This window comes from uncultured Bacteroides sp., assembly GCF_947632445.1.
Lineage (GTDB): Bacteria > Bacteroidota > Bacteroidia > Bacteroidales > Bacteroidaceae > Bacteroides.
Map to the genome: position 1 here is coordinate 1 of NZ_CANRPM010000014.1, position 57,671 is coordinate 57,671.

47 protein-coding genes and 3 pseudogenes (1 of these 50 running past the window's edge) are annotated in these 57,671 nt (G+C 47.5%); 23 read left to right on the top strand and 27 right to left on the bottom strand.

Features of this window, described 5'->3' with window-relative positions; all coding sequences use genetic code 11:
- The 7 genes from Q0Z70_RS04600 to Q0Z70_RS04630 form a co-directional block, all read right to left on the bottom strand.
- Window positions 1-1,385 (bottom strand): Eco57I restriction-modification methylase domain-containing protein (locus Q0Z70_RS04600; RefSeq protein ID WP_298072947.1); only part of this gene is annotated, 1,385 nt, incomplete at its 3' end.
- Window positions 1,382-2,050: an SAM-dependent DNA methyltransferase gene (locus Q0Z70_RS04605; RefSeq protein ID WP_298072948.1), complete on the bottom strand. Its 669-nt coding sequence runs from the start codon at window positions 2,048-2,050 to the stop codon at window positions 1,382-1,384. The genes Q0Z70_RS04600 and Q0Z70_RS04605, both read right to left, overlap by 4 nt.
- 874 nt (window positions 2,051-2,924) lie before the next feature.
- On the bottom strand, window positions 2,925-4,226 hold the full coding sequence (locus Q0Z70_RS04610) for an ATP-binding protein (protein WP_298072949.1): 1,302 nt from the start codon (window positions 4,224-4,226) through the stop codon (window positions 2,925-2,927).
- A gap of 167 nt (window positions 4,227-4,393) precedes the next feature.
- Window positions 4,394-6,676 carry a heavy metal translocating P-type ATPase gene (locus tag Q0Z70_RS04615; protein ID WP_298072950.1) on the bottom strand — a complete coding sequence of 761 codons (2,283 nt, stop codon included), beginning with the start codon at window positions 6,674-6,676 and terminating at the stop codon, window positions 4,394-4,396.
- 181 nt (window positions 6,677-6,857) lie between these two features.
- Complete coding sequence (locus tag Q0Z70_RS04620; RefSeq protein WP_298072951.1) at window positions 6,858-7,634, bottom strand: biotin--[acetyl-CoA-carboxylase] ligase; 777 nt, start codon at window positions 7,632-7,634, stop codon at window positions 6,858-6,860.
- Window positions 7,618-7,974 carry an MmcQ/YjbR family DNA-binding protein gene (locus tag Q0Z70_RS04625; protein ID WP_298072952.1) on the bottom strand — a complete coding sequence of 119 codons (357 nt, stop codon included), beginning with the start codon at window positions 7,972-7,974 and terminating at the stop codon, window positions 7,618-7,620. Before Q0Z70_RS04625 ends, Q0Z70_RS04620 begins: the two co-directional genes overlap by 17 nt.
- A 24-nt stretch (window positions 7,975-7,998) precedes the next feature.
- Window positions 7,999-8,364 (bottom strand): YraN family protein, encoded by a 366-nt coding sequence (locus tag Q0Z70_RS04630; protein WP_298072953.1) that lies wholly within the window; start codon window positions 8,362-8,364, stop codon window positions 7,999-8,001.
- 85 nt (window positions 8,365-8,449) lie between these two features.
- Between Q0Z70_RS04630 and Q0Z70_RS04635 the strand changes: the two genes are divergently transcribed.
- Together Q0Z70_RS04635 and Q0Z70_RS04640 are read left to right on the top strand one after the other, a co-directional pair.
- Window positions 8,450-8,683: a hypothetical protein gene (locus Q0Z70_RS04635; protein WP_298072954.1), complete on the top strand. Its 234-nt coding sequence runs from the start codon at window positions 8,450-8,452 to the stop codon at window positions 8,681-8,683.
- Window positions 8,684-8,714: 31 nt separating this feature from the next.
- Complete coding sequence (locus Q0Z70_RS04640; protein ID WP_298072955.1) at window positions 8,715-9,149, top strand: nucleoside deaminase; 435 nt, start codon at window positions 8,715-8,717, stop codon at window positions 9,147-9,149.
- 2 nt (window positions 9,150-9,151) lie between these two features.
- On the opposite strand, the gene Q0Z70_RS04645 is transcribed toward Q0Z70_RS04640, so the two are convergent.
- The 3 genes from Q0Z70_RS04645 to Q0Z70_RS04655 form a co-directional block, all read right to left on the bottom strand.
- Entirely contained in the window at window positions 9,152-9,445 is a 294-nt protein-coding gene (locus Q0Z70_RS04645; RefSeq protein WP_298072956.1) for a DUF4834 family protein, read from the bottom strand.
- Window positions 9,446-9,509: 64 nt separating this feature from the next.
- Window positions 9,510-10,217 (bottom strand): CDP-alcohol phosphatidyltransferase family protein, encoded by a 708-nt coding sequence (locus Q0Z70_RS04650; RefSeq protein WP_298072957.1) that lies wholly within the window; start codon window positions 10,215-10,217, stop codon window positions 9,510-9,512.
- 2 nt (window positions 10,218-10,219) lie between these two features.
- Window positions 10,220-10,906, bottom strand: a complete 687-nt coding sequence (locus Q0Z70_RS04655; protein WP_298072958.1) for a phosphatidylserine decarboxylase family protein — start codon at window positions 10,904-10,906, stop codon at window positions 10,220-10,222.
- Between the two features lie 167 nt (window positions 10,907-11,073).
- On the opposite strand from Q0Z70_RS04655, the gene dnaE reads away from it, so the two are divergent.
- The 3 genes from dnaE to Q0Z70_RS04670 all read left to right on the top strand — a co-directional run bounded on the left by dnaE (window position 11,074) and on the right by Q0Z70_RS04670 (window position 15,774).
- On the top strand, window positions 11,074-14,871 hold the full coding sequence (gene dnaE / locus Q0Z70_RS04660; protein ID WP_298072959.1) for a DNA polymerase III subunit alpha: 3,798 nt from the start codon (window positions 11,074-11,076) through the stop codon (window positions 14,869-14,871).
- 161 nt (window positions 14,872-15,032) lie between these two features.
- Entirely contained in the window at window positions 15,033-15,347 is a 315-nt protein-coding gene (gene trxA, locus Q0Z70_RS04665) for a thioredoxin (protein ID WP_298072960.1), read from the top strand.
- A 91-nt stretch (window positions 15,348-15,438) separates the two neighbouring features.
- Window positions 15,439-15,774 carry a hypothetical protein gene (locus Q0Z70_RS04670; RefSeq protein WP_298072961.1) on the top strand — a complete coding sequence of 112 codons (336 nt, stop codon included), beginning with the start codon at window positions 15,439-15,441 and terminating at the stop codon, window positions 15,772-15,774.
- Between the two features lie 167 nt (window positions 15,775-15,941).
- On the opposite strand, the gene Q0Z70_RS04675 is transcribed toward Q0Z70_RS04670, so the two are convergent.
- The 7 genes from Q0Z70_RS04675 to Q0Z70_RS04705 form a co-directional block, all read right to left on the bottom strand.
- The gene (locus tag Q0Z70_RS04675) at window positions 15,942-16,157 is read right to left on the bottom strand and encodes an immunity 17 family protein (protein ID WP_298072991.1); all 216 of its coding nucleotides are present in this window, start codon (window positions 16,155-16,157) and stop codon (window positions 15,942-15,944) included.
- A gap of 10 nt (window positions 16,158-16,167) precedes the next feature.
- Entirely contained in the window at window positions 16,168-16,593 is a 426-nt protein-coding gene (gene tsaE, locus Q0Z70_RS04680; protein WP_298072962.1) for a tRNA (adenosine(37)-N6)-threonylcarbamoyltransferase complex ATPase subunit type 1 TsaE, read from the bottom strand.
- Between the two features lie 308 nt (window positions 16,594-16,901).
- Complete coding sequence (locus Q0Z70_RS04685) at window positions 16,902-17,981, bottom strand: competence protein CoiA family protein (RefSeq protein WP_298072963.1); 1,080 nt, start codon at window positions 17,979-17,981, stop codon at window positions 16,902-16,904.
- A 14-nt stretch (window positions 17,982-17,995) separates the two neighbouring features.
- Entirely contained in the window at window positions 17,996-18,430 is a 435-nt protein-coding gene (locus Q0Z70_RS04690; protein ID WP_298072964.1) for a hypothetical protein, read from the bottom strand.
- Window positions 18,431-18,693: 263 nt separating this feature from the next.
- Entirely contained in the window at window positions 18,694-19,518 is an 825-nt protein-coding gene (locus tag Q0Z70_RS04695) for a metal ABC transporter permease (RefSeq protein ID WP_298072965.1), read from the bottom strand.
- Between the two features lie 88 nt (window positions 19,519-19,606).
- The gene (locus Q0Z70_RS04700) at window positions 19,607-20,041 is read right to left on the bottom strand and encodes a phospholipase (RefSeq protein ID WP_298072966.1); all 435 of its coding nucleotides are present in this window, start codon (window positions 20,039-20,041) and stop codon (window positions 19,607-19,609) included.
- An 85-nt stretch (window positions 20,042-20,126) separates the two neighbouring features.
- The gene (locus Q0Z70_RS04705; protein WP_298072967.1) at window positions 20,127-21,368 is read right to left on the bottom strand and encodes a 3-phosphoshikimate 1-carboxyvinyltransferase; all 1,242 of its coding nucleotides are present in this window, start codon (window positions 21,366-21,368) and stop codon (window positions 20,127-20,129) included.
- A 256-nt stretch (window positions 21,369-21,624) separates the two neighbouring features.
- On the opposite strand from Q0Z70_RS04705, the gene Q0Z70_RS04710 reads away from it, so the two are divergent.
- The gene (locus tag Q0Z70_RS04710; protein WP_298072968.1) at window positions 21,625-24,990 is read left to right on the top strand and encodes a DUF5107 domain-containing protein; all 3,366 of its coding nucleotides are present in this window, start codon (window positions 21,625-21,627) and stop codon (window positions 24,988-24,990) included.
- A gap of 14 nt (window positions 24,991-25,004) precedes the next feature.
- Here Q0Z70_RS04710 and Q0Z70_RS04715 read toward each other — a convergent pair whose 3' ends face one another.
- The 5 genes from Q0Z70_RS04715 to upp all read right to left on the bottom strand — a co-directional run bounded on the left by Q0Z70_RS04715 (window position 25,005) and on the right by upp (window position 29,038).
- The gene (locus Q0Z70_RS04715; RefSeq protein ID WP_298072969.1) at window positions 25,005-25,886 is read right to left on the bottom strand and encodes an AraC family transcriptional regulator; all 882 of its coding nucleotides are present in this window, start codon (window positions 25,884-25,886) and stop codon (window positions 25,005-25,007) included.
- Between the two features lie 35 nt (window positions 25,887-25,921).
- Window positions 25,922-26,686, bottom strand: coding sequence for a UDP-2,3-diacylglucosamine diphosphatase (locus tag Q0Z70_RS04720; protein ID WP_298072970.1), 765 nt, complete (start codon window positions 26,684-26,686; stop codon window positions 25,922-25,924).
- Window positions 26,687-26,704: 18 nt separating this feature from the next.
- Window positions 26,705-27,844, bottom strand: a complete 1,140-nt coding sequence (locus Q0Z70_RS04725) for a TlpA disulfide reductase family protein (RefSeq protein WP_298072971.1) — start codon at window positions 27,842-27,844, stop codon at window positions 26,705-26,707.
- Window positions 27,845-27,981: 137 nt separating this feature from the next.
- Window positions 27,982-28,293, bottom strand: coding sequence for an iron-sulfur cluster assembly protein (locus tag Q0Z70_RS04730; RefSeq protein ID WP_298072972.1), 312 nt, complete (start codon window positions 28,291-28,293; stop codon window positions 27,982-27,984).
- An 85-nt stretch (window positions 28,294-28,378) separates the two neighbouring features.
- The gene (gene upp, locus Q0Z70_RS04735) at window positions 28,379-29,038 is read right to left on the bottom strand and encodes a uracil phosphoribosyltransferase (RefSeq protein ID WP_298072973.1); all 660 of its coding nucleotides are present in this window, start codon (window positions 29,036-29,038) and stop codon (window positions 28,379-28,381) included.
- A gap of 350 nt (window positions 29,039-29,388) precedes the next feature.
- Between upp and pckA the strand changes: the two genes are divergently transcribed.
- Complete coding sequence (gene pckA, locus Q0Z70_RS04740) at window positions 29,389-30,996, top strand: phosphoenolpyruvate carboxykinase (ATP) (protein WP_298072974.1); 1,608 nt, start codon at window positions 29,389-29,391, stop codon at window positions 30,994-30,996.
- 242 nt (window positions 30,997-31,238) lie between these two features.
- Window positions 31,239-31,887, top strand: a pseudogene (locus Q0Z70_RS04745) (nitroreductase).
- Between the two features lie 76 nt (window positions 31,888-31,963).
- Here Q0Z70_RS04745 and Q0Z70_RS04750 read toward each other — a convergent pair.
- Together Q0Z70_RS04750 and typA are read right to left on the bottom strand one after the other, a co-directional pair.
- Window positions 31,964-32,470 (bottom strand): hypothetical protein, encoded by a 507-nt coding sequence (locus Q0Z70_RS04750; protein ID WP_298072975.1) that lies wholly within the window; start codon window positions 32,468-32,470, stop codon window positions 31,964-31,966.
- A 603-nt stretch (window positions 32,471-33,073) separates the two neighbouring features.
- Window positions 33,074-34,876 (bottom strand): translational GTPase TypA, encoded by a 1,803-nt coding sequence (gene typA, locus Q0Z70_RS04755; RefSeq protein ID WP_298072976.1) that lies wholly within the window; start codon window positions 34,874-34,876, stop codon window positions 33,074-33,076.
- A gap of 159 nt (window positions 34,877-35,035) precedes the next feature.
- Here typA and rpsO point away from each other — a divergent pair, with 159 nt between their 5' ends.
- Together rpsO and Q0Z70_RS04765 are read left to right on the top strand one after the other, a co-directional pair.
- Window positions 35,036-35,305 carry a 30S ribosomal protein S15 gene (gene rpsO / locus Q0Z70_RS04760; RefSeq protein WP_298072977.1) on the top strand — a complete coding sequence of 90 codons (270 nt, stop codon included), beginning with the start codon at window positions 35,036-35,038 and terminating at the stop codon, window positions 35,303-35,305.
- A 341-nt stretch (window positions 35,306-35,646) separates the two neighbouring features.
- A complete protein-coding gene (locus Q0Z70_RS04765) occupies window positions 35,647-36,576 on the top strand; it encodes an AraC family transcriptional regulator (RefSeq protein WP_298072978.1) in 930 nt (309 codons plus the stop codon).
- Between the two features lie 37 nt (window positions 36,577-36,613).
- Here the strand turns inward: Q0Z70_RS04765 and Q0Z70_RS04770 are convergent.
- Window positions 36,614-37,549, bottom strand: a pseudogene (locus Q0Z70_RS04770) (glycoside hydrolase family 43 protein); the annotation flags it as partial.
- Window positions 37,550-37,572: 23 nt separating this feature from the next.
- Window positions 37,573-39,663, bottom strand: coding sequence for a beta-galactosidase (locus tag Q0Z70_RS04775; RefSeq protein ID WP_298072992.1), 2,091 nt, complete (start codon window positions 39,661-39,663; stop codon window positions 37,573-37,575).
- A gap of 266 nt (window positions 39,664-39,929) precedes the next feature.
- On the opposite strand from Q0Z70_RS04775, the gene Q0Z70_RS04780 reads away from it, so the two are divergent.
- The 11 genes from Q0Z70_RS04780 to Q0Z70_RS04830 all read left to right on the top strand — a co-directional run bounded on the left by Q0Z70_RS04780 (window position 39,930) and on the right by Q0Z70_RS04830 (window position 54,029).
- A complete protein-coding gene (locus Q0Z70_RS04780; RefSeq protein WP_298072979.1) occupies window positions 39,930-42,812 on the top strand; it encodes a sugar-binding domain-containing protein in 2,883 nt (960 codons plus the stop codon).
- A 23-nt stretch (window positions 42,813-42,835) separates the two neighbouring features.
- Window positions 42,836-44,074: a rhamnogalacturonan acetylesterase gene (locus Q0Z70_RS04785; protein WP_298072993.1), complete on the top strand. Its 1,239-nt coding sequence runs from the start codon at window positions 42,836-42,838 to the stop codon at window positions 44,072-44,074.
- A gap of 1,064 nt (window positions 44,075-45,138) precedes the next feature.
- Window positions 45,139-46,344 carry a site-specific integrase gene (locus Q0Z70_RS04790; protein ID WP_298072980.1) on the top strand — a complete coding sequence of 402 codons (1,206 nt, stop codon included), beginning with the start codon at window positions 45,139-45,141 and terminating at the stop codon, window positions 46,342-46,344.
- 288 nt (window positions 46,345-46,632) lie between these two features.
- Window positions 46,633-47,112, top strand: coding sequence for a hypothetical protein (locus Q0Z70_RS04795; RefSeq protein ID WP_298072981.1), 480 nt, complete (start codon window positions 46,633-46,635; stop codon window positions 47,110-47,112).
- Between the two features lie 84 nt (window positions 47,113-47,196).
- A complete protein-coding gene (locus Q0Z70_RS04800) occupies window positions 47,197-47,592 on the top strand; it encodes a hypothetical protein (RefSeq protein ID WP_298072982.1) in 396 nt (131 codons plus the stop codon).
- Between the two features lie 8 nt (window positions 47,593-47,600).
- Complete coding sequence (locus Q0Z70_RS04805) at window positions 47,601-48,551, top strand: DUF6175 family protein (RefSeq protein WP_298072983.1); 951 nt, start codon at window positions 47,601-47,603, stop codon at window positions 48,549-48,551.
- Window positions 48,552-48,560: 9 nt separating this feature from the next.
- A complete protein-coding gene (locus Q0Z70_RS04810; protein ID WP_298072984.1) occupies window positions 48,561-49,487 on the top strand; it encodes a hypothetical protein in 927 nt (308 codons plus the stop codon).
- 4 nt (window positions 49,488-49,491) lie between these two features.
- The gene (locus tag Q0Z70_RS04815) at window positions 49,492-50,307 is read left to right on the top strand and encodes a caspase family protein (protein ID WP_298072985.1); all 816 of its coding nucleotides are present in this window, start codon (window positions 49,492-49,494) and stop codon (window positions 50,305-50,307) included.
- Window positions 50,308-50,321: 14 nt separating this feature from the next.
- Complete coding sequence (locus tag Q0Z70_RS04820) at window positions 50,322-52,163, top strand: WG repeat-containing protein (protein WP_298072986.1); 1,842 nt, start codon at window positions 50,322-50,324, stop codon at window positions 52,161-52,163.
- Between the two features lie 13 nt (window positions 52,164-52,176).
- Entirely contained in the window at window positions 52,177-53,406 is a 1,230-nt protein-coding gene (locus Q0Z70_RS04825) for a hypothetical protein (RefSeq protein ID WP_298072987.1), read from the top strand.
- A 44-nt stretch (window positions 53,407-53,450) separates the two neighbouring features.
- Window positions 53,451-54,029 carry an outer membrane beta-barrel protein gene (locus tag Q0Z70_RS04830; RefSeq protein WP_298072988.1) on the top strand — a complete coding sequence of 193 codons (579 nt, stop codon included), beginning with the start codon at window positions 53,451-53,453 and terminating at the stop codon, window positions 54,027-54,029.
- 398 nt (window positions 54,030-54,427) lie between these two features.
- Here the strand turns inward: Q0Z70_RS04830 and Q0Z70_RS04835 are convergent, their stop codons facing one another.
- On the bottom strand, window positions 54,428-55,948 hold the full coding sequence (locus Q0Z70_RS04835; protein WP_298072989.1) for a VapE domain-containing protein: 1,521 nt from the start codon (window positions 55,946-55,948) through the stop codon (window positions 54,428-54,430).
- A gap of 713 nt (window positions 55,949-56,661) precedes the next feature.
- Here Q0Z70_RS04835 and Q0Z70_RS04840 point away from each other — a divergent pair.
- Window positions 56,662-56,748: pseudogene (locus tag Q0Z70_RS04840) on the top strand (transcriptional regulator); the annotation flags it as partial.
- 159 nt (window positions 56,749-56,907) lie between these two features.
- Window positions 56,908-57,671, top strand: part of the annotated coding region (locus Q0Z70_RS04845; protein ID WP_298072990.1) for a class I SAM-dependent DNA methyltransferase (this coding region is incomplete at its 3' end). 135 nt of the annotated region lie beyond the right edge of the window; 764 of its 899 annotated nt are in view.

A 57,671-nucleotide genomic window follows, 5' to 3' on the forward strand; every position in this document is an offset into this window, starting at 1 on the left:
GGAACAAGACGATATGCCTCTTTGGTAATGTGGTGGGAATACATGCACTGTGCAACAAGAAACCGAAAGAACATAGTTTTCATATATGATACTAAATTTCGTGCTTTTTGTTCCGTATCAAAACTACCTACAACAAGATATGTTTCTGTACAAATGGTGTGGGGTGGTAATATGTCTATCTTTGAGAATACCCTCCGTTTCCCGTCTTTGCCCGGATTTCCTGCATGGTCGTAACCTACATACGAGGTTATCACCTTCCATTTGTCTATCAATTCCCGACCAACAGTAATTTCTTCACTGCGATAAGGCCCTTCTCCATTTTGCCATCTTAAAACAATATTGCCACTATCCTGCGGACGAACAAAAGTTGCTAATCCAAACGGTTTACGACTGGACACAACATCCGACATTTTCGGTTCATTGAACGCACATACTTTCCTTACAATAATAGCCGCAACATCGTATCGAATAAATGTGTCGAACTCATTCAAAGCTCGGACAGAATGTTGTGTACTATCTTTCTTTACATTCATAACATCACACAATCCTTCGTTGTCCCTGTCCCACAGAAAATAACATACCCCACCAGCAATATCTACACCCGGAAAACAATCAGCCGCATTTTCATAATCGACTAACATACGGATATGTTTGTCGTTTAACATTTCTTTTCGGAAATCATCTAATCCTTTTCCTCCGCCAAACCAACGCGAAGGAATTATCATAGTCAAATAGCGGGGGTTGAGTTTTTTTGCTTGTTGTATAAATTTATGATATATTGGACTGGCGCTTGCACCATTTCCTCCGTCGCTTAACTGGTAAGGCGGATTGCCTATAATGACATCGAATCGCATATCGGGAAATAAAAATTCGGGATTATCTGCATGAATAAATCGGTAGGCATGGCTTTCCAACACCTCGCTACGGTCGTACACTTCGCGGCTCGCCCCGCAGTAGCGGCATCGTCCGTTCACCCACGTGTGGGCAGCCGGCTCGTAAAGGATATTGCCCTGCTCGTCGTCGAAAGCCGTGCATACGGAATAGTGCCCGTTAGCCGTCTTGGAGCAATACACCGACCGCCGAGACAGCAAGCCCGTCAGCTCCGTAATTGCCAGTCCGAAGAGTTGTTCTTTGAAAATATGGTCGGCACGCTCCTGCACATCGGGGATCTGTTCGGCAAGTCCTGCCATCAGACGGCGGGCAATCTCGCGCAGGAAGACTCCCGTTTTGCTACCGGGATCGAGGAATCGCGCATGGGGGTCGCTCCACAAAGACGACGGAAGCAAATCGAGCATCCGATTGGCTACGTCGGGCGGCGTAAACACCTCGTCGTTGCTCAGATTGGCGAGGCAGGTCAGTACATCGGGGTTGTAATTCGGAATCATGGTTCACCTATTTTTAGAAAGTGTACAAGCGGATATTCGGCAACGGGCGTAGGCAGAAAAGCCTGTTCGCCAAGGTCGGAAAAAAGGTTCGGCCCCTCCATCGGCTGGCTTTCCAAAAGATTTGCCAGCGTGAAGTCGCGCCGTTTGAACAAGCCCTTGCCCGTGTCAGACCACTCGGCAAAGACGATCGGCTTTTGCGCATCGTCCAGTGTTTTCAGAGTCAGCGCATCGCCCCAGACAATATTCAGTTCGAGCATCCGCCGCACCGTCCGGCGGCATGCCTCCTTGCACCCGTCGCCGAACAGAGACGTATAGGCGGCATCGAAGACCTCGAAAAGGCGCCGGCGGCAGACGGCTACATTGTCGGGCAGGATTTCAACGCCGTAGAGCGAACTCACGGCGAGGCAGGCATACTGCTCCCATACGATTTGCGGACGGGGATAGCGGGCGGCAACAACGGCAAGTTTGCGGTTCAGGATTTCGATGAGAAAAGCGCCCTGCCCGCAGGCGGGTTCGAGAAAGCGCGACGCAATGCGTTCGCACTCCTGCCCCACGAGGTCGCACATGGCTCGCACCTCGCGTTCGGCGGTAAATACTTCGCCGTGGTCGACGACACGACGGCGGGAGATGATTTGGGCCGGTTGGGTATTTTCTTGTTTCGGCATAGACTTCTGTATGCGAGCCTTCGCCGATATTCGGATAAGCAAAAAAGAAGGGCAATGAACCATTCGTTAGATTGCTTATCTTCAATCCAAGGTACGGCCAAGCACCTAATACACCAGATAAGCACGAATAGTTCACGCCCATTGGACGTGAACCCCGCCACTTACTCCCGTGTATTCAAAAATTTGGCCGTTTTGGATTGAGGGAATAAGAGCTAAAGCTCAATTAATTATATATCTTTACTTTTTTATTTCTGTTTTTCTATCGTTTTTTAGAGTTCAACGCGACAAAGATAGCAAATATTTCAATTCCGCAACTTACAGCGCATCGAAATTGTCGTCCAACTTATCGAGTTCATCCAGCAAGGAGTCGATGCGATGCCCGGTGCCTGCGGCTTGTCGTCAATACAAACAGCCGAACATCCAAAGCGGAATCCGGTTGCCGCTTCCGGTCTCTATACCATCCAATAGAGAAACTCCACCAGCTCTTCCAAGCTGTGATTATTGAACCACATGTTATCCAACGACACATACAGCACTTCGTCGAGAGTGGAGAAAGTCTCCTTGATATGTTGCAGCAGCAGTGTTGTCTTGCGACACCGCGTGCGCCCTTAATGCCAATGAGCCGCACATTCCAGTTTATGCGGCCATACAAATATCGTTTGAAACGCAAATCCGTAGCGGCGAGTTTACGGTGAAACGTATTTACCAACGGTTGAATATCCACGTAATCCATAGCGGCGTAATTTATTTATTTCGTTGCAAATATAATGAAACACTTTCGGGAAAGCGAATTTTCCATAAAATCTCACCTTTGGGGAAGTGCTTTATTTGTTCGTTTCGCAGAATGATGTCTGTCTGTCTCGACGTTTCGCCGTCACCTTCCGAGCATCCACTTCCACGCCGGCACAGCATGGACAATCCTGCCGTTTCTTTCGAAAGAACACTCCTCGTCAATCGTTATAATGGACAGTTTGTCGCATTGGGTTGCTTTCGATGCTTCCAACAGGCCGTTGATTTCCCGTTCTCTGGTATCTCTGTCGGACATATCCCATGTAACCTGTATCAACTCATCGACATGTTCATTCCGCTGAATCACGAAGTCGCACTCGGCGGACTCCTGAAAATAAAAGATGCAGTCAGCAGGTTTCAGATTACGATACAGATGAAGGAATACGATATTTTCCAACAGTTTGCCGTTGTCATCGCTCTGCGGAAGCAGCACGGCACTGCGCAAGCCGTTGTCGATGCAGTAATATTTCTTTTGGGACTTCTGTTCTTTCGCCAAGGAACGTTCATATTTGGGTATGCGGACAAACAGGAAAACATCGCACACATAATCGGCCCATCGGTAAAGTTCGTCCTTGTTTATCCGCAAGCCCTGCGATTTGATATCGTTGTATATCGACAATATCGAGGTCGGCTTGGTCAGATTGGCCATTATGCGTTTGACAAAGTAGCGGAGAACCGGCAAATTCGCTATTCCGTAGTGCTCGGCAATATCTTTCAGGAGCATGGTGTCGAAATAGCCGTTCAGAAGCTGCAATTTCTCCGTCTCCGACGAGGTCAATACTACTTCAGGAAATGCGCTTGCATGATTATACTTGATAAAAGCATTGCGGACTTTTGCCTTGTCCTGTTCGAGATAACTATCCGTGCCGATACCTTTGAACCGGCAATATTCGTTAAAAGAAAGCGGATAGGTCTTATGCTCGAGCGGATAGCCCCGCAAAGCCGTAGACAGTTCCGTAGACAACATCGTGGCATTGCTGCCGCACAGATAGATGTTCTTGCAATAACTTTTATACACCCGTAAAACGAAATATTCCCAATCCTCGATAATCTGGATTTCATCGAAGAACATATACACGTCTTTTATGGGCACGTCGGGATACATCTCCATATAGGAAACGATTATCTCGTCCAAGTCGTCGGAGGTCATCTTTTTCAAACGCTCGTCGTCAAATCCTATCCACAGGATGTTTCTTACCGGCACACCGCTTTCAATCAGTGCATTAATCGCTATCATCATCAACGTGGACTTGCCGCATCTGCGTACACCGGGTATGGTGATGATTTTCTTGCGGTTTATCGGCAGCTCCTCATCGCGACGAATAACCTCGAACGGCATCTCCTGCTGTTTGAGCGCTATCAACGACTTAATAGTATCCTTTCTCATGTTCTCTTCGATGTTTTCCGTGCAAATATACAAAGTTCCTCCAATAACGGAAACTATCCGAAAAAGTTTCCGAATTTCGCGGAAAGATTATTGCATATTTCATCCTTTCTGCCGACTTCAATGCTTCCTTTGAATATCATCGTGAAAGCCCGGCTGCCTCCGACCGCCTAAAGTTCCGGCCGGCTGCGCTTCAGCCGCAGACTGTTCGTCACCACGCTGAAGCTGCTGAACGCCATGGCTGCTCCCGCAATCATGGGATTGAGCAGGAAGCCGCAGACAGGGTAGAGTACGCCGGCAGCGACGGGTACGCCTATCAGATTGTAGACGAACGCCCAAAACAGATTCTGCCGGATGGTGCGCACGGTGAATCGGGAGAGGTTCAGGGCTTCGGGCAGCTTGCTGAGGTCGCCCCGGAGCAGGGTGATGCCTGCCACGTCCATGGCGATGTCGCTACCCGTGCCCATGGCGATGCTGAGGTCAGCTTGTGCCAGGGCGGCGCTGTCGTTGATGCCGTCGCCTACCATCGCGACGGTTTTCCCCTCCTGCTGAAGGCGGGCAATGAAAGCCGCCTTTTCCTGCGGCAGTACGTTGGCGCGGTAGTGGTGGATGCACGTCTGTTCGGCAATGGCACGGGCGGTAACTTCATTGTCGCCCGTCAGCAGGTAGACGTCGATACCCTGGTGTTGCAGGCGGCTGACGGTCTTGACAGACGTGGACTTCACACGGTCGGCTACGGCGGCTACGGCCAGCGCCTCGTATTCGTCGAAAAGCCAGACGACGGTCTGCGCTTCGGCTTCCAAACGATCGGCCTCCAGCATCAGCAGCGGGTCGACAGCTATTGTATGTTCGTCCAGCAGACGACGGTTGCCGACGTAGTAGATCGTGCCGTCGACACGGCCCCGGATGCCCCGCCCCGTCAGGCTCTCAAATTCCTCGACCGGCGAAGCGTTCTCCGTCAGACGGGGAGAGACGGTTTCCCAATATTGGACGATAGCTTCGGCCAGCGGGTGTTCGGAGCGTTTCTCCAGCGCATAGAAGGCGATTACGTTACGGTCGGTCTGACGGTTCCAGAGGAGCGCGGTCACCTGCGGACGGCCCTCGGTCACGGTGCCTGTCTTATCCAGCACGACGGTGTCCACCCGCCGGGCACGTTCCAAGCTTTTTGCGTCCTTGATGAGAATACCCCGCTCGGCTCCCTTACCGATACCTACCATGATGGCTGTCGGCGTGGCCAGCCCCAGGGCGCAGGGACAAGCGATGATGAGCACTGTCACCAGCGCGAGCAGGCCGTGAGTGAAGCCGTCGGACGGAGCCAGCAATACCCAACTCACGAAACTCAGCAGGGCGATGACCATGATGACAGGTACGAAGATGCCGGCAATGCGGTCGGCCAGCTTCTGCACAGGAGCTTTGCTGCCCTGCGCCTCCTGCACGGCATGGATGATGTGGGCCAGCAGCGTGTCGCGACCCACCTGTCCGGCACGGAAGATGAAACTGCCCCTCTGGTTGATGGTGCCGGCCAGCACCCGGCTACCCGTGCGTTTGCCAACGGCCATCGGTTCGCCGCTCAGCATACTCTCGTCCACATACGATTGGCCGCACACGACGATGCCGTCCACCGGAACACGCTCGCCGGGACGCACCAGAAGCAAATCGCCGACAACGACCTTTTTCAAAGGTTCGGAGAGGATGGGCAGCCCGGCAGGGATCTGCTTGATGTCGTCGGACAAGGGTTCGTCCACTAAGTTCACCGTCGGCGGTTGCAGCCCCATCAGCTTTTTGATGGCGCCGGTTGTCCGGCTCTTGGCACGCGCTTCGAGCAGGCGACCTAAGAGGATGAAGGCGATGATGACGGCCGAAGCCTCGAAATAGACGTGCGGCTCAATGCCCCGCGACCGCCAGAAGTCGGGGAAGAAGAGGTTGAATACGCTGAACGTGTAGGCGATGCCCGTGCTGACAGCCACCAACGTGTCCATGTTCGTCGCGCGATGCTTCAGCAGGCGCCAGGCGTTGGCGTAGAAACTTCGCCCCAGGATGAAGACCACAGGCGTGGCGAGCAGCCACATGACATAGCCCGCATACGGCCGGTCGGCAAACGCCATAGCGATGACTGCAACGGGCAGGGCAAGAGCGACGGCCCATACGGTGCGCCGCCTCAGTGCGCGGTAGCGGCGACGCTCCTCGGCAACCTTCTCTTCTGCCTCCGCCGATGCGAACGCTTCTTGTCTCGGCATCAGGCCGAAGCCCACGGCTTCCACAGCCCGTCGCAAAGCGTCGGACGTGCAGACCGAAGGGTCGTAAGTCACCGTGGCCGTAGCCGAAGCCAGATTGACAGCAACCCGGACGACGCCCGGCTGCCGGCTCAGGGTTTTCTCCACACGGGCGGAGCAGGCGGCGCAGCTCATGCCCTGTACGTCGAAATTCTGTCGGATAGTAGATTTCCTTTCCATAATTCGTTGACGATTGTTCTTTTTATGTTTGCGGACACAAAGATAAGGAAAGGCAGACGAGAAGCAAGCGAAAACAAACGAATACAACGTTTTTTAATGTGATTTCACCGAACCGTCGCTCGATTTGTCCCGAAATGCCGGAAAAGGGCCTGCCGACTGTACGTCCGCACAGAAAGGAAAGTCAGAGGATGTATCGCACTTCCTTGAAAAGGTAGCGTCGCAAGCGTCCTGTTTCGTCCTGCAGGAGGAGGCGTCCGTCCGGCTCCACGCCGGCCAGTCGGGCCGAGAAGCGTCCGTCCGCGTCTTCGTAGGGATGCAGGCCCTCGCGGCGGAAGAGGGCGTCGGCATAACGGCAGGCAGCGTCGGCGGCCAGGCGTCCGTCCGTGTCGCGGCGCAAGGCTTCGTAGGAAGCATGCAGGCGGCGGAGAAAGCCTTCGAGAACGGCCCGCGCGTCGCAGTCGCGGCCCGTGGCCTGTTTCAGCGACACGGGATTGGGTGCCGGACTGCGGAATACGGTCTGGTTCACGTTGATGCCGATGCCGAGAATACAGCGGCCGATGCGGCTTCCCTCCAGTACGTTCTCGATGAGCATGCCGCAGATTTTCTTCTCGTGCAGGTAGATGTCGTTGGGCCATTTGATGGAGATGCCCTCCACGCACGTGTCCAATTCTTCCTTAACGGCCAGGGAGACGATTTGCGAAAGGACGAACTGCCGGCGTGCCTCGACGAAGCGGGGGTAGAGCACGGTGCTGAACAGCAGGTTGCGCCCGCGTTCAGACTCCCAGCTGTTGCCGCGCTGGCCTCTGCCGTCCGTCTGGAAGCGGGTGGTGACGGTGGTATATTCGGGCGGAGGCGTCGGGGCCGTGTCGCACAGGTCGGCCAAGTAGCGGTTGGTCGAATCGGTTTCCTCCAGCCCGATGATGGGGAAGGACATTGCAGGCTCAGGGCAGTTCGTCATAGGCGCTGCGCATTTTCCGGGTGAATTTCTTGACGACTTCCTCGTAGGAATGGTCTATCAGATGCTTTATCAGCCGGTCGTCCGCGTCGCTGTCCAAGTGCACCTGGTTCCAGTACTTCTTGTTGAAATGCCACGCCCCTTCAACGGCGTTGTAGTGATCGCGCAGTTCGAGGGCATAGTCGGGGTCGCATTTCATGGTGATAAGGTCGGGCGTATTGAGGTTGATGCAAAGAAACATCTTTCCCATCACCCGGATTACGAGAATGTCTTCGCCGAAGGGCATGTCTTCGGTAGCCGCCTTCTTGGCAAGGCAATATTCGCGTGCGGTTTCTATATCCATAACGTTCGGTAAGTATGAAGAAGGTTAAAATACAGGCGGATAAAAGGCATTTTTCAGATGCCCGATGGCAAAGGGCGGATGGGCACCGACGGCCGTAACGATGTCGAAGCGGACGGGCAGGCAGATGTCGAACTGCTTGATGTAGGCGTCGGCCGCCGTGATGATGTGGTGCACCTTCTGCCAGTCCACAGCCTCCTGCGGCTCCCCGCAGTCCGTATCGGTGCGGGTCTTCACCTCGACCACCACCAGTTCGCCTTCGTGCATGGCCACGATGTCCAGCTCCAGACGGTTCTTGCGCCAGTTGCGGTGGCATATCGTGTAGCCCCGGCTCTCCAGATAAGCCGCCGCGGCGTCCTCGCCTTCCTTTCCCAATCGGTTGTGTGCTGCCATATAGCCGTCTTTTTTCTTTTCGGGAGGCAAATTTACGTTTTTTCCGCTTTGTATTTGCAGCAGGAACACTATTTTTGCAGAAAATATGAAAAAGAGAGACAAAACGCGTGCGAAAGCAACGCCCGGCGAGCCCAAACGCGATCAGCGCATTGTATGCCTGATGAATGAAGAGGAACAGCGGATTGTGAACCGTTATCTGGAAAGGTATAAGATAACCAACAAGTCGCGCTGGTTCAGGGAAACAATTCTCATGTTTATCCATAAGAATATGGAAGACGACTATCCGACCCTCTTCGGTGAGCACGACATGAGGCGGTAATCTCCCCAAACCCTTTAACTCTCCTGACAAAATGGACAACACGTTCTACATGAAACAGGCCTTGGCGGAAGCCCGGAAGGCGGCCGCGCGCGGTGAAGTGCCCGTCGGGGCGATCGTGGTATGCAAGGACCGCATCATCGCCCGTGCCCATAATCTGACCGAAACCCTGACGGACGTAACGGCCCATGCCGAGATGCAGGCCATCACGGCGGCTGCGTCGGCACTTGGCGGCAAATACTTGGACGAGTGTACGCTCTACGTCACGGTGGAGCCTTGCGTGATGTGTGCCGGTGCCATTGCTTGGGCGCAGACCGGCCGCCTTGTCTTTGGCGCCGACGACGAGAAGCGGGGCTATCGGCGCTATGCACCGCAGGCGCTCCATCCCAAAACAGTCGTGGTGAAAGGCGTGATGGCCGACGAATGTGCCGACTTGATGAAAGAGTTCTTTCGGGAGAAACGCCGTTAGTCTTATTCCTTTATCTCCTCGTAATCCACGTACTCTCCGTCGTCTTTGGAGAAGATGCGTTCCTTGCGCTTGACGCGTATCCCGTCTTCTTCGGGGCGGTGGCCGTCGTCCGTGTCGGTCGGGGTGCGCGATGATTGCCGGTTGTTTCCGTAGAAGGTATAGTCGCGGAAATCCTGCGAAGGCGGGTTCTTCCGTCTGAGGCCGAAGATGCCGCGTACAATGCTGCCGATGAGGCTGAAGCCGATAATTAGTATCGCTATGAAGAGTATGAACAGAAATCCTAAGAAATGTAACATGTGTATCGAGCGTTTAAGTTGTTTCTGATAACAACGACTGCAACAATCATGCCAGGCGGAAAGTTTATTTCTTCCGCCCGGTAAACCATGACAGCAGGATGTACCAGACGATGCAGGTAACCAATCCCCGCACTTGTAAGGTAGCCAAAAAGAGAATGCAGAGCAGCAGGAAGAGGAAGCTCACCCCGTTATCCTTCCACGACAGGTTTCTGAACTTCAGCGAGAACATCGGGATTTCCGACACCAGCAACCAGGAAAACAGGCAGACCAATGCCAGCAGACAGAGCGGATGAAAACCGCCCCCGATAAGCAAGGAGTGGTAACCTGCGGTGAGCGAAGCCCAAAACAAGGCATTGGCAGGTACGGGCAGGCCGATGAAGGAAATCGCCTGGCGCGTATCGTTGTTGAACTTAGCTAAGCGCAGCGCCGAGAATACCGTAATGAGAAAAGCCGAGTAGGGCAGCCAGGCAGCCACGCTTTCCATGTAGGCGGGATAAGGCATTTCCTTGAACAGAGAAAACACAATGAGCGACGGCGCCAGGCCGAAGCTGACGTCATCGGCCAGTGAATCCAAATCCTTACCGATGACGGAATGAGCGTTCAGAACCCGTGCGGCCAGTCCGTCGAAGAAGTCGAACATTGCACTGATTATGATGAAGAGTAGCGCCGATTCGTAACGTGCTTCGAAAGCCATCACGCCGGCGATGCAGCCCGAAAATAAGTTCAGGCAGGTCAGTGCGTTAGGAATATATCGGGTGATGCGGTTGGCCATAATTATTTGAGTTTGGCAATGACGGTCTGGTTACCCGTTGTCACTTGTCCTAACTTGACAAGAACTTCTGTACCCAAAGGCAGGTACACATCCACACGCGAGCCGAACTTGATGAAACCCATGTGTTCGTCGATGTAGCATTCCTCGCCCGGCTCGGCGTAGGTAACGATGCGGCGTGCCATCGCTCCGGCTATCTGACGGGTCATTATTTCCACTCCTTCGGGCGTCTCGATGATTACCGTCGATCGCTCGTTGTCCGTGCTGGCTTTCGGCAGCCATGCTTTCATAAACCTGCCGTTTTGGCGCCCCACCTTCTTGATGGTTCCGTCTACGGGATACCAGTTGGCGTGTACGTTGACCAGACTCATAAAGATGGAAATCATCAGGCGTCGGTCGTGGAAGTACTCATTTTCCTCGACTTCTTCGATGACGACCACTTTCCCGTCGGCCGGAGCTACCACGATCTTTTCAGTGTCTTGACCGAAAAGACGTATCGGGCAACGGAAGAAATTTACCAATATACCGTACACAATAAGGCTGAAGACTCCTACAATATAAAATGGTACTTTATTATTTAATCCGAAATATAAGGCGGAGTTGACTACCAATAGCAGCAACAGGCTTCCAATCAGCGTCTGAGTTCCTTCACGGTGTATGTGTATCTTTTTTAGTCTTTTTAGTCTGCCCATGTAAACCCGCGTTTATGGAGTTAGTAATTACTTGCAAAAATAGGGGTATTTTAAAACTCTAACAAGAAATTAGGGAAGAAATGCGCTTGCAAGTATTTTTTTGAGGATTATTTTGGCTGAAAAAGGGATAGATTGTACCTTTATGCTCCAATTTGAAAGGAATGCTTATGCAAGATTTTGTTCATCTACACGTACATACCCAGTATTCGTTGCTCGACGGGCAGGCCAGCGTCAGCCGCCTGGTGGAAAAGGCTATCAAGGATGGGATGAAAGGTATCGCAATAACCGACCATGGCAATATGTTCGGCATTAAGGAATTTACCAACTACGTTAACAAGAAGAACGGTGGCCCGAAAGGAGAAATCAAGGATCTGAAGAAAAAGATGGCCGATATCGAGAGCGGCAAGGAGGAGTGCGAGGACAAGGAAGCCGCACTGGCCGACTGTCGTGAGAAGATTGCTGCGGCAGAAGCCCGTATCTTCAAGCCCATTATCGGTTGCGAGATGTACGTGGCACGCCGCACGATGGACAAGAAGGAGGGAAAGCCCGACCAAAGTGGCTATCACTTGGTGGTGCTGGCCAAGAACGAAAAGGGCTACCACAACCTCATCAAGCTGGTGTCGCACGCCTGGACGCAAGGCTACTACATGCGTCCTCGCACTGACCGTAACGAACTGGAGAAGTATCACGAAGGTTTGATTGTCTGTTCCGCTTGCTTAGGTGGCGAAATCCCCAGGAAGATAGTCAACGACAAGCATGATGAGGCTGAAGAAGCAATCCGTTGGTACAAGAACCTTTTCGGCGATGACTTCTACTTGGAGCTGCAACGCCACAAGGCCACCGTGCCGCGAGCTAATCACGAGGCTTATCCCATGCAGCAGAAGGTGAACGCCAAGCTGATGGAATACAGCAAGAAGTTCGGCATCAAGCTGATTTGTACGAATGATGTCCATTTCGTGGACGAGGAGAATGCCGAAGCCCACGACCGCCTGATTTGTCTCAGTACGGGCAAGGATCTCGACGACCCCACCCGCATGTTATACACCAAGCAGGAGTGGATGAAGACCAAGGCCGAAATGAACGAACTTTTCGCCGACGTGCCTGAGGCACTTGCCAACACATTGGAAATTCTCGACAAGGTGGAGTTCTATTCCATCGACCATGCGCCCATCATGCCTACTTTCGCCATCCCTGAGGAATTCGGTACGGAGGAAGAATACCGCAAGAAATATACCGAACAGGACTTGTTCAACGAGTTCACCCGCAACGAGAACGGCGAGGTGGTGCTTGACGAAGAAGCCGCCAACGCCAAGATAAAGCGTTTGGGCGGCTACGAGAAGCTGTATCGTATCAAGTTAGAGGCCGACTACTTAGCCAAGCTGGCTTTCGATGGGGCCAAACGTCTCTACGGTGACCCGTTGAGCGAGGAAGTGAAGGAACGGTTGGTGTTCGAGCTTTACATTATGAAGACCATGGGTTTCCCCGGTTACTTCCTTATCGTGCAGGACTTCATCAACGCTGCACGCACCCAGCTTGGCGTGTCCGTAGGACCCGGACGTGGTTCCGCTGCCGGTTCGGCTGTGGCCTACTGTTTGGGCATCACGAAGATAGACCCCATTCAGTACGACCTGCTATTCGAGCGTTTCCTGAACCCCGACCGTATCTCCCTCCCCGATATTGATGTGGACTTCGATGACGACGGTCGTGGTGAGGTGCTCCGCTGGGTGACCGAGAAATACGGGCAGGAGAAAGTGGCACACATCATCACTTACGGAACAATGGCTACGAAGATGGCCCTCAAGGATGTGGCCCGTGTAGAGAAGCTTCCTTTGCCTGAGTCTGACCGCCTGTGCAGGTTAGTGCCCGACAAGATACCCGACAAGAAGCTGAACCTGCCTAATGCCATTGAATACGTGCCCGAGTTGCGGGCGGCCGAGGTATCGCCCGACCCATTGGTACGCGAGACCATCAAATACGCCAAGATGCTCGAAGGCAACGTGCGTGGTACGGGTGTGCACGCTTGCGGTACCATCATCTGCCGTGATGATATTACCGATTGGGTACCTGTCAGCACGGCCGATGACAAGGAGACAGGCGAGAAGATGCTTGTCACCCAATACGAAGGTTCGGTTATCGAGGATACCGGTCTGATCAAGATGGACTTTTTAGGGCTGAAGACCTTGTCGATTATAAAGGAAGCGGTGGAAAACATCCGTCTGCATCGCGGCATTGAGATTGATATTGACAAAATATCCATTAACGATCCTGCTACTTATAAGCTTTATTGCGACGGCCGCACCATCGGAACCTTTCAATTTGAGTCGGCCGGTATGCAGAAATACCTGCGTGAGCTCCAGCCCAGTACGTTTGAAGACCTTATCGCCATGAACGCCCTCTACCGTCCGGGGCCTATGGATTACATTCCCGATTTCATTGACCGGAAATGGGGACGCAAGCCCATCGAATACGATATTCCCATCATGGAGAAGTACCTGAAGGATACTTACGGCATCACCGTCTATCAGGAGCAGGTGATGTTGCTTTCCCGTTTGCTGGCCGACTTCACCCGCGGTGAGTCCGATGCTCTTCGTAAGGCGATGGGCAAGAAGCTGCGCGACAAGCTGGATCACATGAAGCCGAAGTTCATCTCTGGCGGGCAGAAGAACGGGCATGACCCTAAAGTATTGGAGAAAATCTGGGCCGACTGGGAGAAGTTTGCTTCTTATGCTTTCAATAAGTCGCACGCCACGTGTTACTCTTGGGTGGCCTACCAGACAGCCTATCTGAAGGCTAATTATCCTGCCGAGTATATGGCTGCCGTTATGAACCGAAGCCTTTCAGACATCACCACAATCACCAAACTGATGGACGAATGTAAATCAATGGGCATTAAGGTGCTGGGGCCTGATGTAAACGAGAGTAACTTGAAGTTCACGGTCAACCGCGACGGTAACATCCGTTTCGGACTGGGTGCTGTGAAAGGAGTAGGAGAAGGAGCTGTACAAAGCATTATGGAAGAACGCACGAAGAACGGTCCCTATACGGGTATCTTCGATTTTGTGCAGCGTGTCAATCTCAATGCCTGCAACAGGAAGAACCTCGAGTGCCTGGCATTGGCCGGCGGTTTCGACAGCTTCCCTGAATTGCGCCGCGAACAGTATTTCGCTCTCAACTCTAAGGGAGAAGTTTTCCTGGAGTCACTTATTCGCTACGGCAACCGTTACCAGGTCGACAAGGCTACAGCAACCATTTCGCTTTTCGGTGATGAGAACATGGTGGATATAGCCACGCCTGAAGTACCTGATGCCGAACGTTGGAGTGATCTTGATCGTCTGAACAAGGAACGTGAGTTAGTAGGTATCTATCTTTCCGCCCATCCGTTGGACGAGTATGCCGTCGTATTGGAGCATGTGTGCAATACTCACATGGCTGAACTCGAAAATAAGGAAGCGCTCGTAGGACGCGAAATTACTATGGGCGGTATCGTTACTGCTGTGCGCCGGGGTACCAGCAAGAACGGCAACCCCTATGGCATTGCTAAAATAGAAGATTATTCCGGTGCGGCCGAGATACCGTTCTTCGGTAATGACTGGGTCACTTATCAGGGCTATTTGGGCGAACGTACCTTCCTCTATATAAAGGCACGCTGCCAGCCTAAGCAGTGGAAGCAGAACGAACTGGAGCTGAAGATTACCTCCATTGAGTTGCTGCCCGATGTCAAGGAGAGTTTGATTGGCAAGATCACCATCTTTATCCCGCTCACGGTGCTCAACACGGAATTAGTGAACGAACTGGCGGGTCTTACGAAAGAACATCCCGGTTCTACGGAACTCTACGTCAAGGTATTCGACCCCAAGTCGAAGATGACGCTCGACATGGTGTCGCGTCCGGTGAAACTCTCTGTGGGACGTGAGTTGATTTCTTATTTAAAAGAACGCCCGGAACTGGATTTCCAAATAAATTAGTTCTCTTTAAATAAGATAGGAGGCAGTTCGGAAATAATCAAACTGAAAATACCATTTTCATTTGCTTCTCCGCTTACCTTTTTCTATCTTTGCCCATCAATCAGTATAAAAATGATTTGGAAATAACTTAATAATAATCAATAAATTAAAACCTTAAGACAATGGCATTGGAAATTACTGACAGCAATTATCAGGCTATGCTCGCAGAGAAAACGCCTGTAGTGATAGATTTTTGGGCACCGTGGTGCGGACCTTGCAAGATGGTAGCTCCCATTATCGAGGAACTGGCAGCCGAATATGAAGGCAAGGTACTCATCGGCAAGTGCGACGTAGACGAGAATAATGATGTAGCTGCCGAATTTGGTATTCGCAATATCCCTACCGTCCTGTTCTTCAAGGACGGCAAGCTGATAGACAAGCAGGTGGGTTCTGCTCCTAAATCAACTTATGCGGCTAAAATCAACGCGTTGTTATAAATCATGATTGGGTGGTTGCAAATGGGGTGCTTCCCTGAGAAGGAACGACCGCATTTGCGGCCTTTGTCACTTTTTTTAATCATTCAACAGCATGGGAACAGCAGACGAATTCTTGCAGGATGATTTGGATGACGAAAAGACCATTGAGTTCATCAAAAACTATCTGCCGCAGGACTTAAAGGATAAATTTTCCGACGACGAACTGTATTACTTTCTCGACCTGATAGACGAGTACTATGTAGAGAGCGGAATCCTCGATGCACAGCCCGATAAAGACGGCTATATAGTTATTGATTTGGAGAAGATTGTGGACTATATCATCAAGGAAGCCCGTAAGGACGAAATGGGTGAATATGACCCCGAAGAGTTGCTATTCGTTGTTCAGGGCGAAATGGAATACACCGACTCATTGAGCGGCAACAAATAAGCCGACAATTTTCCCTTTCCCGTTCATGCCGTGTTTCGTTGCTCTCTGACGAAGCACGGCATGACGTTTTCATGAAGCACTTCCTGAGGTCGTCATAAAGCACTTTCTGAGAGGGTGAGAAAGCACTTCGTCAGAGGGTGACGAAGCACTGTCTTAGAAGGCCTGTCTTATGCTTGTGGCGTGTTCAGGACGAAGAACACAGCGGTGGCTATTAGAATGAGTCCCAGCACGCCGTAGAACAGGCGGGCCTGGCGACGTCCCACGTTGCGTACAATGAACTGCGTGTTGTGGGCCGTGAAGAACCAGTTCCAGTCCAGCAGGGCTGCCAGCAGACTGATGATACCCGCAACGGCGAAAATACCTTGTATCAAATATTGGCTGATCATGGCGTGATTAGGCTAATTCTTCCAGTGTCAGGCGGCGTGCACCGTTTTCCACTTCTTCGATGGTTACTTTCACCGTATTACCCGGCAGTAGCTCTTCAATCAGTTCGGGCCATTCGACGAGGCAGACAGCACCGCTGTAGAAGTAATCCTCGTATCCCATATCATACACTTCTTCGAGCTTTTTGATACGGTAGAAATCGAAGTGGTAGATAAGCTCTCCGGCCAGGTCGGAACGATATTCGTTGACGATGGCGAAAGTGGGTGATGTGACGACATCGCTCACACCCAGTTCTTCACAGACTGCTTTGATGAAGGTGGTCTTTCCTGCACCCATCTTGCCGTAAAAAGCAAAAACGGTATTGTCACCCATGGCTTCGACAAACCGGCGGGCGGCTTCGTGAATATGGTCTAAGGATTGGATGTTGATTTCCATTGTAGCTTTTATTAGGTTTTTATCGACTTGACTTAACCAATTAAGGAATAAACTTTTAGCGAATTATTTTTAAGAAATAGAAGTAACGATTTAGTAATCGTACAAATTTTAGTGTTTTACACTGTTATGCTGTCAAATAATTCTTTCGGAAACAAATATAATATGTTTCCCCGAAAGTGGAAAGCAAAATAGATATTTTTTCGGGAATTGGACTTTTGTACTTAGTCTAAAATGTTCTCGGAATATTATAATAGGTCTTTAGTTGTATAACATTCTTTTTAAATCATTCAAATCACTTACTTTGGTATTTAACGAACGAGTAAAGAATCTTTAGGTTCATCTATTTTCCATATATCTGCATTGCCATCCTCTAAATATTCATCAAAAATAGAGATCGCACGATTTATTACAACTGCATTTTTTCGAAACATCGAACATCTTGAAGCGTCATTATCTTTGCACAATTTAGGATTGCCACACTTTTTGTATAGTTTACAGAACACATCCCCTTCCATTGTTTCCGCTTGCCATTTACATATTTGACAATCTCTTTTCAAATATCCGTCAAGATATGCTTTGACTTTTCCAACCATATACATCTCACTACTGATAGGGGAATATATGCAATCATCGTATGGCATACTTATTTCATAGATACCTTTTCGATGTTGGTCATAATTTCTACAAGATATGTCCCTTTCGACATAACTCTTTAAAGTAGGATATAATACATATTTTTGGAAAGGCCGCACAACTTTATTCACGGGAGATCCATCACGTTTAAAATTGTACAGTCTAACCTTTTCGCCTTCTATTAATTCATTAGATTTTACAATATCCAGAATATCTTCTTCTGATTGGATGGCAAGTTCAATAATCCGAATACCCGAACTTTTTTTCTCTTGACTACACTCATGTGTCACAAAGATTTCAATAAAAATCGGAGAATTAGGATAAGCATCGCTTTCGCAATATAAATCAGCAATAAAACCTCCATACCTATATTCTCGAATGCATTTTGAGTAATATTTTTTTAAGTCAAATTGCTCTCTTATCGTTCCGTTACAACTCATTTTGTCATAAAATGCACAACTGCTATATCTATCGCATTTCCCGTAATTATTCATAGATAACATAATGGTTTCATTTTTATTAAACCAATCCATTATCATTCTCTCGGCAATGGAATGCAGATATTTGTCATAAGAACATTTGTCTGCCTTATGCGCAAAGTGCCACTTACGGCTATTCCCGCGTTTGGGAATCATCTCTTTATGACAGTAAGGGCAGAAATACTGCTGATTGTTCAAATCATTAGTCTTTTGTATATCAATAATACTATTGTTTATATCAAGAGCAAAACGTTGATATTTGTGGGAAGATTGCATATCATAAAAAGCTATTAATAAACTCCTTCTTTTTCTCGGATTACACCGATATTATCATCTGAAGAAATCGATTTAGTGATAAGTACTTGATCAAAATTTTTATGCCCTACTTGTATCTGCCCATCGGAAAACACATATAAAAAAGCATTTTTAAAAGTTTTCTTATAAACTAATTTCCCTTTTTTATCAACAACCTTAATCTTGACTCTATATTTGTCAGAAATGAAATAATCTGGTGTTATTGACTTGAATGAAATCGTAACATTTTCATAAAACTGCCCTTCAATGTCAAGGTATGCTACTTTACGTACAACCTCCATATCGGTTAGTGGTTTCGCTGTTCCTGGTTCATTTTGGGCAAATGCCCAAGAGGTCGTAAAAAACATTACTACAAACAAAACAAATATCTTTACCTTGTCGGATACATTCGCATTCATAATTTCTTCCATAACGTCATTATTTGTGATAATAAAAAGCGCAGACATTCGCCATACGCTTCACGGTTCACCACAAACCACAACTAAATATGGGAAGCCTGCGCCCATATCCGGGGCAGTCCCAATATTAGTTGTTGCTCTTTACTTGTGGTGGTGACTGTGAAGCTATCGAGCAATATGTCTTGAAAAGGGGCATACCCAATCCAAGTACAAAAGTAATGAAAAAATTTGAGATAAGTTCTTTTTTCTGCGGATTTATTATTATACTTCGTAGCTTAACCCCTTTGTCTCTTCAGATAAGCGATGCAGAGGCTTTTCCCCGTCTTGCATACAGCATAGATAAGGATGGAGAAGAAGATGATGGACGCTCCTGACGGCACGTTCAGATAGGACGATAACAGCAGACCGCCCAGACAACTGAGATAGCCGATGGCGATGGATAGCCAGATAATGCGGTGGAACCGGTGGGAGAAGAGATTGGCCGTCATTTGGGGGATGGTAAGTAGCGAGATGACCAGCACGATACCCACCATGCGCAGGCAGGCCACAATAGTCAGGGCGATGAACAGCATCAGGACATATTCAAAGCACTCTACAGGCAGGCCTTGTGAACGGGCAAACTCACGGTCGAACGCGATGCTGACAATCGGGTGCAGGTAAAGGCTGAAGAATACAGCTAAGATAGCCGATAATACCCCTAACAGAGCGATATCACTGCCCGTAATGGTCAGGATGTTGCCGAAGAGATAGGCTGAAAGGTCGGGTGCAAAGCCCGGCGACAGGAAGGTAAACATAATGCCCAATGCCATCCCCAGTGTCCAGAATACGGCAATGGCCGAATCCTCACGCATGTCTTTCCGTTTGCTGAGCCATTCCACGCCGAAAGCCGACAATACGGCAAACACGGCAGCAGAGAGGATGGGCGAGATACCCGTGTACAGTCCTAGTCCGATACCGCCGAACGAGGCATGCGTCAGTCCGCCGCTGATGAATACCAGTCGCCGCGTCACGATGTACGTGCCCACCATTCCGCAGGCAATGCTTGCCAGCAGACTGCCCAGCAGAGCGTGCTGGAAAAATGTATATTGTAACAGGTCCATGTCTCTTAGTGGTTAATAGTCGTTTGTTAGCGGTTAGTGATGAATGGTTTGTATCGACTTCTAATTCTTTTATCTCCTCTGCTACTACCTATTTCTTCTTATGCGGATTGGCTCTCAATTCCCCGACAACGAGAAACACTTCGTCTTTCAGGCTGTCCGGCAGGGCAATACCGCGAAGTTGCAGGCTGCGTACCCAGCCGGCTACGTCCTCGGCTTGCATAGTGTAGAACACGTTGTGGAACTCCTCTTCCTGTTCAGATGTATAAGCATCGCTGGCCGTGCCGGTGTACTGATCCAGCTCTTCGTCATCGTAGTATTCTATTTTCTTGCTGACGGCAGCCAGGAGACTCTCCTTTTCGCACACTTCGTGCTGCCCGCAACATTCCGAGTCCACTTGTACGGTTTCGGGCATAGCTTCCAGTTCGCCGCTTTCCACCTGTTTGCGCAAGTTGCGGTTGCGTATTACTCCGGCTACGGCTGCCACCACGGCCAGAACCATCAGACTAACGATCAGTATCCACATACCTTATTTATATATAGCCTTGCAAAGATACACAGAATTTAGCAGGATGCGGCAGGATGTCCTTAAAAAAGCGGAAACAGACTGTTTATCGACTTCCGGGATATTCCGTGAGGCGAAATCCCGCCGCTTGCAGGTCGTTCCAGTAGCTGGGGTAAGATTTACTTACTACCTGCGGCTCGTTGATGCGGATAGCGGGGCGAACGAGGCAGACTGGGGCGAAAGCCATTGCCATACGGTGGTCTTCGTAGGTGTCGATGCCGGGTTGTTCGTCAGCAGGGCAGCGTCCACCATCCCACCACAAGATGCTGTCTTGCCCGGCATGTACCACATAACCTAACTTCCGCAGTTCGGTGATGAGGGCACAGATACGGTCGGTTTCCTTGATCTTAAGGCTTTGCAAACCCGTGAAACGGAAGGGGACGTCCATCAGACAACAGGTTACGACGAATGTTTGAGCCAAGTCGGGGATGTCCACCATATCTGCGTCCAAACGTGCAACGGATTGTCCCTGCTTACGGAGCTTCACGCCCTGCGGGATATATTCCGTCTGCACGCCCAATCGGGCAAAGAGTTCGGCACCACGACTGTCGCCCTGCGCACTGTGAGCAAAGAGTCCTAACAGTTCTACCTCAGGGGATCCGTCCGCTAAGGCTGTCATCTGATACCAGTAGGAGGCTGCGCTCCAATCACTTTCCACACGGAAAGGTGTGTCGTGGTAACCGCCGGGTTCCACAGTTATACTGCTGTCCGATGTCCATCCGGCCTGCGCACCGAAGTCGTGCATCAGTTGCAATGTCAGATTGATATAGGGGCGTGAGATGATATTTCCCTTCAGTTGCAACTTTAGTCCTGTGGGTAGTACGGCACCTATCATCAACAGGGCTGATATGTATTGTGAACTTACATCTCCAGCCAACTCTATTTCACTGCCCGTCAGCTGAGTGCCATTGATACGCAGAGGTGGGAAGCCTTCATTGCCGGCATACTCGATGTGTGCGCCCAATGTACGCAGGGCGTCTACCAGAATACGGATGGGGCGCTGTTGCATACGTTCCGTGCCGGTAATGAGGTGCGTGCCTGCCGTCACACTCAGATAAGCCGTGAGGAAACGCATGGCTGTACCCGCGGCGTGAATATCTATTACATCGGGCATGTTGTCCAGGGCGTGTATCATAACCTGCGTGTCGTCGCAGTCGCTTAGGTTCTCGGGGCATGTATTGCCTCCCGACAGAGCATGTAGGATGAGCGCGCGGTTGCTGATGCTTTTCGAGGCAGGCAGTTGTATAGCAGCGTGAAGCGAAGAGGGGGCATTGAGTAGGTATTGCATGTGTGATAGGTATTTCAATCTGCAGACAAAGATAAGCAATTCCCATGAAGCCTGCAACCAAATGTTTCGTGGGATTGTTGTATGGCTTCAATACTTTCTTATATACTTCGTAGAAATTTACATCAATTCAGATAAATATTCCATTTTCCTTTTCTTCCGTTTCTCTTTACTTTGCAGTTGGAAATAAGGTGGCTTTTGCTACAAAGCTACATGAATGTGGTTGGTGATAAAAGAATATATTAAGCATAAATAAATTATGGAAGCAATAACAGAATATCTGACTCGAAGTACTGTAAATACTTCGGAAGTAAAGGCTTGGGAAGAAGTTGTAATGCTGCCTACTTACGGAATTGGCAAGGAGGAAAAGAATCCGATCTTTCTCGAAAAGCGTGTATATCAAGGCAGCTCGGGTGCGGTCTATCCCTATCCGGTAGTGGAAAAGATAGAAGATGAGAAACACGATCGTCCTTGGCGAGCTTTCTTTATTGAAAATGAGTATATCAAGGTGATGATTTTACCCGAACTGGGCGGACGCATCCAGATGGCGTATGATAAAGTAAAGAAACGTCATTTCGTCTATTATAATCAGGTCATCAAGCCTGCATTAGTTGGTCTGACCGGCCCTTGGATTTCGGGAGGAATCGAATTCAACTGGCCTCAGCACCATCGTCCCAGCACCTATTTGCCGACCGATTGCATGATTGAGGAGTTCCCGGACGGCAGTAAGACAGTGTGGTGTAGTGAAGTGGAACGTATGTCCCGGACGAAAGGCATGGCAGGTTTTACACTTTATCCAGGAAAGGCTTATATTGAAGTCAAAGCAAAGGTGTACAACCGTACTCCTTTCCCGCAGACCTTCCTATGGTGGGCAAATCCGGCCGTTGTAGTGAACAAGGATTACTATTCGGTATTTCCACCCGATGTGAATGCCGTCTTCGATCATGGCAAGCGGGCAGTGTCAAGTTTTCCGATTGCGACCGGCGAATATTACAAAGTAGACTATTCGGCCGGTGTGGATATTTCCCGTTACAAGAATATTCCCGTTCCGACATCTTATATGGCTATCAATTCGAAATATGACTTTGTCGGAGGTTATGAAGAGCATATCGAAGCCGGACTACTTCATGTGGCGGATCACCATGTGAATGCCGGTAAGAAGCAATGGACGTGGGGAAACGGAGACTTCGGACAGGCTTGGGATCGTAATCTAACCGATGAAGACGGGCCTTATATTGAATTGATGACCGGCATGTATTGTGACAATCAGCCGGACTTCACCTGGCTTCAGCCTTACGAGGAGAAGTCATGGGTGCAATATTTCATGCCTTATCAAAAAGTCGGACTGGTGAAAAATGCAACACGTGATGCTTTAATCAACCTGCTTCCGGCAGAAGACGGTCGGATGAAGGTTATTCTTTATACAACAGCGGCCCATTGTGAGGTACGGGTTATGCTGACCAACGAGAAAACCGGGAAAATCTATTTGGACACACTAACTTCAGTTTCACCTGAGAATGCTTATATGCAGACGGTGGCATGCGATACACAAAAAACAGAAGACCTGAAACTAAGAGTACTCGATGAACTGGGGAAAGTTATGGTAAGCTATCAGGCAGACGAACCCGAAATCCGGCCGATACCTGAGCCTGCCAAGGCGGCACTTGCTCCCAAGCAAATATCAAGCATGGAACAACTTTTCCTGACCGGCCATCATCTGGAACAGTATCGTCATGCTACATATCAGCCTATGGATTATTACATGGAGGCTTTGAGTCGCGATGAGGGTGATATTCGTTGTAACAATGCTGTAGGCTTGCTGCTGATGCGTCGTGGACGTTTTGCAGAAGCACAGCGTTATTTTGACCGTGCCATCAAGACGCAGACAGAACGCAATCCGAACCCTTATGACGGTGAACCGTATTATAACCTGGGGTGGAGCAAGAAAATGCAGGGTAACATAGACGGCGCCTATGATGCTTTCTTCAAAGCTACCTGGAACGCAGCTTGGCAGGATGCCGGTTATATGGGACTGGTTCAAATCGACATGATTCGTAGGGATTATGAAAACGGATTGGAGCATATAGACCGTTCGCTTTATCGCAATTGGTTGAACCATAAGGGAAGGCAGTTAAAGGTATCCTTCTTGCGTAAGACGGGCGATTATACCCGCGCAATGGCTTTGATAAATGAATCCTTGTCGATGGATCGTTTCAATATGGGATGCCGTTTTGAAGCCTATTTGATAAAAAAACGGCTGGGTGAGCTGGAAGAGGCAGCGGCCGTGAAGGAAGAAATGAAGACGTTGATGCGAGGTGCTGTCCATAGTTATATGGAGTATGCCATTGACTATGCCTCGGCCGGCATGTACGATGAGGCCTTGCAACTGCTTTCTTTCGTAACGGAAGGTGCAGAGGATACGTATCCGATGATATACTATGCATTGGGTTACTTCTCTTCAAAGGCAGGCAAGAAGGAGGATGCATCGGCTTACTATCAGAAAGCAGAACAGATGTGCCCGGATTATTGTTTCCCCAATAAGTTGGAAGAAGTATTGATGTTGCAGGATGCCATGGCCTTAAACCCGACAGGAGCCAAGGCTCCCTATTATTTGGGTAATTTCCATTATGCCGTTCGTTGTTACGAAGATGCTGTGGCATGTTGGGAAAAGTCGGCTGCTTTCGACGACCGCTTCCCGACGGTACTGCGTAATCTTTCTTTGGCTTATTATAACAAACAGCATAATTCTCAGAAGGCATTAGCCGCGTTGGAGAAAGCTTACAATCTCGATACGACTGATGCACGTATCCTGATGGAACTTGACCAGTTATACAAGAAACTTCGTTATCCGCATCGTCAGCGTCTGGATTTTCTGGAAGCTCATGCGAACGAAGTGGAACAACGCGATGATTTGTGCATCGAACGTATCACACTTTATAACCAGCTGGGTGAGTATCAGAAAGCTTACAACCTGATTAATTCGCGCAAGTTCCATCCGTGGGAAGGGGGTGAAGGTAAAGTGACGAGCCAGTATGTGTTCTGCCGTGTGGAATTGGCTAAGCAAGCTTTGACAAAGCAACGTTTTGCCGATGCGATAAGATTGCTAAAGGAAACGGAAAAGTATCCTGAGAATCTGGGTGAAGGGAAGCTTTCGATGGCTGAAGAAAATGACATTCACTTTTGGCTGGGATGTGCTTACGAAGGATTAGGAGACATGGAACAGGCGAAAGCCTACTTTGAACGGGCGACCAAGGGATCGGCTGAACCGGCTATCGCATTTTTCTATAACGATCAACAACCGGACAAGATTTTCTATCAGGGACTGGCTTGGCGCAAACTGGGTGAGGAAGACAAGGCACGCAGTCGTTTCAATCGTCTCATCAAGCATGGTGAGAAACATCTGTTCGATAAAGTCAAAATCGACTATTTTGCTGTTTCACTTCCCGATCTGCTGATATGGGATGACGATCTGAATGTGCGCAATCTCATTCACTGCAATCTGGTGATGGGATTGGGCTATTTAGGACTGGGCGATAAAGAACAGGCCCGTAAGTTTCTGTCTGAAGTGATACGCCTTGACATTAATCATCAGGTAGGACAACAGTTGCTGAAAATGTGTGAATAATTTATATGCGGGTATCATCCTTTCTTCTTCATCCGGTATTCTTTAGGAGACATGTGCATGTATTTACTGAATACCTTTGAGAAGTAGTAGGGATCGCTGAAGGATAGTTCGAAGGCTATTTCCTTAGCCTTCTTGTCCGTAAAGTCCAAGAGCTGGCATGCCTTCTGTATTTTCAGCTGGTTGAAATAGCTGACGGGAGACACTCCGGCTTTTTGGGTAAAGACAGTACTCAGGTAGGCGGGCGAATAGTTCACGCTCCGTGCGATGTCCTCCAGTGTGAGTTGCTTGTTCAGGTTGGCTTTCATGAAGTTGATAACCTTCTGCATGGTATCTTGTGTTTGTGGCTTGTTTATTTCCCTGAATTGAGAAATGTATCTGAAGCTTCCCAGCAAGTACCATAAGCAGAGGGTGATATATTCCAGATTTTCCATGCTGTATCCCATCTCCAGATTCACCAAGATTTCATTGAACAGGCGAATGCGATCGTCGAATCGGGCGGAAAGCGAGTCGTCAATATGGATGGTCCTATTGAACAGTTCGGCGAAAAGACCGCTTTTTTCACCGGCAAAATGCACCCAGTAGATACTCCATGGATGTTGAGCCGATGCGGCGTAAGTGTGCGGCGTACCGGCTTCGATGATGAAGAATTGGCCTTTTTTTATATAACACCGACCCTTCCCGATGTCATACCAGCCTTCTCCTTCGTAACAGTAGATCAGAATGTGCTGTTCGCTACCTTCCTCCCGTTGTCGATAGTGGTTTTCCGCATGGGGATAGTAGCCGATATCGGTCGGATAGAGCAGGCAGGTTATGGGATTCTTTTGCACCTTGAGAAGAATCTCTTGAGGAATCACAATGGCCTTTTCATTGGGAAATCCGTCTTTTTTCCTTTCCATAAGGATGTCAGCTTGTCAGACAACGTTCTTATCTGTCATGGTTTTGTTTCGCCTTCGATGTAGTTTTCCAAAAACAGATGTTCACCGTCGAACACGGCATACGAGAAACTGTTAATCCAATCACCCAAAATGACGATACGCGATGAGACGTTCAGCATCAAATCCAACTCGATGTGGCGATGCCCGTAGATGAAAAAATTGATGTTCGGATGACTCTTGAGGTAGTTTTTGGTATAGAGTACCAGCGGTTCGTTGTTCTCACCCATATAGTCAGGCTTCTTACCGTCCACCTGTTTCAGGCGGCTGTGCTTGGCCCATGTCAGTCCCAATTCTACACTCCAGCGGGGGTGAAGCGCAGCAAACAAGGTTTGCAACGTATGGCTATGGAAGGCGGCACGCAGGAACTTGAACTTGCGGTCAGGGTCGCCCAGCCCGTCGCCATGAGCCAAGTAGAACTCCTTGCCATGAATTTCTGTGGTCAGCGGCTCGCGGTGCAGGATGACGCCGCACTCCTTTGTCAGGTAGTTGCCGCACCAAATGTCATGGTTACCCGTAAAGAAGTGTATTTCCACTCCGAGGTCCGTCAGTTCGGACAGTTTGCCCAGAAAGCGTGTGTAGCCTTTGGGCACCACCAGCTTGAATTCGTACCAGAAGTCGAACATGTCGCCCAGCAGGTAGACGGCCGAAGCCTTGTGTTTGATGCTGTCCAGAAAGTTCACCAGCCGACGCTCTTGTGTACGTCTGTGCTCGATGGCACGCGAACCCAGATGGGCATCGGAGAGGAAATATACATTTTTCATAAGACATTTGTTAAGCTTTTATTTGAACAGTTCGTCCAAGTATTCATAGAAAGCGGGGTCTTCGCCTATCACAATCTTCGCCACCTTGCCTTCGGGGTCGATGACAATCTTTGTGGGATAACCCTGTATGCCATACTTCACCGTAATGTCTGCCTCGTCCGTATTGTACACGTGCAACCAGGGGAGTTCATACTTCTCTACCGTAGCTCTCCATTTCTCTTCCGTATCGCGGCAGTCTACGCCGAGTATTTCCATCCGGTCTTTATACTTTTCGTAGTATTTCTTCATGTCGGGGATGCCCTTGATGCACCAGCCGCACCAGCTTCCCCAAAAGTCCAGCACGACATACTTACCGCGCAGGGACGACAAAGTGAGATCCTTGCCCTGAAGGTCTTTCAGCGTAAAGTCGGGGGCTACGACGCCTTCCACCATGTTCTTGCGTGCTTCTTCGCGTGCTTCTTTTTCTTGCTGGGCATTGTACATGGCCTGATAAACAGGTGCCATGACACCAGATTTGGCTTTTTCACCGATGAGCGGCAACAATTCTTTGGCGTCGTTTTGTAATCCTATTATTAAGTAGACAGAGAGGTCGTCATCGGGATGCTGGCGGATATAGTCTCTTTTCACTTCCTGCATTTTTCCCAAAACGGGGGAATAGACATTTTGGTAAATGTAATAGATGCTGTCCTGTGCTACTCCGGCCTTTTGCTTAGTGGTAAGCACATTGGCAATAGAGTCTAACTGTATCATATAAGGTTGGCATTGATCTTTTACAGTTTGCCAAGCCGCATGAAATTCGTTTCCGGTCAGTGTATAGTCGTACGGATCGGCCGAACCGTTTACTTGCACCGTTTCGCTAGGGAATGCTACTATTGTCGCTATGGATGTTGCGAGCTCGCCCGATGCAAGGGGCTGGAGATAAGCAACTGTAGGAGTGCTGTCGTTGGCGAGGGACAAGGTAAATTTGCCTTGTTGCAGAAGGATGGTGTCTTTTTGCATGGTTCGGTGGTTCAGGTCTGTCAACGGACAATGCGATACAATCAGGGTGTCACTCTCCACGCCGGTCAGCGTGCCGGTGATGGTCGTTTGTTTCTGTGCAGATTGGCAGGCGCAGAACAGTGCCGCGCAGGCTAGCAGGTTAAATTGTTTCTTGTTCATTTTTTTATGTTTTTACGTTAATAAATAAATTTCGTTAGTCATTTAAAACTATCGTTTTGCATTTCTCAATCCGTATGGGCGGGCGATAAACTTCCTTCAACTTCTGCAAGTTTCGCAGGGTGCAAATCTTGGTTCCGTTATAAGAAGCCCAGTTCCAGTTTGGCCTCCTCACTCATCATGTCCTTATCCCATTCGGGTTCGAAGACCAGATTGATGGTGGCCGAGACTACACCTTCGATACTTTCTATCTTTTGGCGGATATCCTCCATGATGAAGTCTGCCGCCGGGCAGTTGGGTGCCGTCAGTGTCATGTCGATGCTGACATTGAAGTCGTCCGCCACGTCAATCTTGTAAATCAGGCCCAGGTCATATACGTTTACAGGGATTTCGGGGTCGTACACGGTCTTGAGCATCGCCACAATCTTTTCTTCTATCTCAAATTTGGTCATAATCCTGCAAATCTTGTTTCAAGAGCAAAGCTACACTTTTTTTTATGAAATCACAAAAGATAAAGTGACTACTCCCGAATAGCCGTCACAGTTTATCTCCATACGCCAAATCGCCTGCATCGCCCAATCCGGGAACAATATACGAACGTTCGTTTAATTCTGGATCAATGGCTGCGCACCACAATGTAACATCATCCTTAGGGAAAAGGCGCTGAAGATGCTTCACTCCCTGACGGCTGGCGATGACACACGCTATCAACAGGCGGGCCGGACGCCCCTTGCTCAAGAAAGCCCGATAAGCCAGTTCCATGCTTTCGCCCGTAGCCAGCATGGAGTCGACAAGCACCAGCGTCTTCCGATTCAGATCGGGCGTTGCAATATATTCAATGTGAACATCCAACTCACGGCATTCCTTATCCTTATAATAGCGATACGCCGAAACGAAAGCATTCCCGGCACGGTCGAACACATTCAGGAAGCCCTGATGAAGTGGCAGGCCGGCACGGAAAACAGTGGCAATCACCACATCGTCGTCGGGCGTGCTGACTGACGACACTCCCAAAGGCGTCTGCACCTGCTTTACCGAATAAGTCAGCTCCTTACTCATTTCATAAGCCATCAACTCGCCGATGCGTTCGATGTTGCGGCGGAAACGCATGCGGTCGCCCTGCACGTTCACGTCGCGTATCTCGGCCACGAACTGATTTATCACGGTATTGGTCTCTGCAAAATCAATTACTCTCATACTTAAAATCATTATACGTCTGTCGCGGCAAAAATAACGAATTTATCCGGCACAACCATCTTTCAGAAGACTTATCTTATTGCTTTTGTGCAATCTTCATAAAAAATGGCCATTGTTTTGCAATATTCAGTTAGCAGATATTGTTACGGATTTATAAAAGACACGCAATTAAAGAAAAATTTCTCCAATCGGGATTCTCTTTCAGAAGAAAATCGTACTTTTGTACGCGGGAAACAAGGGAGCGGCTTCCGATACCCCGAAGACGGGGCAAACACGAACGCCTTCCTATCCCGACATGAAAACAGAGAGATTATAAACCAACATACCAATTTATTAAAATCCTAAAAGAAATGGCAAATTTAGATTTAAGCAAGTACGGTATTCAAGACGTTAAGGAAATTCTCCACAACCCGTCTTACGAAGTATTGTTTGAAGAAGAGACCCAATCAAACCTCGAAGGCTATGAAAAGGGTCAGGTAACCGAGCTGGCTGCTGTGAACGTAATGACCGGTATCTATACCGGACGTTCTCCTAAAGATAAATTCTTTGTTAAGAACGAAGCCAGCGAGAACACCGTGTGGTGGACTTCCGATGCTTACAAGAACGACAACAAACCTTGCACCGAAGAAGCATGGGCCGACCTGAAGGCAAAAGCCGTCAAGGAACTGAGCGGCAAGCGCCTGTTCGTCATGGATACATTCTGCGGAGCCAACCCCGCAACCCGTCTGAAAGTACGTTTCATCATGGAAGTCGCTTGGCAGGCACACTTCGTAAAGAACATGTTCATCCGCCCGACTGAAGAAGAACTGGCTAATTACGGCGAACCGGACTTCGTATCATTCAACGCAGCCAAAGCCAAGGTCGACAACTTCAAGGAACTGGGGCTAAACTCCGAGACTGCAACCGTATTCAACCTGAAGACTAACGAGCAAGTCATCCTGAACACGTGGTACGGCGGTGAGATGAAGAAGGGTATCTTCTCCATTATGAACTACCTGAACCCGCTGCGCGGCATCGCTTCCATGCACTGTTCTGCCAATACGAACATGGACGGCACCGACACGGCCGTCTTCTTCGGCCTGTCCGGAACCGGCAAGACGACGTTGTCCACCGACCCGAAACGCAAGCTGATCGGCGACGACGAGCACGGCTGGGACGACGAAGGCGTATTCAACTACGAAGGCGGCTGCTATGCCAAGGTCATCAACCTCGATAAGGAAAGTGAGCCCGATATTTACGCCGCCATCAAGCGCGATGCCCTGCTGGAGAACGTAACAGTCGACGCCAACGGCAAAATCGACTTTGCCGACAAGAGCGTGACCGAGAACACCCGCGTCTCCTATCCTATCTATCACATCGAAAACATTGTCAAGCCGGTATCCAAAGGACCTCACGCCCATCAGGTAATCTTCCTTTCTGCCGATGCTTTCGGCGTATTGCCTCCGGTATCCATCCTGAACCCCGAACAGGCCCAATACTACTTCCTGTCCGGCTTCACCGCTAAGCTGGCAGGTACGGAACGCGGCATCACGGAACCGACTCCGACATTCTCCGCCTGCTTCGGCGCAGCCTTCCTGAGCCTGCACCCGACCAAGTATGCCGAAGAACTGGTGAAGAAGATGGAAAAAGTAGGAGCCAAGGCCTACTTAGTTAACACCGGCTGGAACGGCACCGGCAAACGCATCTCCATCCGCGACACCCGCGGCATCATTGATGCTATCCTCGACGGTTCCATCGACAAGGCACCGACAAAGGTCATCCCGTTCTTCGACTTTGTAGTTCCCACCGAACTGCCGGGCGTAGATCCGGGCATCCTCGATCCCCGCGACACCTACGACTGCGCTTGCAAGTGGGAAGAAAAAGCTAAAGACTTGGCCGGCCGTTTCGTCAAGAACTTCGAGAAATTCACCGGCAACGAAGCCGGCAAGAAGTTGGTTGCCGCCGGTCCGAAACTCTAACCGAACCGATTTTATCAACAGAAAGAAGAGGACGCACTCCTGCGGGAGTGTCGTTCTCTTTTTTTATCCCTTACCGACTGCATTCTTACAGCTGGGCGGCTGTAGACAGGCAGCCGGCGGGAAATCCCCGACCTGCCGGCCACGCATAAAAAGAAAGGCAGAAAAAACAAACAGAGAGACCGTTTATTGGAATATTTCTTGTAGCTTTGCCGACAACAAAACCAACCTATAAAACAAACGATATGAAACTGTTAAAAGAATTCTTGGGCGGGCTTTGCCTTTGTACGGCCATCGGTTGTACAGCCCCCCACCTCGCAAAAGGGAAATGCAACGGCAGCCGAAAACTCCGATCTGTCGGAAGCTGTCATCAAGACCATCATGGAACGTCGCAGCATCCGCCAATACAAGCCGCAGGCGGTGAACCGCGACACGATGCAGACCATCCTGACCTGCGGCATCAACGCCCCCAACGGCATGAACAGACAGTCATGGGAAGTACGTGTGACGGACAACCCCAACTTCATCGACGGCGTGACGGAGCTTTACAAGAGAGCCAATCCGCAGGCGGCCGAAGATCCGTCGTTCAAGAACATGTTCCGCAACGCTCCGACGGTGGTGTTCATTGCCAACGACCCGTCATACGAATGCTCGCAGATAGACTGCGGCCTGCTGGGCGGCAACATGATACTTGCGGCACAGTCCATGGGCATCGGCTCGTGCTGTCTCGGTGGTCCCGTCCGCTTCTTGAAGTCGCCCGAAGCAGCCGACTATCTGAAGAAGCTGAACTTCAGCGAGGGTTATGAGCTGCTTTACTGCATCGCCTTCGGTTATCCCGACGAAGCGCCCGCAGCCAAGCCGCGCAACGCCGGAAAGGTACAGTTTATCGACTAAAGGGACGCCCGGTGTTGCATAGGGTTCCGACGAAAAAAGGCAGCGTGGGAGGTAATTCCATGCTGCCTTAATTATTTTATTTCTCTATCGTATAATCGTTCATTACAAATACATTAGGAATTATTGTGTTGGCAGGTATGACAGCTTGATCTCCTTTAATGGCCAGAAACGTGAAACCGACAAGTGGTAAAAAGGTTAATCCAAGACCAACGCCAAGTCCTATTGCCAGCCATTTCTTATTATCACCTTCTGCATCCGTGCTACCTTCCAGAGTAATAATTTGCCCATCAACAGCAGAAGTAGATACACATTTAACTTGTATATAACCGGCTTTACCACAACCTTTAGCCTCCTTCTTATCAACCTGTAATTGCACAGGAGTGCCTCGTTTGATAAGAATTACGCCATTTCTGTCTTTAACGTCATTCTCTACAATAGCAGTAGGAGACCCTTTTTGTTTACTACTTATTTGAGATATTATTCTAACGGAAAGCGCTGTTCCTCTATCTAATGGAACAGAAGCAAACACACTTAAATTCAAGACTAATAATGCCATAACAATGGCTAACTTTTTCTTTAACATAATTATGAATTTTAAGCCCTATATTCTCTTATAGAGGATGATTAGTAGATTAAACATAAATAAGGAATACACAATAGCCGCACACAGTTGTGTAGCTAATACATTAAAGAATAAAACTGTCTGTTTCGTGAATATCTGTATTATAGCCGGTGTTCCCCCAACCGACTGTCATACAATAAAAGAGGAGCGTGGGAACATTGAATATTACTACTGTGAGGCTCTGGACTGCCTAAGGTGAATAACAAACAATGCCCACGCCAATGTTATATAATCCACTTGGTAAAGCGGATATATAGCATTAACGTGAGCGTTCTTGCCTATTATCTTCACCTTTTGAAATTTTCCAGATCTCACAGTAAGATAATATCTCAAACGCTCTTCGTTAACTAATATGTCTTTCTAACGCATTAAGCTGTCAGAATGCCGCGAAGTTACGAAGCTACGATTGATTGGCAAGAACTTATTAAAGTGATTTAAACCAATTAAACTAATTTTTATGTTCGTAAACCACGTGCCAGATTAGCGCATTGAAATTCAATCGCCAGCTTTCCTAACTGATAATCAGCAGGAAAACATCCGATACACATAACATAGCATTGCGTCCTAACCCCTGTTGGCACGCTTGCGCTCAAGTTCGTCCAAGATGACCTTACGCATACGCATGGACTTCGGCGTCACTTCCACGTACTCGTCTTCCTTGATATATTCCAACGCCTCCTCCAGCGAGAATTGTACGGGTGGAATAAGTCGCGCCTTCTCGTCGGAACCGCTGGCACGCATGTTGGTCAGCTTTTTCGACTTCGTGACGTTCACTACCAAGTCGTTGTCGTGCGAGTGCTCGCCCACCACCTGCCCGGCATATACTTCTTCCTGCGGGAAGATGAAGAACTTGCCGCGATCTTGCAGCTTGTCGATGGCGTAGGCAAAGGCCGTGCCGCTTTCCATAGCGATCATGGAGCCGTTTGTGCGGCGTTCAATCTCGCCCTTGTAGGGCTGGTATTCCTTGAAGCGGTGTGCCATGATGGCTTCGCCTGCACTGGCAGTCAGCACGTTGGTACGCAGACCGATGATACCGCGCGACGGCATGTCGAACTCTAAGTTCACGCGGTCGCCGCCCGCCGCTTCCATCTTCACCATTTCGCCCTTGCGGCGCGTCACCATGTCGATAATCTTGCTGGCATATTCTTCGGGCACGTTTACCGTCAGTTCTTCGATAGGCTCACATTTCACGCCGTCTATCTCCTTGAAGATAACCTGCGGCTGGCCCACCTGAAGCTCGTAACCTTCGCGGCGCATGGTCTCAATCAATACGGAAAGGTGGAGTACGCCGCGTCCCGAAACAATCCACTTGCCGTCTTCCTCGCTCTTCGTCACGCGCAGAGCCAGGTTCTTGTCCAGTTCTTTCATCAGGCGGTCATGGATGTGGCGCGACGTCATAAACCGGCCCTCCCTGCCGAAGAACGGAGAATCGTTGATGGTGAAGAGCATACTCATCGTCGGTTCGTCGATGGCGATGGGCGGAAGCGGTTCGGGGTTCTCGAAGTCGCAGACAGTGTCGCCGATTTCAAATCCTTCGATACCCACCAATGCACAGATGTCGCCCGAAGATACCTCGGCTACCCTCACGCGACCCATGCCTTCGAATGTATGCAGTTCTTTGATTTTGGTCTTGATGATGCTGCCGTCGCGCTTGGCTAAGGACACGTTCATGCCCTCGCGCAGCGTCCCGCGATGCACACGTCCCACTGCGATACGGCCGGTATAAGAAGAATAGTCGAGCGATGTCACCAGCATCTGCGGCGTACCTTCCAGCTGCTCAGGAGCAGGGATATGTTCCAGGATGCAGTCCAAAAGCGGCGTAATATTGTCCGTCGGCTGCTTCCAGTCGGTACTCATCCAGTTGTTTTTGGCCGAACCGTAGATGACGGGGAAGTCCAGCTGCTCTTCCGTAGCATTGAGACTGAACATCAAATCGAACACCATCTCGTACACTTCCTCGGGGCGGCAGTTGGGTTTGTCCACCTTGTTCACCACTACGATGGGTTTCAGCCCGATCTGAAGCGCCTTCTGAAGCACGAAGCGTGTCTGCGGCATCGGCCCTTCGAAAGCGTCGACCAGCAGGATGCAGCCGTCGGCCATGTTGAGCACACGTTCCACTTCGCCGCCGAAGTCGCTGTGTCCCGGAGTATCAATAATGTTTATTTTGGTTCCTTTGTATTTGATGGAAACGTTTTTCGACAGGATTGTTATCCCCCGTTCGCGTTCCAGGTCATTGTTATCCAGCATTAATTCACCCATATTCTGGTTGCTGCGGAAAAGGTTTCCGGCCAGAAGCATCTTGTCTACAAGTGTCGTCTTGCCATGATCCACGTGGGCAATGATGGCAATATTTCTAATATTCTGCATATAATACCTATTATTTTCCGGTCTGCAAAGTTACAACTTTTGCCCTATATATAGGTTATCCCGAAGAAAAAATACCGAAACACATTGCCATATCAAAGATAATGTTTACCTTTGCACCCTCGAAAGAGAATATTATCAACCTTTTAATTAAAAACATTTATGTATTTAGACGCTGCTAAAAAGCAAGAAATCTTCGGCAAGTACGGAAAGTCTAACACTGATACCGGATCGGTTGAGTCTCAGGTAGCATTGTTTTCCTACCGTATTGCCCGTCTGACTGAGCACATGAAGCTCAACAGAAAGGATTATAGTACTGAAAGAGCCTTAACCATGTTGGTAGGCAAACGCCGTGCGTTGCTCGACTACGTGAAAGCCCGCGACATCGAACGCTACCGCGCTTTGGTTAAAGAACTCGGCCTGCGTAAGTAATCTTACCTGCGGCAAAAGATTAAAGAGCGGGGAAACTTTGGAAGAAGTTTTCCCGCTCTGCTTTTTACCCATCATTCGTCCGTCCCCGAACAATCCTGTTTACGTCCGCTAGGTAGATGTTTATGCCGAACATCTTTATATCCCCTCACTTATCCCTATCGAAATGATCATCGAAAAGCACCGCTTTATCCCAAGGCAAGCATTGCTTTGCAATGAACAAAACAGCGTTCATCTCTGGAAGAAAGATACAGCTTTTAAAGGAAAAACTATCTTGAAACATCTTTGATAATTAGCAGAAAAAGACTATCTTTGTGTCATACTTACCTCGAAAAACCCCTGTTATGACTAAGAAATTAAATGATTTGGGAGTGGAGTTCAAGTATCTGATCGTAAACGACATGGACCGCAAGTTCGGTCTGTGGGTCAATACGGTCGGCTTCCAACCCATTCCGCCCGGCTCTCCCTATCCGTTGAAAGACCATCCTTCGGGTTATTTCTTCAATGCAAAAAAAGGACGCATCCTGCGTGAATACCAGATCGTCTATATCACAAAGGGGCGCGGACTCTTCAGTTCGGAAAGTACGCGCGAACGGCAGGTATGCAGAGGAAGAATGATGTTCCTTTTTCCCGGTCAATGGCATACGTATCACCCATACAGGCAAACCGGATGGAACGAATATTACATCGGGTTCGAAGGGCCGATAGTGGATAATTTGATGCGGGCCGGCTTCTTTACGCCCGAAAATCAGATCTTGGAAGTAGGGCTCAACGAAGAATTGGTGTCACTCTTCTCACAAGCATTGGAAATAGCTGAGAGCGACCGTATCTCGGCACAGCAACATTTGGGCGGCATCGTACTGCACATGCTCGGCATGATACTCTCCATCTCGAAAAATAAAATCTACGAGATGGGGGATATAGTCCAAAAGATAGAGCAGGCCAAAATCATCATGAACGAAAACGTCTTCAAGGACATAGACCCTGAAGAGCTGGCCATGAAACTGAATATCAGCTATTCATGGTTCCGCAAGGTGTTCAAGGATTATACGGGATATGCCCCGGCCAAATATTTCCTAGAACTGAAACTCAGAAAGGCCAAACAACTGTTGGTGGGCACGTCCCGTTCTGTAAAAGAAATTTCTTTCCTGCTGGGCTATAAATCTACCGAACACTTCTTCTCTCTGTTCAAAAAGCATACAGACTTCACCCCGCTGGAATACCGCTCGTTCGGACGGGATACTGATACAGAGGAAGAAACGGAGGAGCAGTAAAAATCCGCTGCTCCGTTCATTAGAAGTCGGTAGTCTGAAGGAGCTTTTCCAACACAGCCTCATCCACAACAAAAGCCGTTCCGTGACGAATACCTTGCGGGAAAGAAGTCCGGTCGGAGATATCCTCCCAAGTCTTTCCATGATCCAATGAACGAACGGCTCCATAACGATGGTCACGGTATTTGTCGAAATAGACATAGAGCGTGTCTTCCACAAACAAGGGAGCAGGGCCTTCTGCCCAATAATCACCGGTTATCGGTGCCGATACTTCCGTAGGAAATCCGCAGGTGATATTCTGAGTGCGCGTGATGCGAAGGTTCTTCTCCGGCGGGTTTGAATTCTCATTCTTGACAACCATAATCAGGTCTTGCGACTTATTATCCTTAACGATTGCCGCGTCAATGACACTGAAATCGGGGTTGAAGAACATCTGTGTAGACGAAAAGTCTTTGAAGTCTTTGGTCGTAACGTAATAGATACGATGGTTCAATCCCTTTTCGCTTTCACTCGTAGGTATTTCCTTATGCCGTCCAGGAATGGTTGTGGCCCAAAAGATGTAATAAGTCTGTGTAGGCTCATCGTAGAATAGTTCAGGCGCCCAACAGTTATGCGCTTCCGGTTCGTGCATCATGACAGGTATGGCACGTTGCTCGCTCCAGTTTATCAAATCCTTGGAGGAGGCATATCCAATGATCCGGTCAGTCCAACTGGAAGTCCATACCATGTGGAACGTTCCGTCAGGTGCCTGGCAGATACTGGGGTCGCGCATCAGTTTGTCCTTGCCTACCGCAGGCGCCAAATAGGGCTTTCCGTTGTTCAGGGCCGTCCACTTCAAACCGTCACGACTATAAGCCAAATGCAGGCCGTCACGGCTGTCGTTGATAAAGTAAGAAAACAAATAGGCGGTTCCTTGTGCCTGAAGCATCCAAATGCTACATACACTGGCCAACAGACTGATAAAAAACTTCTTCATAATCTTCACATGTTTGTAGAGAGTTATTTCTTAGGGCGTATAGCAAAGACCAACACGCCTGCGGTAGGAATATCTGTGCTTCCTATCAGTACTTTGCTTCCTTCAGGCAGGTTGAAAGTATAAGGACAATCGGCATAGTTCAAGACGATACCCATACCGTTGCGGTATTCCAGGGTCACGCCGTAGGGTAAGTCCATGACAGAAATGCCAAGACGGGCGTAGAGCTTTTTCAAAATGTCTTTTTCCAGCATTCCGTCATGGCTGTCTACGCCGATATAAGTAATGGTTCCTTTACCGACTTTGCGGAAGGTAACAGCGGGCTTTCCTTCATAAAATTCGCGTATATAGGTGCACCATACTTCAGCATCCTCTGCGGGCTTTATGATTTCTCCCCAAGTATTCCACTGATATTCCTTCCCATCCATTTGGACAACACCCGGATCCTGGGGCAACAACAAATCGTAAAATTCCATTTCGTTGCCGGTCAACGTTGTAAGCATGGAGCCTAAGGGAGCTTCGGGCAAGCGGCCATAACGGTCTTTCTGCGCTGTACGGCAGGTAATGACAAGATTTCCTCCATTCTCCACGTAAGCCTTCCATTGCTCCACCAATGCCGGATCCGCCAACTGATAGGCGGGTACGATAACGACCGGATAATCTGCCAGGTCTTTACTTTCAGAAATAAAATCGACCGGAGCCCCAAAAGATTTCAGTGTACGGTAATATTTGTCGATATGTTCCAACGTATTCCACGTAGCATTCTGTTTCTGTCGCTCGATACTCCAGCAATTTTCCGGGTTGAAAAGGATAGCGGTACGACAGGCCAAATAATCAGCCGGTTTGTTTTCGCGTGGCTGATAATGTTCGCGTAATTGGCGTATTTCCTCCATGAACGTGGCATATTCTTGCCCGCCAGGCGTCACTGTCACGCCGTCCGTCCCCACAATGCCATAATGATATTGCTCTGTGCCGTACAGAGGCTGGCGGTAACGATACGTACAAATGAAATCGCTTCCACCGGCAAAAACACTCCAAAGCCAAAGACGCACAGCACCTGGCAGTGGTTGGGGATTAATGCTTCCCCAATTTACCTGTCCGGGTTGAAGTTCCATCACCCCATAAGTTCCTTGGATAGGACGGAAGAAATCATTGGCCCAGGCAATGCGCAGCGGGTTACCCACCCGGTATCCTCTTCGCCCGATGCCTTCATTGTCGCCGTAAACCATATAGCGGGTATAACTCTGAAAGTCGAGAGCCGGACTGCCGCCGATGTGACCTTCGTCATAGTTCGGTATGTAGTTGGTGGTAACCCATTGGTTGCGTGCATATTGTTTGATCAGCAAGCATTGTTCGTTCAGGAAATCATTGGTCTGCTTCGCGGCAAAACGACGGTAATCCAATATCTGATGATGATTCATAAACATCTGTACACGCTTAGGCAACGTGATTTCATCGAAAGAAGAATAGACTTCACTCCAAAAAGCCGTGCCCCAAGCCTCATTCAGTTGACGAATGTCATTATCATATTTTTGGCGCAAAAAGTCGCGGAAAGCGAGTTCCGCCTGTGGATTGTAATCGAACTGTACCGCAGGTTCATTGTCCAGCTGCCAACCGACGATACGCGGATCGCTGCCATAGTGGCGTGCCAGTTGTTCAATCATGCGGTAAGCCAGTCTACGATACAACGGCGAAGCAAACGACGCATGCTGACGGGCACCATGATCGAGCACAGTCCCATCCTCGTTTCGCAGCAGGATTTCAGGATATTTCCGACTCAACCATACAGGCGGCGTAGCGGTAGAAGTACACATGATGACCTTCAGATCATACTTGGCAGCCAGAGCAACAGCACGATCCAACCATGCAAAATCGTACACGCCTTCCTGAGGTTCCAGCTGCGCCCATGCAAACTCTGCAAAATGAGTAAATTCAAATCCCAGTTCGTGCATCTTCTTGAAGTCGCGTTCCCACTGGCTTTCATCCCAATGTTCGGGATAATAATAGACACCGGTCAATGTCAAATTCTTGTCATCGAACCAACGTGAAACTGTTGTTTGTGCCGATGCGGCAGCAAGTCCCCAAAGCAGAGACAAACAGATAATGGTTGATTTCATAGCAGTTGTTGCTTTCATAATACATGTTTATATCCGATAATGCAAAGATAATCCATACGACTGACATTCCCCAACAAAACAGCTGGAGAAACGGACATAATCATAGATTTCTGTACAAAATTATTCTTCATTCGTCTCTAAACAGTACATAATTCCATCTTTCTGTATGCTTTTCTATTTAGCATTTGCGTCAGATGTCGTAACTTAGCACCCGTTCTCGAAGAAATAATAGACAGAGCTAAAACAACAACTTAAATCCATATCACATGAAACATTTTGTAATAAGCATTCTACTTGTGTTGGCCTCCGTAACAGAGGCTTTCGGACAAAACAATCCATTGGATCTTTCCGGGACTTGGAAGTTTCAAATTGACCGTGACGACACGGGAGTAAAGGACCGTTGGTTTGGCAAAGAACTGACAACGGATCATATTAACCTGCCGGGCAGCATGCCCGAAAAACTGAAGGGTGATGATGTAACAGTCCGTACCCGCTGGACAGGCAGCCTGTACGACAGCTCCTATTATTTTAATCCCTACATGGAGAAATATCGGATGGATGGACAGGTAAAACTGCCCTTCTTTCTGACTCCAGACAAGCATTACGTAGGAGTAGCCTGGTATCAGAAAACAGTGCGAGTACCGGCAAACTGGAAAGGTCAGCGAATTGTACTTTTTTTAGAACGCCCTCACATCGAAACGACGGTATGGGTAGGACAGAAAAAGGTTGGAATGCAGAACAGTCTCTGTGTCCCCCACATCTACGACCTGACCTCCGTTGTAACTCCCGGCAAGGAATGCCGGATAAGCATCCGGGTAGACAACCGTATCAAAGAGATTAACGTAGGTTTAGACTCACACAGTATCACCGACCAGACACAAGGCAACTGGAACGGCATCGTGGGGCGTATGGAATTACAAAGTGTTCCCCAAACCTGTTTTGAAGATATACAAGTATATCCCAATCTGACAGAGAAAAAAGCCTTAGTTCGTTTCAGCCTGAACGCTTCATCGACAGAGACCGTTGAGATGAGTTTCTCCGCACGAAGCTTCAATGCCGAGCGGATACATGAAGTCCCCGCCATCGACCTGAAAATCAATGCCAAAAAGGGTATAAATTCTTATGAAGCAGAACTGCCAATGGGCGATGATTTCCTGACATGGGATGAATTCTCTCCCGCACTCTACCGTCTGACCGCCACCCTAACAGGGCGACACGGAACAGAAACAAAAACAATAGAATTCGGTATGCGTGAATTCAAGATTGAAGGAAAGTGGTTCTACGTAAACGGACGAAAAACAATGCTGCGCGGTACGGTAGAGAATTGTGTATTTCCTCTGACCGGATACGCCCCGATGGACGTGGAGTCATGGGAACGCGTATTCCGCATCTGCCGTGAATACGGTCTGAACCACATGCGTTTCCATTCTTACTGTCCGCCTGAAGCAGCTTTCCAGGCCGCAGACCGTACCGGATTTTATCTACAGCCGGAAGGTCCAAGCTGGCCCAATCACGGCCCGAAGTTAGGATTAGGACAACCGATTGACAAATATCTGATGGACGAAACCATTGCCATGACCCAAGCATACGGCAATCATGCCTCCTTCTGCATGCTGGCCTGCGGAAACGAACCTTCGGGCCGGTGGGTAGAGTGGGTTACCCGGTTTGTAGACTTCTGGAAAAAGATCGACCCGCGCCGTGTATATACCGGTGCTTCTGTGGGTGGCAGTTGGCAATGGCAGCCACACAATCAATATCACGTCAAGGCGGGAGCACGCGGACTGACATGGGCAAAGCAGCAACCCGAAAGCATGTCTGACTTCCGCGCCAACATTGATACAGTCAGCCAACCTTTTGTATCACATGAGACGGGACAATGGTGTGCCTTCCCCGATTTCAACGAGATACGGAAATACACAGGTGTGAACAAGGCACGAAACTTTGAAATCTTCCGGGACTTACTGCGCGACAACAACATGGCCGAGCTGGGACATGACTTTATGATGGCTTCAGGCAAACTGCAAGCTCTCTGTTACAAGCATGAGATAGAAAAGACCATGCGTACTCCCGACTATGCAGGCTTCCAGTTGTTGGCACTCAATGACTACACCGGACAAGGTACGGCTTTAGTAGGTATTCTTGATGCTTTCTTCGATGAAAAAGGCTACATCGACGCCCCGGCCTTCCGTCGCTTCTGCAGCCCTACCGTCCCCTTGGCACGCATTCCGAAGTTCACTTATACAAACGCCGAGACTTTCCGGGCCGATGTCGAAGTAGCCCATTTCGGTTCCGCTCCACTGACAAACGCTGAAATCACCTATATCATACAAGATACTTATGGAAAAGTATATACCGAGGGTATCATAAATCGCAAGGATATTCCCATCGGCAATCTTTATTCTTTGGGACACGTGGAATTTCCGCTTACAGGTATTGATACGCCGCGTAAACTGAATTTTGAAGTACGCATTGAAGGGACTGAAGCCGTCAACGACTGGGAGTTCTGGGTATATCCCGCCCAAGTTGAAGCGACTGAAGGCGATGTCTATACAACAGATACATTGGATGCAAAGGCTCTTACCGTATTAAAGGAAGGCGGCAAAGTACTGATTACAGCCGGACGCAATGTAAAATATGGCAAAGAAGTACAACAATATTTTACGCCTGTATTCTGGAATACATCCTGGTTTAAGATGCGTCCGCCGCATACCACCGGTATTTTTGTAAACGAATACCATCCTCTGTTTCACGAATTTCCTACGGAATACCATAGTAACCTGCAATGGTGGGAATTGCTGAACCGTACTCCAGTAATGCAGTTCACGGATTTTCCTGCAGATTTCCAACCCCTGATACAAAGTATTGATACCTGGTTTCTCAGCCGCAAGATCGGTGTGCTTTTCGAAGCAAAAGTATTGAACGGACGACTGATAATGACGACGTTGGACCTGACTTCCCGGCCGGAAGAGCGCGTAGTGGCCCGTCAGTTGCGGAAAGCCGTCTACGATTATATGAACTCTGACTATTTCCGACCGGACTTTAAGGTATCACCTGAGCAAATAGGACAACTATTCACCAAAGAAGCCGGAGCAGTGAGTTCCTATACCAACGATTCGCCTGACGAACTGAAACCTAAGAAAGTATTTTAACAATAGAACGAGATAATAATATGATGAAAAAGTATTTATGGATTTCCCTATTAGGGTTTGGGCTGTCGGCTACGGCTCAAACCGAAATGAAGACCTATCTTCTAAACGAAGCGCCACGCTACAGTGAAGAAACAGGCTACGGCTATGACCTGATAGAAACACCTGCCAAAGGCAGTCAATCACCGTTTTTCTTTTCTGTTCGTGTACCCGATGGCAATTATAAGGTAACCGTCCGCTTAGGCAGCCGTAAGCAAGCAGGCATTACTACTGTCAGAGCAGAATCGCGCCGTCTGTTCATCGAAAGCGTGCCAACCAAAAAGAAAGAATTTATAGAGCGCACTTTTATAGTCAACAAACGGAATACCCACATCGCTGGCAACGAATACGTACAGATTAAACCCCGGGAAAAACGGAAACTGAACTGGGACGACAAACTGACACTGGAATTCAATGGTAGTGCACCTGTTTGTGAAAGTATTACCATAGAGCCTGCCGACACAGCGGTTACCACCGTCTTCCTTTGCGGTAACAGTACGGTAGTCGATCAGGATAACGAGCCATGGGCCAGTTGGGGACAGATGATTCCTTATTTTTTCGACACCAACGTCAGCATAGCCAACTATGCGGAAAGTGGCGAAAGTGCCAATACCTTCATTGCTGCCGGCCGGTTAAAGAAAGCCTTGAGTCAAATGAAAAAGGGCGATTACCTGTTCATGGAATTTGGTCACAATGACCAAAAACAAAAAGGTCCGGGCAAGGGTGCCTACTATTCGTTTATGACCAGTCTGAAGACTTTTATTGACGAAGCTCGTCTGCGCGGCGTGCATCCTGTTCTGGTAACGCCGACCCAGCGGCGATCTTTTGGGCCCGACGGCCGCATCCGCGACACCCATGAAGACTATCCCGAAGCTATGCGTTGGCTGGCCGAGAAAGAAAATGTGCCATTGATTGACTTGAACGAAATGACCCGCACACTCTATGAGGCTATGGGTGCAGAACCTTCGAAACGTGCCTTTGTTCACTATCCCGCCGGCTCCTACCCCGGCCAGACGCAGGATTTCGCAGACAACACCCATTTCAACCCCTATGGTGCCTACGAGATAGCCCGCTGTATCGTAGAAGGACTGAAAACACGAGTACCGGACCTGGCGCGTCATTTGAAGCCATTCCCTGCCTTCAACCCAGCTCATCCCGACAACCCTGACAACTTCCATTGGGATGATTCTCCCTTTACGGAAATAGAGAAACCTGACGGGAATTAATGATTTCACACCCTAAGAGGCCCGTTATCTTCGTCCCAATTCGATACGAGCTCCTAAATGGATGGTAAGCAGGAGTTCCTTACCGTTGACGAGATGAAGACCCTTATAGCGACGGAGTGCCCGAGGGAGGACGCGAAACGTGCATATCTGTTCGCCTGTTATTGTGGATTGAGACTCAGCGATGTTTACGCGTTCCGTTGGCGTGACCTGTCCAAAGACAGTGAACAGTGACGTGCTTCTGTCGTGATGCAGAAAACCGCCATACCGATATTCCTTCCCCTCCCCTCACAGGAGATGAAGTGGTCGGCGGAACGTGGCGAAGCCCCGGATGACGGCAAGGTGTTTGACGGTCTGATACCGAACCAAACATAAACAAGGTACTAGCCAAATGGACAAAAGCCGCTGGTATCACCAAAAAAATCACCATCTCAGAGCCTTTGACCATAGCTTTCCGGCATCCCGATTTTAGGTAATTTCCAGTTAGCACGCATAGTACTATTGACGTGACAAATTGTCGGATGCGACTTTTGTTTCTTTTCTTGCTTATTGTAAGTATGTCGTGATTGATATTTTTTGCTCATATCCCTCATGTTTTAGAATTGAGTATCACGAAAGGGCGTAGATATAACTGCCTTTCTACCCATACCACGCTTTATGTCACTGAACTATCGTTGAATCAATACAGGCTTCATTCTCATATCTGTCTTTCTCCCTAACGGAACTACACAGCATGACAGTTAGCTGCGCATTCCGATTCTCTGAAATGCTATTTTCGCTTTCCCTTTCGGTCTGAGCTTATTCAGTCGGGAGTAGAGCATATTATATTCTGTCCTAATCTATTGCTATAGAGATATTTACTATGCGAACATTCTATACGCACACATGATTGTATTGAGGCTGATACTTGCCACATTTTTTGCCATCGTCATATTCGCCAACGTGAAGTTGCGGCATTCCAGGACATTGCCCAAAATAATAGTATTTCACGCTGGATTAATAGTCTTGATACATGCCGTTACTATATTCGCCATTTATAAAGAGAAACAGAAATATAACAAAAAGCAATGGCAACAGTAAAAGTAAAATTCCGCCCGTCCTCTGTCAATGACAAGGAGGGTACAATCTATTATCAGGTTATCCACAACAGGGTAGCTCGTCAAGTGGCAACTGATTATAAAGTGTATGCGTGTGAATGGGACAGGACGTATAACCGCATTGTTTCAACATGGCAGAGCCCGAGGACAAAATATCTCCTTTCTTTACAGGGGAAGATACGGTGCGACACGGAGTGTTTTAACCGCATCATAACAAATCTCATGCGGAAGGGCGTATATTTCAGCACAGAGGATATAGTGGGCGGATTCAGATCGCTCACATCTCGCCTGTCCTTTTTTAATTTCATGGGAGAGACAATCACCAAACTCAGGCATGATGGCAGGATACGCACAAGTGAGACTTACCAGTACGCGCTCAATAGTTTCTCGCGGTTCCGAAACAACGAAGACGTATCGATTGGTGCTTTCAGCCGAGAACTGATGGAGTCATACGACGCTTATCTTCAGGTGAGAGGCCTTGTTCCCAATTCAAGGTCATTCCATATGCGGATATTGCGTGCCGTGTACAACAAGGCACGTGAACAGGGGCTAACAGAGGCGTCATGCAACCCGTTCTCCCATGTGTACACGGGAGTGGACAAAACCACCAAACGAGCGGTAGGTATAGACACGATAAAGCGGATTAAAGATTTGGATCTGACAACGGACAAACCAGCGAACTATGCTCGCGATATATTCATGCTCTCCTTTTATATGCGTGGAATGAGTTTCATTGATCTCGCCTATCTGAAGAAATCCGAACTATCGGATGGCGTTGTGACTTACCGTCGCCGCAAGACCGGGCAGAAAGTCACAGTCAGGTGGACAAGGAAGATGCAGGAAATCCTTGATAAATATCCCGAAAACGAAACAGAGTATCTTTTCCCTGTTATCACATCCCGCACTGCAAATCCACGCAACCAATACAGGAATCGTCACTATGTAATAAACAGGAACCTGAAAACTGTGGCGCAGAAAATCGGATTGCAGATGCCTTTAACTACATACGTTGCGCGTCACAGTTGGGCCTCTATTGCCAAATCAATGGGTATTTCTATTAGCGTCATAAGTGAAGGACTCGGACATGACAATGAACAGACAACACGGATTTACCTTGCCTCGCTCGACACTTCGGCAGTGGATAGGGCCAATGACATTATCCTGTCGGCCTTATAACAGATGGGGTGGAATCAGGAATTCACAGGAATTTGTTGAGTAAATATGTAAAACTCTTAGCAAGAGTTACCTATTCGATTGCAAAGGTAATAAAAAAACTTTTTTAAACAAGCGATTGCCAATAAAAATTTCGGGAGAATTTTTATCACAAGGCTATTTTGTTGTGCATATATTCATGGTTATCTTTATATAATAATTTGATTGTCAGTGCATTTATTTAATATTGGTAACTCTTGCTAAGAGTTGCATAATTCCAGAATAAAATGATATTACAAAAAATCTTAATATATGATTAATAAAATTTGTTCAATACTATTGTTCCTTACTATGTTATGTTGTTTTACATCTATGCAAGGTAAGGATAAAGACAATAAATCATTGTCTTACGAAATAAAGTGTGCCGGGACAGGACAACAAGGCTTTTATCTTGTTGAAGTGACGGCCTATGCGCAAAAAAAGAATCAAATCAATATAGATTTGGTGAAGAAATGTGCTGTGCATGGAGTTATTTTTAGCGGTTTTTCTGGTGAACAGGGTTGTAAATCGCAAAAGGCCATGTTGAATGCAACTCAAGAGCAACAGCATGTAGATTTCTTTAACGCGTTTTTCGAAAATGACTATCTTCATTTTGCAAGTGCAGTTGACCCAACCTTATCAATAATGAAAGTTGAGAAAAGGTATGCTGTCACGGCAACGATTCAAGTTGCAAAAGATAATCTTAGAGAAACGCTTGAAAAGGCAGGAATTTTGAGAAAATTAGGCTTCTAATCAATAACCATGAGACACTTTCTTTTAATATCTACATTAATATTTTTGTTGGCTTCTTGCATGACGACAAAGCCAACAGCGTATATGACTTATGAGACGCGATGCCTCGGCATTGAACTTGATGGTTCACAGACCTTATTGGCTTGGGGTGAAGGACGTAACAAGGCTGATGCGGAAGAGCAAGCTAAAAAGAATGCTGTGCGAGATGTGATTTTCAAAGGGATCAATTCCGGGAATTCAGATTGTACAAAACCACCATTGGTCAACACGCCCAATGCACAGCAAAAATATGAAGAGTATTTCGATGCTTTTTTTGTAGATGGAGGAGAATACAAGAAATACATATCAATGGATGATCACAAGCGACGGAGTGAAGATAAAGAACACTATCAATACGGGGAAAAAAGAAGTGTCATAGTACGTGTGCTTCGGTCTGAATTGAAAAAGCGTCTGCAAGACGATGGAATCCTATATAAATAAGAGATATTATGAAGAAAATACTGACATTTGCTTTGTGCATATATTTTTCAACCAACGTGCTTGTCGCCCAAAGGGCAACAAAGCCTCGCATTATGGTTCGTCCTGCTGAAACTTGGTGTACAGAAAACGGATATATGTCTGTCATTGAAAACCAAGATACCAAGGAATTAATGCCAGATTATGAGGTTGCGCTTCAAACAAATGGTGATTTAACTCTTGTTATTTCCAAAATTGAATCCTTGATGAATGATCGAGATTTTAGAATTTCTAATTTTCTGCAAGCCATTCGCGGGGTTAAGGCTCAATCTGCTCGTAATAGTGGAATTACATCCAAATCAACGGGAAATAACATTGCTATTTCATTCATGGATGAGATAAATAATGCTGCTAAAGCAGACATATATTTTGACGTGTATTGGAAAGTTACAAAAAATGGGCCAAAAAGCATAGTGTCATACACGCTTAGTGCCTATGATACATATACTTATAATTCTATCGCATCAATATCAGGAACTGGTGCTCCATCATTTTCCGCAGAAATTCCGATTCTTGTTGAAGAAGCTGTAACGAGCAATATGGATGCGTTCTTGGAACAGCTTCAGGGTTATTTTGATGACTGCATTGAAAATGGACGTGCCATATCTCTTGAAATTAATACTTTCGATGATGGTACAGGCATTGATATGGAGAGTGAATATAATGGAAAAGAATTAAGAGAAATTATCGAGGATTGGGTTTCCGATAATTCTATCAATCGTTCCTATAACCTTGTGGATGATACTGAAACCACAATGCTTTTCCAAGATGTCAGAATTCCACTGTATGATGAACGCGAACGTCCAATGAACGCTGGATCCTATGCACGAGGATTGAGGAAACATTTGGAATCCTTTCAAATACCAATTAAGCAAGGGAGTAGTACATTGGGGCGATGCCAGTTAATTATAGGGAAAAAATAAGATAGAAAAATGAAAAAAAATATTCTTACATTACTAATAACACTCATCTCCTTGATAGGAAATGCTCAAACCGATTGCGATATTGCACTATGTGTATATTTCGGAGATAAAAGTTCTGAAATGACGGAACAGAATAAAGCATACCTGAAGAATGTAATCAACAATGCTATTTCACAAGGTAATGGATTGTCTAATTTAGAAGATTCACAGTTTGGAGTTGTTGTTAATACTGATGTTATGAACGAACATATTATTGCCGGAGCACCGACAAAGACTGTATTGAATCTCAGTATTACATTTTTTATTGGAGATGTGTATAATGGAAAACTATTCTCTTCATTTACTGTTGATCTAAATGGGGTAGGTAACTCAAGAGGCAAAGCATATAACAATGCCATTCGAAAATTAAAGCCTCAAAATCAATCATTAAGTGAATTTGCGGCAAAGGCGAAAGATGAAATAGTGACATATTATAATAAAAATTATAAGTCTATAATTAAAAACGCAGAATCACAGGCTGTCATGCGTAACTACGAAGAGGTTATATACAAGCTTATGTGTATTCCTGTATGTTGTACTGGCTATGACGAGGCCATGTCAAAAGTTTGTGTAATCTACAAGCAGTTCATTGATCAACAGTGTCACGAGAACATTGCTCAGGCGCAAGCCGCATGGATGTCTGGGTACACGAAGGAAAATGCAGCGGTTGCAAGCATATTCTTATCAGAAATTTATCCTGACGCTGCTTGTTATGAGGAAGCAATGGAACTTGTGGCGGAAATTAAGCGTCACATGGGTGAAGAATGGAAGTTTGAAATGAAACGATGGAATGATTTGATGAGTGTTGAGGCTCAACAATTAAAGTTTGCTCGCGAAATAGCTTTGGCATTTGCACAAAACCAACCACAGCAAGTAGTGCATACTTTTTTAAGATGAAAAAATGACACGCTTATTATTATTTTCAGCTATGTTATTTTGTACTTTGCTTTGCAAAGCACAGAAAATGTATGTATTAACTGTGGGGATAACTGATTATAAGGAAATTAATGACTTAAGACTATGTGAAAATGACGCTTCTGATTTTGGTGCTTTGATGCAAACAGCTAATGCTGATGTGAATCTTATAAAAGGATCAGAAGCCACCCATGAGAATATCATATCAGCTTTGCGGTTGATGTTTGCAAAAGCAAAATCAGATGACACTGTCATTTTCTTTTTTAGTGGGCACGGATATGAAGGAGGATTTTGTTGCTGGGACATGGCTACCAACTCACCATCTCTAAGTTCCTCTACGATTGGAGGCAAAACCATTAATAAGCAAAAACTGAATTTGGTAAATAGGTATTACGGAGGATTAAGTTATGCAGAATTACAAGTGCTATTCAGGAATTGCAGAGCGGGGAAAAAGATGGTAATAGCCGATGCTTGCTTTAGTGGTGGATTACGAAAAGGGAATCACATCAATGCATCAGTACAATCGGCAAGGAAGGGAGATTTAATATTCTTTTTGTCATCTCGTACAGATGAAACATCATTAGAGATTCCCGATGGTGTGAATGGGTTGTTTACAAGTTTTCTACTGAACGGACTCATAGGTGATGCAGACAGTAACTCCGACAATGTAGTATCGTTAGGAGAATTATTTAATTATGTACATAGTGGTGTATCAGAATACGCATCGAAGATTCTCCATTCGCAACACCCTGTAATATGGGGACGATTCAACGAAGATATGCCAGTTCTAAGAATAAAATAATAAAATATAACACAATGGGAAAAAGAATTATTAGCTGTTTTTCTATGGCCATATTGTTTTGCATGGCATCTTTAGCACAAGATCTTGTGCCAATGCATAATGCTAATGGGCAATTTGGTTATGGGATCAAGGGCAGCAAGAAATTTGTTGTTAAACCTCAATGGGATGATGCAAAGCCTTTCAACGAACATGGCATCGCTGTTGTAAGGAAAGGTAAATCATTTGGTCTTATAGACAAATCAGGCAAGGCGATAGGTAAATCAATGGGGTATTCTTTGATTACGTCCTTCGATGGTACAGATTTTCTTTTGGTTGCAGAAGGTGGTAATAGAGTTGATGATGCAAGTAAAATCAAGACTCGTCAGTCTCTTTGTCCTTATGGATTCAAAGGCTCCCTTAGTTACCCAATAAATGGTGCAAAATGGGGTTTGGTGAGACCAGACGGTAAATTCCAGATAGAGCCTAAGTATCAGGAAATAAGCAATTTGATGGAAAATAACTTTCTGATTGTTCAACTTAAGGGACTTCTCAGCATAATTGATATCAATGGGAATGTGTTTTTTGACGCATTGTATGATGCGATGACACCGATCAATAATCAGGGAGTAGCCGCTATACGCAATAAGAAGACACAAAAATGGTCTTTAATTTCAAAGGATGGAAAAGTTGTAATTGGGGAAGATTGCAATGTCTCGTCATTTTATCAGTTTAGAAATAATTATTTGGGCACGCTTAATAACGTTTCCGCAGACTCTCTTTTACGAAACCATGAATTATGGTTTGAAAATGATCGTCTGATGCCCGTAATGAAATTCAGCTCATCATGGGTCAATAGTACACATCCTTATATTGCAGCCCTCAAGACAACCATACAAAAAAAGAATACAATCAAGGAAATTGGTGTATTTGATATAGATGGTAAAGAGGTTATACCTTTTACAGCCGGATTGTCTTATACATTTGTACCTTCTGAAGGAATCGCTGTTGCATACCGCGATAATCAGTGTGGATTTTATAATATAAACTCTAAAACATTCACCCCTGTAGATAACCGTACATACCTTCCATTCAGGGACGGGTTGTCATTGTCGTACTCAACAAATAATGATGATTTCTATCTTGTTGACATGAACGGTAATCGTAAATCGGAAAGATATGACGCGGTTTCTTTGGCTAAAAATAGATATATTGTCAAGAAAGGAGCGAACTTTGGTCTTATATCGCTAACTGGCGATGAAATAATACCTGTTGAATGTATGGAAATCCGTGATGCAAATGATGGTATCTTTGCAGTAAGAGATAATACAGGAGCATTTGGTTATTTAGACCAAAATGGCAATATTGTTATACCCTTTGAATATGCAGATGGCAGCAATTTTGTAAATGGGTACGCAATCACAAGTAAAAAGATTCCCGGATCAATAAAAAGAATGTCTGGAATTATTAATCTTAAGAATGAAATTATTGTTCCTCAGGAATATGAAAAGGTCGTTGCAGGAATTGACCAAAATGGCAATCTCTGTGTATGGGTAAAAAAAGATGGTGTATTCAATCTTTACAATATGTCAAATGCTTGTCTTACTCCAACAGGGTATGTTGATATGGATATGACGGCATTTGGGACAATTACCAAGAATAAACATGGCAATTATGGGTTAATCGTTGGTAGTGAGGAAATTATTCCGTGTTCTCTTGGAGAAGAAGAAGCTATCGGGAATCTATATTCTTATATGATAGCAAACAATATACACTCTGTTTCTTCATCTGAAGCAAGGAGTATAGCGATTCGTTTGAATCCGAATAGAAATAAATTCAAGTTAAACGAGAAAATCAGTGAGAATTACTGGGATTTCTAAATAGACAGTACCGATGAAAAGAATATCAATAATAGTAATCATGCTTGTGCTGATTTCATCAATTACAGCACAAGGTCAGAATAAACAGGAACTTGAAGATAATTCGTATAGAAGAAGTTCTCTTTATTCGCTACTCATATCACACACTGACAAAAAGTACAACACTCAAATTGAAAACTGCTTCTTGCAAATTCCGATTCCAGATGCATATAATGATCATGATTTGAGTGTCAAGATTGTTAATTTTGAAGGTGATGTCGAACAAGAAAAAGTCGGCAAGAAGGAAACGCCAAAAGGCCCGGAGCAAATCAATACTTTCCTTGAAGAGAACCAAATCGCAAGTCGCCTTGTCGGTAAATGGTTTATGCGGGATTACAACACTGGCGAATGTACGATGGACTTGATTGGTTCACGGGGAATCTACGCGGCAAGCGAGATTGACAAAGCAAAGGCAGCGGCTAATCTGAAAGGAGATGCCATGCTTGCTGATGCCGGAGAAAATCTGATTCAAAACACTTTCGTGCTTATAAATGACATAACCTATATAGATAAAGGATCTCGTTCAAAAAATGTAGGTATGGCTCTCAAAATACTTGGTTCTATCGCTGCCGCTACTACTGGAAATGATGCCATTGAGGATTTAGGCAATTTGACTGGAAGTATGGTTGAAACTTATAAGGGGTTTTCTGTGAAAGTGAACACATCATTATATCAATTAGTGTGGGATGATGAAGCAGCCGCTATAACATATGATAATTGGGGCAATCGTGACGCATTCGAAAATAATCGTGGCAATTATAAACTCAAATTTGTAGGTACTCAGTTGAGTAATGGTGGAACGACATCATTTTTAGGCATACGAGAAGACCAGCCTGAAATAATGATTCGGAAAGCCTGTCAGCGTGCTCTTGATGAGAATATTGCCAATCTTCAACAAAATTTTCAAGCATTCCAAATTAAGACTCCACTTGAAAGTGTGGATCCTCTTGAAGCGCGCGTAGGGAAGAAAGAAGGTATCACTGAAGATTCACGTTTTGAAGTGCTGGAGCCGCAAAAAGATGGAAACGGAAGGATTACCTACAAGAAAATTGGTGAAATCAAGCCGGTACAGAACCTTATATGGGACAATAGGTTTATGGCGGAAGAGGAAATGGCAGAAGGTGCAACCCTCGGTTGCACAACTTTTAAGAAAGTCAGTGGTGGAGATTTCCTCCCCGGACACCTGATTCGTCAGATTAAATAAATGCAATAAACCAATTAATATTAACTAAATTAAATTCAACAACAATGAAAAAAAATTTTCTGATGGCAATCATGGCAGTAATGACTATAACAGTCTCTGCTCAAGTGGAACAAGGTTTTCGTATGGGTCTCCGCGTCAATGGTGGGTTAAGTAACGTTACTGGAGAAGGTGACAAAATGACTTTCGGCTATGGACTTGGTTGGGTTGCAGAGTATAACTTCAATTCCAACCTTTTCCTTCAGTCAGGAATTGGATTGGAAAACATCGCTCATAAACAAGAGAGGATTGATGGTACTATCAACGCCTACTACGCACAACTTCCTATCCACATCGGGTATCGTTTCGGACTTGGCGACATGTCGTCACTTTTCGTTCAAGCAGGTCCAACCGTAGGTTATGGTCTCTTCGGTTCAAAAGTTGAATGGTATAATAATGGGGGAGGATATGTGGGAGAATCTAATTATTTCGATGAAGCAGAAAGGTTTGACCTTGGTGTCGGTGGGCGTGTCGGGTTAGAATTCAGCAATTTTCAAATTAGTGCTGGAGTCAACTATGGTGTTCTTGAGGTTAATGACGGCTATCACAATCTCAGTATTAATCTCGGATTTGCTTATATGTTCTAAGACTTTAAAATTATCGTAAAAAAATCACTTAAAATAGACGATTTTATAAATTGCGGGCAGTTCTATGTTGAATAGTTCTGTCCGCTTTCGTATATTGATATCCGCCACTCAATTATCCAAAGACATTACTGTACACCTTAAAAACGGCGTGAGCTTCCTATAATAAAAGATGCGCAGGATATTTCACGTTATCCATGCCGAAATGCCGAATGAAGAAGTTGAGTTTGATGAGACTTTCGTATTTGTGGTTTTATTAACTTTTTATAAATAAGTAAATGTTTATAATTAGTTTATATTATTCGGTTCATCTGTCATGCTGAACAGCGTGAATCATCTCTGTTATGAGAAAGAGATCCTTCACTTCGCTCAGGATGACATTACATAATGATTATGCCTTTTCATTTTGGCACACTCCCATCATCCGACGCTTTCACCCAGTACCCGTTGCCGTACCGCGTATGCACCCTTCTCCCCATCTGCGCCAGCAGGTGACTGAACGCCGTGCACGAACAGCCCTTCAGCGCTGCCGGGTTCTTCTTCTTCAAGGCGGCATAGATGTCTGCCGCAGACATCAGATGCGCACCCTTCTCACCTGCTTCGGCAAACTCGAAGCAGCTGCCGATGAGTTCCTCGGCAGGCGTCACGCGGTAGAACGGACGGTTCGCCGCCTGGATTTCCGCCCCCTCCGCCTTGCTGAACCAACAGCGCCCGCCGTTATTCAGCTCGTGCAGGAGCTGGGCGTACAATTGGGCATGGTCGAGGGGAGTCGTACAGTCGATGGCCCGTTCCACTTCCACACAGATAAAACGTCGGCTGCCCGACAGGTCGGTCAGCAGGTCGCGGCGGTTGCTCGTGCCGATGAACGAGGCGATTCTTGGCAGAGCCTCCGCCGAACGGCGGTAGGCACGGCGCACGCGCAGGTCTTCCATCTGCATCAGGTTCTTCAGCTGCGGCAGGCGGGAGGCAGGCAGGCGGTCGAACTCGTCGAGGTTGATCAAACCGTAGGACGCCAACTTGTTTTCCGCCGATGAGGCGTTGGTCAGGTCGAAGCTCTCGGTGAAATAGTCGCGCAACTCTTGGGGGAGCAGCATCCGGCAGAAGGTGGACTTGCCCAATCCCTGCGTGGTGCTGATGAGGAGCGGGGCCACACTGTTGGCACGACGGCCCCGGTCGCCCGTGCCTGTCCACTGGGCGGTGACGGCCAGCATCCAGCGGTGGAAGGAACGTATCCAAACCCCGTTGCCGGAGACCCGCTTTGCCAGGTCTTCCACCCGGTCCTTGCCGTCCCATTCAGGCAGGTGCTTGAAGTACAGGTCGAACGGATGGTAAGCCCTTACGTGGTCGGATTCCACGTATCGCTTCACGTCCCTGTCCCAGCAATCCACTCCGTCCTCCATAGCACCGAGGGCGATGCCGTTCAGGACACGGCTATCCACGGGCGTATAAAGAAGGCGGTGCGAATCGTCCGCAGCCTCCGTGTCGAGGCGGGCGCACTCCGTGCGCTCCGTCAGCAGGTTGTAGCGGAAGGCGTAGTGCAGCTTCAGGTAGCGGGTCAGGCGCTGCATGATCCGGCGTTGCCTGGAGTCCTTCCGGTCGACGGCCTCTTCAGCTTGCTCCTTGTCTTTGTCTTTCAACGTATCCGTCTCCGGTTCGGCCTCTTCCTGCTCTATCCATTCCGTCACCTCGTTCCGCCCGTTCAGGCTGAAGATGCGCTTGTCGGGGCGGGGTGTCTGGGGCGTCCAGGTCAGTTGGACGGTGAACTCGCCGTCGCCCGTGACGAGGAAGACTTCGCCGCCCGGCAGGCGGCCGCAGTATTCGTTGAGGTTCGACAGAAGTTCCCTGTAGGAGTTGGCGGGAGCCGGCAGGGGCGCTTCCCGGCGGGAAGTGAACAGGTCTCTTAGCTGGTAAATCAGGTTCATAAGCGGATGCGGTTGGTTCTTGTTTTTTCCTGTAAAGATACAACATTTTAAGGCCTTTGTCAAGTCCCCAGGCGGCGTCCGGGGCTTCCTTTAGCGTCTTTTATACCTTTCACCGGAAACGGGGGATGTGCCCCGGTGAAGTTTCACCGGAACGGGCTGATTGTAAGCGGGTTGCGGTGAAAGCAGGAAACAGACCGTTCGGGGCATCGTACACAAATGTTCTGCGGTACTCTCATTCTCCGTGAAAGAACTTTCACGCCTTCACCCCATCTTTCACACTATCTCGCTCGTTGACAGGCGTTTGCCGGCCCGTGAAACCGTGAAAGCGGAAAACGGGAAACCTTTTTTTCTTGCAGCCTTGCCCGCCTGACCGCCTGCTTCAGCGCAATCATGTGATGCAAAAGGCCGTATTTTCTGATGGAAAACATAGAGTTCCGGGCAAAAGCGGGACAGTTTCGGGAGAGAACCGAACCGTCTTTTTCACGGATTCCCATGCAGTGCTCTATGAGGGTGTAACGAAGCACTTCGTCAGGGTGCCATGCAGTGCTTTGTCCGAGTGTCAGAAAGTGCATCGTCAGAGCGTCAGGAAGTGCAGCGTAGCGGAGTAAAGGGTTACTATTTTTCACATAATTGCATTTATAAAAATAATCATCCACTCGTATATGTGAAGAACTTTTCACTATATTTGTGGAGTAATAGCATTTTTGAGAAACATACAAACTGATATAAACCGTCTGGGAGTAGTTTTAGCAGAGAAGAAACGAACCAACAAATGGTGTACGAACAGTTCCCAGCCGGATTAGCAAACGCTTGTGAAGATGTCAAGATCGCTGAAAGTTGCTGTCGATGATTTGTTGAGAACGGAATAATACGTTTATGAGCACAATCAAATGATGTAAATATTTGGATTTTTGATGCAAATGCTTTTAAGTTAAATACGGAATTGATAAAAGAGTAAAATGGCTAAAAAACAAACAAAACCGGTAAAGGAAGAAACCCTTGAAACGATATTGTTCAACTGTCGCAATAGTCTGCGTGGACGAGCAGCCATGACCGACAAACGCGACTTGCTTCTGACGCTTGTATTTTTGAAGTTCATCGGGGAACGGTTCAAACAGCAAAAAGAGAAAATCCGCCATGAAATAGTGGAAGTACAGGGTATCAATGATTCGGATTTCATAGAGATGCAACTGTCGCGTTCCAATCAATATATGCAGGACGGCGTATTCTTTCTGACAGACGAGACCTTCTGGGACAAACTGATTCTTACAACGCCGACCGGCATGGCTATCGCTTTCGATACGGCGATAAAGACTTTGGACGACAACGAACCTAAGTTGAAAAATGCTCTTCCGCAACAGATTTTCACGAAAGCAGCCCTTGAACCGGGTGTTTTGAAAAGCGTGGTGGACGAAATCAACAAGATAGACCCGCAGAAATTCAGTGACCACGATCTTATAGGACGTGTATATGAGTATTTCTTGCAAGCTTTTTCCATCAACGCAGACAAAGAGGAAGGAGAATTTTACACGCCACATTCCATCGTCGAACTGATAGCGTCGCTTATCGAGCCTTTCGACGGAACGGTCTATGACCCTTGCTGCGGATCCGGCGGTATGTTCGTACAGGCTACGAAGTTCATTGAAGCGCATGGAGGGAACACTAAAGCGGTCAATGTATATGGACAGGAATCGGAACCGGCAACCTATCGTCTGGCCAAGAT

Excerpts from the sequence above, each read along its gene's own strand:
- Q0Z70_RS04730 (WP_298072972.1), bottom strand. The coding sequence starts at position 28,293 with ATGACCAAATTTGAGATAGAAGAAAAGATTGTGGCGATGCTCAAGACC.
- Q0Z70_RS04830 (WP_298072988.1), top strand. The coding sequence starts at position 53,451 with ATGAAAAAAAATTTTCTGATGGCAATCATGGCAGTAATGACTATAACA.
- Q0Z70_RS04815 (WP_298072985.1), top strand. The coding sequence starts at position 49,492 with ATGACACGCTTATTATTATTTTCAGCTATGTTATTTTGTACTTTGCTT.
- Q0Z70_RS04630 (WP_298072953.1), bottom strand. The coding sequence starts at position 8,364 with ATGGCAGCACACAACCGATTGGGAAAGGAAGGCGAGGACGCCGCGGCG.
- Q0Z70_RS04625 (WP_298072952.1), bottom strand. The coding sequence starts at position 7,974 with ATGGATATAGAAACCGCACGCGAATATTGCCTTGCCAAGAAGGCGGCT.
- Q0Z70_RS04835 (WP_298072989.1), bottom strand. The coding sequence starts at position 55,948 with ATGAACCTGATTTACCAGCTAAGAGACCTGTTCACTTCCCGCCGGGAA.
- typA (WP_298072976.1), bottom strand. The coding sequence starts at position 34,876 with ATGCAGAATATTAGAAATATTGCCATCATTGCCCACGTGGATCATGGC.
- Q0Z70_RS04635 (WP_298072954.1), top strand. The coding sequence starts at position 8,450 with ATGAAAAAGAGAGACAAAACGCGTGCGAAAGCAACGCCCGGCGAGCCC.
- Q0Z70_RS04800 (WP_298072982.1), top strand. The coding sequence starts at position 47,197 with ATGACTTATGAGACGCGATGCCTCGGCATTGAACTTGATGGTTCACAG.
- Q0Z70_RS04685 (WP_298072963.1), bottom strand. The coding sequence starts at position 17,981 with ATGCAATCTTCCCACAAATATCAACGTTTTGCTCTTGATATAAACAAT.
- Q0Z70_RS04820 (WP_298072986.1), top strand. The coding sequence starts at position 50,322 with ATGGGAAAAAGAATTATTAGCTGTTTTTCTATGGCCATATTGTTTTGC.
- Q0Z70_RS04775 (WP_298072992.1), bottom strand. The coding sequence starts at position 39,663 with ATGAAATCAACCATTATCTGTTTGTCTCTGCTTTGGGGACTTGCTGCC.
- Q0Z70_RS04695 (WP_298072965.1), bottom strand. The coding sequence starts at position 19,518 with ATGGACCTGTTACAATATACATTTTTCCAGCACGCTCTGCTGGGCAGT.
- Q0Z70_RS04790 (WP_298072980.1), top strand. The coding sequence starts at position 45,139 with ATGGCAACAGTAAAAGTAAAATTCCGCCCGTCCTCTGTCAATGACAAG.
- Q0Z70_RS04640 (WP_298072955.1), top strand. The coding sequence starts at position 8,715 with ATGGACAACACGTTCTACATGAAACAGGCCTTGGCGGAAGCCCGGAAG.
- Q0Z70_RS04615 (WP_298072950.1), bottom strand. The coding sequence starts at position 6,676 with ATGGAAAGGAAATCTACTATCCGACAGAATTTCGACGTACAGGGCATG.
- Q0Z70_RS04780 (WP_298072979.1), top strand. The coding sequence starts at position 39,930 with ATGAAACATTTTGTAATAAGCATTCTACTTGTGTTGGCCTCCGTAACA.
- Q0Z70_RS04705 (WP_298072967.1), bottom strand. The coding sequence starts at position 21,368 with ATGCAATACCTACTCAATGCCCCCTCTTCGCTTCACGCTGCTATACAA.
- Q0Z70_RS04785 (WP_298072993.1), top strand. The coding sequence starts at position 42,836 with ATGAAAAAGTATTTATGGATTTCCCTATTAGGGTTTGGGCTGTCGGCT.
- pckA (WP_298072974.1), top strand. The coding sequence starts at position 29,389 with ATGGCAAATTTAGATTTAAGCAAGTACGGTATTCAAGACGTTAAGGAA.
- trxA (WP_298072960.1), top strand. The coding sequence starts at position 15,033 with ATGGCATTGGAAATTACTGACAGCAATTATCAGGCTATGCTCGCAGAG.
- Q0Z70_RS04795 (WP_298072981.1), top strand. The coding sequence starts at position 46,633 with ATGATTAATAAAATTTGTTCAATACTATTGTTCCTTACTATGTTATGT.
- Q0Z70_RS04765 (WP_298072978.1), top strand. The coding sequence starts at position 35,647 with ATGACTAAGAAATTAAATGATTTGGGAGTGGAGTTCAAGTATCTGATC.
- Q0Z70_RS04655 (WP_298072958.1), bottom strand. The coding sequence starts at position 10,906 with ATGGGCAGACTAAAAAGACTAAAAAAGATACACATACACCGTGAAGGA.
- dnaE (WP_298072959.1), top strand. The coding sequence starts at position 11,074 with ATGCAAGATTTTGTTCATCTACACGTACATACCCAGTATTCGTTGCTC.
- rpsO (WP_298072977.1), top strand. The coding sequence starts at position 35,036 with ATGTATTTAGACGCTGCTAAAAAGCAAGAAATCTTCGGCAAGTACGGA.
- Q0Z70_RS04810 (WP_298072984.1), top strand. The coding sequence starts at position 48,561 with ATGAAAAAAAATATTCTTACATTACTAATAACACTCATCTCCTTGATA.
- upp (WP_298072973.1), bottom strand. The coding sequence starts at position 29,038 with ATGAGAGTAATTGATTTTGCAGAGACCAATACCGTGATAAATCAGTTC.
- tsaE (WP_298072962.1), bottom strand. The coding sequence starts at position 16,593 with ATGGAAATCAACATCCAATCCTTAGACCATATTCACGAAGCCGCCCGC.
- Q0Z70_RS04650 (WP_298072957.1), bottom strand. The coding sequence starts at position 10,217 with ATGGCCAACCGCATCACCCGATATATTCCTAACGCACTGACCTGCCTG.
- Q0Z70_RS04805 (WP_298072983.1), top strand. The coding sequence starts at position 47,601 with ATGAAGAAAATACTGACATTTGCTTTGTGCATATATTTTTCAACCAAC.
- Q0Z70_RS04690 (WP_298072964.1), bottom strand. The coding sequence starts at position 18,430 with ATGGAAGAAATTATGAATGCGAATGTATCCGACAAGGTAAAGATATTT.
- Q0Z70_RS04620 (WP_298072951.1), bottom strand. The coding sequence starts at position 7,634 with ATGACGAACTGCCCTGAGCCTGCAATGTCCTTCCCCATCATCGGGCTG.
- Q0Z70_RS04700 (WP_298072966.1), bottom strand. The coding sequence starts at position 20,041 with ATGTGGATACTGATCGTTAGTCTGATGGTTCTGGCCGTGGTGGCAGCC.
- Q0Z70_RS04710 (WP_298072968.1), top strand. The coding sequence starts at position 21,625 with ATGGAAGCAATAACAGAATATCTGACTCGAAGTACTGTAAATACTTCG.
- Q0Z70_RS04720 (WP_298072970.1), bottom strand. The coding sequence starts at position 26,686 with ATGAAAAATGTATATTTCCTCTCCGATGCCCATCTGGGTTCGCGTGCC.
- Q0Z70_RS04610 (WP_298072949.1), bottom strand. The coding sequence starts at position 4,226 with ATGAGAAAGGATACTATTAAGTCGTTGATAGCGCTCAAACAGCAGGAG.
- Q0Z70_RS04645 (WP_298072956.1), bottom strand. The coding sequence starts at position 9,445 with ATGTTACATTTCTTAGGATTTCTGTTCATACTCTTCATAGCGATACTA.
- Q0Z70_RS04750 (WP_298072975.1), bottom strand. The coding sequence starts at position 32,470 with ATGTTAAAGAAAAAGTTAGCCATTGTTATGGCATTATTAGTCTTGAAT.
- Q0Z70_RS04670 (WP_298072961.1), top strand. The coding sequence starts at position 15,439 with ATGGGAACAGCAGACGAATTCTTGCAGGATGATTTGGATGACGAAAAG.
- Q0Z70_RS04715 (WP_298072969.1), bottom strand. The coding sequence starts at position 25,886 with ATGGAAAGGAAAAAAGACGGATTTCCCAATGAAAAGGCCATTGTGATT.
- Q0Z70_RS04605 (WP_298072948.1), bottom strand. The coding sequence starts at position 2,050 with ATGCCGAAACAAGAAAATACCCAACCGGCCCAAATCATCTCCCGCCGT.
- Q0Z70_RS04725 (WP_298072971.1), bottom strand. The coding sequence starts at position 27,844 with ATGAACAAGAAACAATTTAACCTGCTAGCCTGCGCGGCACTGTTCTGC.
- Q0Z70_RS04825 (WP_298072987.1), top strand. The coding sequence starts at position 52,177 with ATGAAAAGAATATCAATAATAGTAATCATGCTTGTGCTGATTTCATCA.